Below are 55,965 nucleotides of genomic sequence, written 5' to 3' on the forward strand. Positions count from 1 at the left end.
AGGGCTTCACCGACCTCGGGGTCGAACGCGTCACCGCCAACACCATGACCGTCAACACGGGCTCGCGCCGCGTGATGGAGAAGTCCGGCCTGACCTTCCTGCGCACCTACTTCGGCGACTGGCCGGAGGCGATCGAGGGCTCCGATCAGGGCGAGGTGGAGTACGAACTCCTGCGCACCGACTGGGAACAACGCCGACGCGAGCAAGCATGAACACCGGCCGCCCGCTCCTCTACCTCGACGTCGACGGCCCCCTCAATCCCTACGCCGCCAAGCCCGAACGCCGCCCCGAGGGCTACACCACCCACCGCATGAAGCCCGAGGGCTGGCTGGCCCAGCACCCCGGCCTGCCCCCGTCCCGCGTCCGGCCCCTCCGGGTCTGGCTCAACCCGTCCCACGGCCAGGCCCTGCTGAAGCTGACGGACCGCTACGACCTGGTCTGGGCGACCACCTGGCGCGAGGAGGCGAACACCTTCATCGGCCCCGTCCTCGGCCTCCCACCCCTCCCCGTCGTCGACTGGCCCACGACCCTCGCCCCCGGCCCGAACGGCACCTTCTGGAAGACCCGCCACCTCGTCACGCACGCCGAGGGCCGCCCCTTCGTCTGGCTGGACGACGAACTCGACGACAGGGACCGCGAGTTCGTGGCGGACCATCATGACGGCCCGGCTCTGCTGCATTGGGTCGATCCCCGAGTCGGCCTGCGCACTACCGATTTCGAGGCGGTCGCGGGCTTCGCCAGGGACCTGTGACGGCGAGCGCCGGGCCTCGACGCCCCCGGCCGAGGGTGCGTTCGGTGCGTCAGGGAATGAGCGTGAAACTCGCCCGGTAGACATAGCCCGGCATGGCGGGCCTGTAGGAGAAGCCGTGCCCCATGGTGAGGATGTCCGTGTACCCGTCGGGGTGGTCCACGTCGTTCATCACGTAGCTGATGGAGTACGACACCGTGGCCGGAGTCGACCCCGACCACTCGTAACAGGTCAGGAATTCCGGGTGCTCGTCGAAGTCCCTGACGGCCGTGGGGTTGTCCGCGCTGAGGTAGATGTGGCGGATGTACTGCGGAAATATGGACCAGTCCTGGCAGATGACCTCGGTCACCGGGGCGGCTGCCGAGGCGGTAGGAGCCGGTGCGGTCAACGGGACGCCGAGGGCGGCGGCAACGGCCAGCAGAACAGCGGGTCTTCGCATGGTCAGCTCCGTGGGTTCGTCGATGGGCCACTCATGGTGACAACGGCCGCCGCCTTCCACAGGGGGGAATCGAGCCTCCTGCCCGATCCCCCTTCACACCTCATCGAGCAACGCCGCCAGCCCCTGGTCGAGTTCCGGGCCCAAATCCTCCGTGCCCGGCTCGACGACGGCGTAGGAGCGCAGCAGGAAGCGGCGGAGGGCGGCCGTGCCGAAGCGGATCACGGCGACGCCCAGCGGTGAGTGCAACTCGATGACGGTCCGGGCCCACCCCTGCGGCCGTATTCGTACGTCCCCCTCGCCCGCGGGTGTCCCCAGCCCCTCCTCCAGGAGCGCCCGCCCGAACATCCATGTCACGCCCTCGCCGTCGGCCGAGACGTGCGCGGGGAAGTCGATGTGCACGGCGAAGGGCTCGGCGGAGCTGTAACGCAGCGTGGGGCGCACCGGGAGTTCCGGGTGGTCGGTGGTGATCAGGCGGGCGCGGACGGTCTGTTCCAGGGTGGCGAAGCGCATGAGCGGCGGTCTCCGTCTCGGGGTCGAGCATGGGTCGGTTGCCATGTCGAGCCACAGGAGTGCCCCTTGATTACGCGGGGCCCGGAGTTCGTTCATGTGACCTGAGTCACGCCCGGAACTGAATGGTTGAAAGTTTTGTCATCTAGGCTGACAAACCCTTCCGCGCCCCGCCCGCCGGGAACTGGAGCGTTCCTGCCATGACCGACCAACCTGCCAGAGTGCCCGCCCAGGCATCCCCCTCCGCGACCGCCGCATACGTGCGGGTCTACGAGGAGGAACAGCCGCGCCTCGTCGCATACGCCCGCTCGCTCACCCGCAACACCTGGGCGGCCGAAGACCTCGTCGCCGAGGCACACTTCCGCGTGTGGCGGCGGCTGTCCGCCGGGCACGAGATCGACAACGTTCCGGCGTACCTCATGACGACCGTCCGGCACCTCGCGTCCTCCGTCGCGAGCGCCACCCACGAGACCCCGCGGGACCCGCAGATCCCCGAACAGGCCTCCGCCGGGCAGGTGGACGACCCGGCCGAACAGGTCTCCTCCACCGACCTGTTGGTACGCGTCCTCGGCGAACTCCCCGAACGCTGGGTGCAGGCCCTGTGGCTCGCCGACGCCGAGGGCCAGCCGCTGGAGACGGTCGGTCGGCAGATCGGCGCCAAGCAGGGCGCCACGGCCGTACTGCTGCACCGTGCCCGCGAGGGCATGCGCCAGGCGTTCCTGCGCTCGCAGACCGAGGCCCCCGACGATCCCGCGTGCGAGGTCCACTGGGTCCGTATGCCGGCCTACGTCCGCGGCAACGCGACCCCGCGCCAGTCCGAGCGCCTCCTCGCCCACGTCGACGCCTGTGACGGGTGCCGGGGCCGCCTCGCCGTCCTGATCCGCGCCAACAACCGGCTGCCCGCGCTCGTGGGCCCCGCGCTGCTGGTGTTCGTGATGGGCGGCGGCACGGGGAAGTTCCTGGCGTCGCTCACGGCCGGGTCCGCGGGGGCGGCCTCGGCGACCGGGCGGGGTCTTCTTCATACGGCCCGTGCGGCGGGCCCGAAGACCAAGGCCGCCCTCGCCTCCGGTACGGCGGCCGCCGCGGCCATCGCGGTCGTGCTGGCCCTCGGGGTGAACGAGTCGCCCGCGACGGTGACTTCGCCGGGAAAGGTGCCGGTGGCGCGGGGGCCGGTGGCACAGACGCCGGTGGCGGGGCCGTCCGCGGGGGTGGCGGGGGAGCCGCCGGGGGGTGCGGCCCGGCGGGTCGAGCGGGATCGGGGCGACGGGACGGGAGCGGTCGTGGCCGGGGATCCCGGGAGCCGTTCGGGCAGTTCGGACGGCGGGGGTGCCGAGGGCGACTCGGGGGCGCCGGAGCAACCCGCGCCGGAGGTGCCGCAGCCGGCGCCGACGCCGCCGAAGGAACAGCAGCCCGAGCCCGGGCAACCGAAGCCCGGCACACCGCGGGAGAAGCCCCCCGTACCGGAGCCGGGTACCCCTGCTCCCACTGATCCCGACCCTGTTGGTGAGTCGCCGGAGCCCCCGACGTACTCGGAACCGCCGCCCGCTCCGGAGCCGACCGAACCATCAGACCCGTCGGACCCGTCGGACCCGTCGGACCCGCCCGCACCGGAGACCCCGGAGCCGCCCACCCCCGGCGACGGGTGCGGCCCCCCGCCCACCCCCGGAACTTCCGCCCCTGACAAGGGAGTTGAACCGACGACGTACGCATAACCGAAACCGAGAGAGATCGAGCGCTTCTTCGACGGCTTCGAGCTGATCGACCCGGGCGTGGCCCAGGGCGCTCTGGCGCCCGGACACACCCCCGCCGCCCCGCTCGCGGGAGATCGGCTTCTACGGCGGGGTGGCCCGGAAGCTCACCTGAACCGTTACTGACCCTTACTGGTGGTACGGCTGCTGCGGGGCCTGTCCGCCCTGCACCTGACCCCCGGTCCCGCCACCGGCGGCGGCCTGCGTCTGCAGTTGCTCCGCCTCCTCCGCGCTCAGCTTGCTCTCCGCACCGCAGAACGTGCACTGCGTCGCGTACTTCGTGGAGATCGGGAACAACGGCACGAAGAACAGCGTGAACTTCGTGACGCGCTTGCGCAGGGTGTGCGCGGCCGGATTCCCGCAGCGCCCGCACACCAGGGTGAGTATCGCGAGCTGGTACAGGTATCCCTTGGTGCCAAAGAGGATGAGCATGATGTCGTCGCCTTCCGGGGTCGGTGCTTGAGAGGCAGTATCCCCGGGACCGGCGTCTGTGCTGTGCCGTCCCGCGCAGTGGACTGTGGGCAGCGCGTCGGTGACCGTCACCCGGACTCCTGGCCGCCGGTGCCGGCGCCGACGCGGCCGGCAGCTCGGGCCGAGGTCCACCAGCCGGCCACGACCAGGGGGAGCACGGCCAGCAGGGGCAGCAGCGGGAAGTGGCCATCGGCGCCGTCGGAGGAGAAGGCGTCACGGACGGCCGCGTTCGCCGGCGAGGCGGAGACCACCAGCAGCAGCACCGAACCGATGACCAGCGTTCCGGCCGCGCCCACCGTCGTGCGCACCAGCGGCGGACTACCGGCCGCTCCGAGCGCACTGCCCGTCAACGCGCAGACCAGTCCGGTGGCCAGACCATTGCCGAGCACCAGGGGCAGATTCTGGGGCACCCGGCAGACCAGCAGGGCCCCCGCTGCCGCGAGTGTCACCAGCAGCAGACCCACGGCCAGGGGGATGACGAGCGCGGCGTACTGCGGCCGACGGGTACCGGTCGCGGCGGCGAGGCAGGCACGGGCCGCAGGCGGTTCCGCGGCCAGCAGGGAGCGGGTGAGCCAGGCCAGGGCGGGCACCAGCACGGCGGCGTTCCAGCCGAGCTGACTGCCGAGCCCGGACTGACCGTCCAGTGAGATCGCCACCAGCCCCACGTAGAACAGCACGGGCGGGAGCCAGCGCTGGGAGCGGAGGAGGAGGGCGCTGTAGTAGCGGAGCAGCGCGGTCAAGGGCGGACTCCGCTCGGGTGTGGGGTGTGGGCGCCCGGAACGCCGTAGGTCTGAAGCAGTGCTCTCACCGTGGTCCCCCGCTCACGCCCCGCACATGGGCTCCCGGCTCGGCGAGCAGCGCGCGCAGCACCGCGTCCGAGTGGGTCTCGTCCGTCTCCAGCCGCACGCTCCCGTCCGCGAGCGTGCTGACCGCCCGCACGCCGGGCAGCGCGGACAGCTCCGCCACCCCGCCCGTCAGGCCCGCGCAGTCGATCCGTACCGGTGCGGCGGCGGCCTGCCGCGTCACGGCCACCGTGCCCCCACCGACGACCCACCGCAGATCGGTGCGCTCCGAGAGCCGTTCCGGATCATGATCAACGAAGACCACGGTCGCGCCCTCGGCCACCCGACGCTCCACCTCATCGTCCAGGGCGACCCGCGAATCGGCGTCCAGTCCCGTCCACGCCTCGTCCAGCACCAACAGCTCGGGCTCGGCGAGGAGTGCCTGTACGACGGCCACCTTCTGGCAGGTCCCCTTGGACAGCTTGGCCAGCGGCTGCCCCGCGTGCTCCTCGGCCCCGAACCGGGCCAGCAGCCGCGCCCCGCGCCGCTCCGCCTCCGCGCCCGGCAGACCGTGCACCCGCCCCACGAGCCGCAGATACTCCGACGCGCTGAAGGGCAGCGCGGGCGGGAAACGCTCCGGGACGTACGCGGTACGCGCCGGACGCCCGAGCACCCGCCCCCGGTCCGGCCGGGCCGACCCGGCGACCACCCGCAGCAACGTCGACTTCCCGCACCCGTTGGCACCCTGGGCCCGGACGAGCCGACCGGCCGGCAGGTCCAGATCCACCTCACGCACCACCCACGGCCCACGCCACCCGTAGCGCAGCCCGACCCCCTCAAGTCTCACCTGGCCAGGATAGGAGGGAGCGGCGGGCAGGGGGCAGGGAAGCGCCACGACGGTCTGCTCGGTGAAGTGAGATGAAGCGAAATGTGATGCGGGGCCGCCGATTCTTCTACGGCATGTCGAATGCAGGCAGCGGTTGTTCGAGGGAGTGGGGGCCGGGCGCCTCGAGCAGGTCGGAGTGGTGGTCACCCCGCTGGCCACCCACCTGAAGTACCGCGTAGGGAAGTGACTCTTCTGGCCCGGGCCTCGATCAGGACTCCAGACGGCTCAGCGCCTCCATGGCCTCGCGTTCGATGCGTGACAGCTCGTGGAGGGCGGTGCCCGCCCGTACGAGGTACTTCTCATCGCCCGACTCACCGGCTCGGGTGATCAGCGCGGCGACCTCCGTCCACAGCACGGCGGCCTCGGTGTACAACCGGTGGCCGGTGCGCAACTGGGGACTTGGCTCCAGCACTTGGGAGCACTCGGCGAGGAAGTCGCGGTAGAGATTGCGGAACAGGGCGCCGCCGGTACCGGCCTTCTCCATCAGCAGGGCGGCCTGCGGCAGGTCCCGCCGTGGGTCGTCGGTCCGCCCGAGCCAGGTGCGGACCAGCTTGCCGCTCTTCTCGATGCCACGGTGACCCAGGTTGGCGATCGGCGGGTTGAGAAAGGCGTCGGCACAGGCGGTGATGGCGGGAAAGATCCTCTCGTGAGCCGCGGGCAGGCCCCGGGGCACGGTGGGAACGGTGAGGGTGAAGGACCGGTGCCTGGCGGTCATGGGCCCCCGCGCGGCCCGAGCCTGAGCGAGATACCGCCGAGACTCGTGGGCACCAATCGAACGACCCGGGGGCTTCTCTCCGGCCGAGCCCGTCCTTACCGGGGGATTAGGCGACCTGGTCGTCGTAGCCGTACATCGCGACGACATGACCACCGAAGTGCACCTTCGACCCGAAGTAGTCCAGGTGGTAACTGTCGAGCTGCAACCCCACGGGCCGGCCGCCCTCAATGACCTCCACCACGTTCGCCCAGCCCTTCCGGGCCGAGGCGGTCTCCTGCACCACGAGCTCCAGCCCGAGCGTCTCGGCCAGATTCCGGGTGAGCTCGAACGGCCTGACCCGTCCCCCGAGGAACGGGAACCCCATGCTCTTGCTGTCCCAGTAAACGAAGGAGAGCCCGCGGCCCAGGCCGAAGAGCATGGGTTCGGAGAGATCGAGTCCTTGGTGGCGGAGGAGTACGCCGAGGGTGGTGGTCTCGCAGTGCTGGGTGGCGCGGGTGTCGATGCCGTTCACGATGGTCACGCGATGCTCTCCTGGTCGGGGTGATCGGCCCGGTCATCACGCCCCGTTGACACCGCTTCGCCTTACGAGGAGTGAAGTCGGCCCTCGCCCTCTGCGAGGTGAACCTCAGAGCTTCGGCTCAACGGGGAAGGGAAGTTTGTCCGCCCAGCCGGCAAGAGCCGACGCCGCGATCTCGCGGGACTCGCCGCCTGCGGAGGTCTCCGTGAGCAGGGTTCGTTCGGCGTTGGGGAGGGTGAGCTCACGGTAGAACTGGAGATCCTCGAAGCCGTTGACAGCGACGTCGTGACTGGTCGCTGCATACACGAGACGGGGAACGCGCGCCCAGTAGCAGGCGGTCAGGCACATGGGGCACGGCTCGCTGCTCGAGTACATCACGGCGTCTTCCATCAGATGGCGCCCGAGCTTCGTACCGGCGGCACGCAGGGCCATGACCTCGGCGTGTGCCGTGGGATCGCGGAGCTCGACGACCGAACTGGTACCGGTGGCCACGACTTCGCCGTCAATGACGACGATCGCGCCGAACGGGGTCTTGCCCTCGTCCTCAAGGGCGTGGCGGGACAGTTCGATGGCCTGGGTGAGGAAGTCGTGGTCCTGAGGGGTCTCGGGAGCGTAGGGCACCTGTTCTCCAAGTGTTCCGTCGTGCCGGTTGCGGGTGCACTTACATGTAGATGGAGGGATCGGCGTCGCCGAAGGGGCCGTCGAAGTCCATGTCGTAGCCGGTGAGGGGCGTGGTCGCTCCGGCGGTGGTGATGGTGTGCAACGCCAGTTCGGCCTTGTGGGGGTCGGTCCAGTCCCCGTTTTTCAACAGTTCGACCATATCCGGGATGTCTGCGCCGGACTGGTCGCCGCGGAGTATGAGCCGGTGGATGCGCGGAGCGGCGGACGAGCCTGCCGGGCAGAGCAGCACTCCGGTGGCGGACAGCCGCTCGTGCCACTCGGCGAAAGCTCTGTCGACAGCGGGCGGTCGGGAGACCGTCTCGGGGGTGAGAGGGAGGTTGTGCAGGATGACGCGGGTGAGGGTGAGACGGTCGCCGCGTCGAAGCTGAGCGGCCATCAGCGCTTGGTCCACCTCGTTGCGGAAGGCCGTGAAACCGGGCTGAAGCCAGTCCTGGCCACACTGCACAACCACGGCCGCGGTCACGTCCTGCGCTTCGAGCCCGGCGAGGCGTTCGCGCCAGGAATCGATGTCTATGACGGGGTCGGTCACGATCCCTCCCGGGTGTGGGTGCCGACCAGTTGCAGGACGGCCAGGCCGGTGACGACGGCCTCGACGGGGTCGCTCTCCCCGGCGGCCCCGGGCAGGACCCGCGTGGCAAGGCGGGCGGTCGCCTGCAGGGCAGGAGCAGGGAGTACGGCGAGAAAGTCGCGCAGTTCGGAGTCGCTCTCGGCGGGAGCGAGCGGGGCCAGGCGGCAGGCGACGGCGAGAATCATCGCGGCAGGCCGCCGCTGGGGCTCGACCAGCGGGACAGGCAACCGGTAGGTGCGGCCGCCTCGCGCACGCCGTATCTCCGCGGTGGCCGAACCGGGAGGGTCAGCGCGGCAGACAAGACTCAGAAGGGCCTCGCGGGCTTCGGCTGCCGTGGCGAAGTAGCGGTGGGTGGCGAAGGTCCGTAGGTAGGCACCCAACAACTGGTGGTCGGGCGTGAATTCGGGCCGTATCAGTTCCGGTGGGTGAGGCAGCCGGGCATCGCGCAGGGTCGCGAGCGCCGTCACGGAGACGAGGGCCCAGAAGTGGTCGTAGTCCTCGACCGAACCGAGAACCCGTCGGGCGGCGTCGGCCTCGGGCGTGGAGACGCGGCCTTGATCACCGTACAGGGACTGACGCAGTTGGCTGAGGATGGAGGCCCCGTCCCAGTAGTTCCCCATGAACTTGGTGCCGGTGAGGATCTCGTACGTCCCGTACAGCGCGCTGGCCTGATGGGCACCGTGGAACTCGGTGAAGTCGCCGGTCCACAGCAGCACTTGGAGCGGGCTGGTGAGAATGGAACCGAGTTCGTCATGGTGGGCGGCGGACTTGGGATCGGGGTCGACACAGCGCAAGATCTTCAGCCGGGCGTCGGTGGTGAGGGCGGCCAGCTCACGGGCGGCCCGGCTGGAGGCGACGCCACGTACCGACATCAGCAGGGCGGTGTTGGCGAGCCAGGCGAGGTAGCGGCTGAGGGCGCCGAGCGGCGGAGCGGGGTCGGACAGCCGTCGGCAGTGACCGATCACCGAGTCGATGAGCGCATGGGCGCAGGAGACGGCCTGGATCGGATCGGCACCGCCGGCGAGAGTGGCCCGCACGAGGCGGTGCAGCACATCGAGATGAACGGTGACGGCGTCGTCGACGGCCTCCACCGGCACCTCCGCCTCCACCAACTGGTCGACGAGATGCCGGATGGCGGTCGGGTCATTGCCGGTCGCGGCCTGACTGACGGTCCCCAGGTAGGAGTTGACGATGGGGTCGTGCTCAAGGCTTGGGGAGGGCGAGCCAGGACGGCTGCTACCTCTGCCGCTTCTGCCGCCCCTTCCGCCTCCCTGCCGAGCCAGCGCGTCGGCAAGGGTGTGGCGTAACAGCTGATTGCGGCCACCGATGCTGGCCAGCCCGAAGAGCCGTACGAAGGAGAAGACGCCGTAGATGTTCGCGAGCAGGAACAGCAGCGCGCCGTAGGTGGCACTCGTGGCGTTGTCGCCGAGCAGCCCACAGCCGGTGAACAGCGCCGCGAACCATCCGATGAGCACCCACTCCCGGAACGCGATGTGCCCGTCGATCGCCCGTAATGACGGCCACGAACTCGCCGCGGAGAAGGTCAGAGCGAAGATGACCGCCTCACCGGTCAGCAGCGTCGCGAAGAAGGCGATGCTGAACTGGGTCGCGTCGACGACGTCGTCGTGACTACGGGGATAGGCGAGAGCGACGAACGCGAGGCCCACGGCGCACAGGAACAGCCAGATCTGTCTCCATACCTGCACTGTCGCTCCGTGTCCCCTGAGCCTCGCTGGTGTTGCTCAACTCTTGCAGGGATGACGGGGGTTGCCAACAGTTGATCAGGTCAGTTCGGAGTCGACTGGTCGGTGCGGCAAGTTGACGCTCGCCAGGAACTCGGCCCAGGACAGAGCCGACATTGTGAGGTGCCGATGCTCGGGACGCTTCGAGTCCCGTATGAGTACACCGGACGGAACGATCGCGGCTTCGAGGCACTCGGTCGCATTTCCGCCGCTGTACGACGACTTGAACCAGGCAAGATCAGAGGCACTCTGAGGACCGACAGGCATTCACAGCTCCTTGCGGGCGCGATGGATCATGGCGGAGGAAGCCTCCATGTCCAACGCTTGTGCGCGCAGGTACTCGAACGCAAGTCTGTATCGCTCCAGTTCCTCGTCCTTCTCCAGGAAGAGGGAGCCGGTGTGGAAGTCGACGTACACGACGTCGAGGCCTGGATCGGCACCGCCGATGATGACGAAGCTTCCCAGAGCAGCCGCGTGCGCTCCTTTGGAGAAGGGCAAGACCTGGAGCGTTATGTGAGGCGACTCGTTGGCTTCGAGTAGCCGGTCGAGTTGTTCCCTCATGGTTGCCGGCGACCCGACGAGACGGCGGACCACGGACTCGTCGAGGATGGCCCACAGGCGTGGCGGTTTCGAGCGGGAGAGGATGTCCTGCCGCTTCATGCGGATGTCGACCAGCCGCTCGATCTCCGCAGGTTCCAGTGGGACCTCGTTGGCCTTCTGCACAGCCGTGCTGTAGGCGCGGGTTTGCAGAAGGCCGGGGACGTAGACACACGAGAAGTGACTCTCGTGTACTGCCTCATCTTCCAGGGTGAGCAGCAGGTTCATGCTCTCGGGGATGGAGTCGGCGAAGGAACTCCACCAGCCTTGCTGCTTGGCGTCCTTGGCGAGCCTGACAATGGCCGCACGCTCGGCGTCGGTGGCCCCGTACTCGCGGCAAAGTGCGTCGACGACGATCCACTTGACCGGTCCGGCCTGGGTTTCGTACCTGCTCACCGTTGCCTTGGAAACACCGACGAGTTTTCCGGCGTCCTCAAGCGTCAGGCTCTTGCGTGCGCGCAACTTGCGCATCATCGCGCCTAGTTGACGACGCCGGGTTGTAGTGCGTTCAGGCATGCGGCTCCTCCGCCAAGTTCCGGGTCGTCAGGCCCGGAGATCCCATCAGGCTAGGCAGGGAGCGGCCGGACTCACCATCAGATTCACTCGTTGGGTTCTCGTGAGAAGTTACACAGTGAGACTTCTCTATGCCATGCTCGCTTTCAGACCGCTACACAGTGCAGTCGTGTGAACACGGCAGGCGCAGCATCTGTGTGGCTTGGGAGGGAGGAGTAGCCATGCACGGCTACGAGATGTCCGAGCCCCTACTCCGCTGTGTCCTGCCCTTTGAGGCGGTGCCGGCGGAAGTGCGCCTTCTCCGGAAGGCGGCTGCCAAGCAACTGAACCTGTGGGGCGTGTCCACAGCGACGGATGAGGCGGAGCTGCTCGTCACGGAGCTGGCGACGAACGTCTTCAAACACGTCGGCGAAGGTGTTTCAGCGACTCTGATCCTGGAACGGAGGGGAGAGCGGCTGAGGCTGGAAGTCCACGACAAGAGTCAGGCGGTGCCGACGTCCAAGACGGCAGGCTGTGACGAGGAGTGCGGCCGCGGTCTGCACCTTCTCGCGGCGCTGGCGGTGGACTGGGGAACTGTCCTGACCGCCGTCGGCAAGGCGGTTTGGTGTGAGATCGCGATCAGCTCCGGACGAGCGTGCCGCCGCATCGAGCGGGCCGTTGATGCACTTGAGCGATATCAGGGACGCGTTGGTGGCCTTGGGCTGTTCGGAAGGAGGCGGGATACGGCCTTGGAGGAGTCAGCGATCGAGCTGATCGCGGACCTACTTCACTGGACCGCCGCCCGTGGCCATGATCCGGACGACATGCTCGACCGGGCTCAGGTGCACTACGAGGCTGAAGCGGACGCAGCCTGACGGGCTCCTGCCATGGCCAAGGGGTGCGCGAGTTCGTCAAGCGCTGACTTTTCGGATCGTGTAATGATCACTCCTTCGTGGGTCGCAGGAAGGAGTGCTATGGGGGAGTCGCTGCGCGTGGGGCAGGTGCTGCGCTATTCGAGCGCAAAGGACCCAACCTCCCCCGTGCTCGATGGATACACAAACTTCCACTACGTGACGGATGCTCCAGGTCACAAGAAGGCACTTCTCGAGTCCGGCATAAATGGCATGGCGAAGGTCTCCGCGAGGGGGAGGCAACGGCGGCCGGCCATCCTTATCCGTTCCAGTCCGTGGAAGGCCGGCAGCGAGCAGACGCCGTGGCACGACGTGTTCGATATGGACAACGGTCACGTGCGGTACTTCGGTGACCACAAGGTCGGACTGGCCAAGTCCCCCGGAACCACCACAGGGAACGCTGCCCTTCTTGACGCCTTTACGGAGCATCAGGCGCCGACACCGGAGGGGCGAGCCGATGCGGTCCCTCTGCTGCTGTTTCGGGCTGTGTCACGCAACGGCAAGGTCAAGGGCTTCGTCGAGTTCTGTGGACTCGGGGTTGTGGAACGGGCCGAACGGATCGTTCAGTGGGCAGGACACGAGCACACAACGTTCACCAACTACGTGTACGACATTGCCTTGATCGATCTCACTGTCGAGAACGATCAGGTCGACTGGGACTGGATCACTGCGCGTCGTAATCCGGCCGTCTCTGATCAGGAGGCCCTGGTCAAGGCACCACGCGCCTGGCGGGAGTGGGTCAAGCGGGGGCACTCCGCTCTGCCCCGGGTCCGCCGGCGCGTTGCTCGAGCCCGCGTCACGAAGGTGCGTGATCAGCGTCCTGCGCCAGGCAGTCGGCGAGACGAAGACCTCCGGTTCATCTATGAGCAGTTCGACAGACGCAAACATGACTTCGAGGCCGTCGCTTCTGCCGTCGCCGCTCGTGTGCTGAGAGGTTCCGGACACAACTACCGCGAGGGATGGATCACTCGGCGCTCCGGAGACGGTGGCGCGGATTTCGTCGGTCGTATCGACCTTGGGACAGGTCTGGCCGGTACCAGCCTCGTCGTCCTCGGCCAAGCCAAGTGCATACGTCCGGACACCAGTGTCTCCGCTGAACAGATAGCACGAGTGGTTGCACGCCTACGCCGCGGCTGGATCGGCGCATACGTCACCACCGGAGCTTTCTCGGAGCCGGCTCAACTCGAGATGGTGGAGGACCAATACCCCATCGTTCTCGTCAACGGGCTGGATCTGGCCCGTGAGTTGCGCAGCATGGCCCGAGACGATCACGGCAACGACCTTGCAGCATGCCTGGACCACATCCTCTATGCCCAAGGTGTACCGATCACCAGCCGGCGCCCCGAAGAGATCCTTCTGGAGTGAGTCTTTCGGCAACGCCGGACGAGCTCAGTGTGCCCGCTGGCGAGACAGCGCCGGGGCGTACTCCGTCATGGGGCCCTTTGGCGCTCCTGGAGAACATGAGGCAGGGCTTGCGCGGAAGCGTGAGCGCGGGAGACTGGTCCCATGTCCCCGACCGCATCGTCCCCAGCCGTTTCAGCTCGTATGAGTCGGCAGGCGTCTCATAACACTCAGCCGGAACTGACTGTACGGCGCCTGCTGCACGCCGACGGGCTGCGGTACCGAGTGCACTACCCCGTACCGGGTATGCCGCGGCGGAGCATGGACATCGCCTTCAGTAAATTGAGGATTGCTGTGTTCCTCGACGGCTGCTACTGGCATGGCTGCCCGGAGCACGCCACGCATCCGCGGGCCAACGCCGAGTGGTGGCGCTCGAAGCTCGACCGGAACATCGCGCGTGACCGTGAGACGACCGACCACCTGACTGCCGCCGGTTGGACAGTGCTGAGGTTCTGGGAGCATGAGTCGGCCGATGACGTCGCCCACCTGATCGAGACCATGGTGCGGTCTCGCAGGTCGGCCTTGGGCGACTCCTGACCCCGGGGGCGCCCGCATCGGGCGGCGTGCCGTTCCTCGCGAGCAGGTGTTTCCGCGTGGGCCTCGTGAAGCTCCGGGTTTCCACACCAAATCGGGGCCACGATTCTGCATATCAGGACGTGCCCTGCACAATATCGTGTAGATGTTGTGTGCACGGGGGCGCGTCCCCGGTGCATTTCAAGGTGTCTGTGTCGCGGATGGGCTGATCGACGAGGCGCAGCGCCTCGCAGTCCGGTTGGCTCGAGTGAACAGAAACGGGGAACGGTCGACTCCCATGACCGACGAACTCGACGGAATGTACGACACGTTCAAAGCACTGCTCGACTCGTTTCCCCCAGCGGAGGCAGTCAAGAGGCTGGAGCAGTTCGGCATCCCTCCGGAGATCGTGCAGCAGATCCGTGAGCGGCACGAGCAGCAGACGATTCGCATCAAGGAGCTCGAGGAACCGCACGCCGTGATCCTGGGCAACCGCGACACCTGGTACACGGGACCGCATGCCAAGGACAAATGCTGGCCGGCCGTCGCGGACCAACTGCGCAAGGACGGTTGGCCCGAGGATCCCGCGATCAGGAGCCTCGACGACTCCTCGACTCGTGTGGTCTCCCTGCTGAACCACCCGAAGGAGAAGCGGTTCTCCACACGTGGACTTGTGGTCGGCTACGTGCAGTCCGGGAAGACGACCAACTTCACGTCTGTCATGGCGAAGGCCGCGGATCGCGGCTACAAGCTCTTCATAGTCCTGGCTGGAATCCACAATGGACTACGCCGCCAGACCCAGGCCCGTCTCGTGCAGCAGCTCGTGGAGCCGAACCCCTCGCTGTGGTCGCAACTGACCGGCCTGGAGAAGGATTTCACCCCGCAGGAGAACCCGGCTTCGTATTTCGGCAAGAGCAACAAGACCCACGTGCTGTGCGTAGTGAAGAAGAACGCGACGGTCCTGCGCAAGCTCGCCAAGTGGCTCGAGAAGGCTTCGACCTACCTTGAGGACTGCCCTGCGCTGATCATCGACGACGAGGCCGACCAGGCCACGGTGGCGACCGCGTCGATCAATCCGCTGATCCTGAGCATCATGAGTCACCTGCCCAAGTCGGCGTACGTCGGTTACACGGCGTCCCCGTTCGCGAACCTGCTGATCGACCCTAGTGCCGAGGACCTGTATCCCAAGGACTTCGTCGTCAATCTGCCCCAGCCTGCCGGGCACTTCGGCACCGAAGTGCTCTTCGGCCGCCACGCCCTCGACGGTGAGGACCCGGAGCAGGTCGACGACGGATACGACATGATCCGCTCGGTGCCCAAGGACGACGTTCCCGCTGTGCGCCCCAAGACCAGGGCCGACGTCGAGGGCTTCGAGCCGCACATCACCGACACCCTGCGACGGGCCATCGAGTACTTCTGGCTGGTCACCGCGGCCCGACGCGTGCGCGGCACCGGCAACCCGCACAACACGATGCTGATCCACACCAGCGTCAACACCGCGGTCCACAACAGCTTCAAGAGGCCCCTGGAGTTTCTGCGCAAGCGTGCTGCGCAGTCGTTGGCGAGTCCCGACTATCTCTCGGGGCTGCGTGCCTTGTGGGACATGGAGACCGCGCGCGTCCCGGCGCAGGACTTCGGCGAGACGAAGGTGCCATTCGAGGAATTGGTGCCGCAGCTTTCCGGGGTGCTCGACAGTTGTCGCATCATCATGGACAACTCCAGCAGTGAGGACCGTCTCGACTACGAGAACGGTCCCGTCGTCGCGATCGCGGTGGGCGGCAACACCCTTTCGCGTGGACTCACCCTTGAAGGGCTGTCCGTCAGCTACTTCGTCCGTTCCGTCTCGGCGTACGACACCTTGCTCCAGATGGGGCGCTGGTTCGGTTTCCGCAACGGGTACGCCGACCTGCCGAGGACTTGGATGACCGACGAACTCGCGGAGTGGTTCCGGCATCTGGCCACGGTCGAGACCGAGATGCGCCGCGACATCGACATCTACATGACGGAGGACGAGAACCCGCAGACCTTCGCCGTGCGCCTGCGCACGCACCCCTCGCTGCGTGTGACGGCGGCCGCCAAGATGCGTGATGCCGTCGTGGCGGCTTCCTCGTACGGCGGTCAGCGTGTCCAGACCCACTACTTCCACACGAACGCCGAGTGGCTGCGAGGGAACATCGCCGCTGCGCGCACGCTGGTCGACGCCGCGACCTCGAACGCACGCCGTGTGGAGAAGCGGGCGGCGGATGGACGGTTCGTCTTCCGCGACGTGCCGCACGACTTCGTGCTCGACTTCTTGTCGAACTACAAGTTCGACAAGAAGTCCCCGGAGAACGACGCCGAGCTGATCGGCAACTACATCCGGAAGCGGGTCACCGCGGGCTCTCTGGGCCGTTGGAATGTCGCCATTGTGGGCACCCCCGCAGGGAAGGGCGAGGACTTCACCTTCGCGCCCCATGTGACCGTCGGGCGGAACAATCGTGCCCGCCTTGCCCTGGAAAACCCTGACCCGGACTTCGCAGACATCAAGACACTGATGAGCCGCAGGGACGCGGCGGTCGACCTCACAGGGGACATCGGGAAGCTCACCGAGAAGGAGATTGCGGAGGAACGGCGAAAGCAGCTCCCCGACACCGGTCTGCTGGTTCTGTACCCCATCGACAAGCTGTCTCGGCCGAGTCCGTCGAAGACGCTTCGTGCGCCCCTCGACGCGGAGGAGCACGTGATCGGCGTCGGCCTGGTCTTCCCCAAGCCGCAGGACGGCGACAGCACTGTGAAGAGTTACATCTCCGCGGACTTGTCCAATGTGAACATCGAGATCGAGGAGGAGGACTACAGCCTCGTCGACGGTGAGGACGCATGAACGAGGACGAGTTCCGCGGCCTTGTCGAGCAGCACTGGGCTGCGCTGGAGGCCGAACAGACCACGGGGGAGCGTCGACTGCGGGTGGCGGAACTGTCCGTTGACACCGGCAATGGCCCGCTGGCGGTGGCCGTTGACCACGACGGGCACCGCCATCTCCTGGTGCCGATCCACACGCACATAAAGGTTCGTACCGGCCTGGACGGGCCAGTGCTCCGGCTGCGCAAGCGTCCCTTGGAGGATGCGGAGAGCTACCAGACCTACGCGGACCTGGGCTGCCTGCGAGACGATCTCAACGACCTGTTCACCGAGCTGTGCGTGGACGTGTTGGAGGAGGCCGTCGAGTTGCCCGACAATCCCGTCAAGGCGTTGTACCGAGTGCTCGATCGCTGGAAGTCGCTCTTCCGGACTCAAGGGCCGCCGCTGGGGCCGGAAGAACTTGCCGGACTTTTCGGTGAGTTGACCGTGTTGAACCGTCTCCTTGCGAAGGACCCGAGTGCGCACCGGATCTGGCACGGGCCCGAGAGGTACCGCCACGACTTCTCGGCTGCGTTCAATGCCGTCGAGGTGAAGGCGAGTACGAGTAGCGAGGGTCGGCGACCGCGGATCCACGGGCTCGACCAACTCGAAGCTCCCGCCGGTGGAACGCTCTGCCTGGCCTGGTTCCGGTTGCACCGCACCACGACGAGTGGAGTGGGCACGCGGTTCGTGGAGACGGTGGACGAGGCCCTTCGCTTGTGCGACGACGAAGGAGCCCTCCTCGAACTTCTCGCGAAGGCCGGCTACCGGCTCGCCGACGCCGACCTCTATGAGGACGTGCGTTTCGCGATCGGTGAGGAGCGGTGGTACCGAGTCGACGGGGACTTCCCGGGATTGACCGGCGAAGCGCTCACCACGGGCGGCGTGCCGGTGTCGGTCCTGGACGTCGAGTACACCATCGACCTGTCTGGTGAGGTTCCCGCATCGATGGAGCCCGAGCAGGTGTCCCAGATGATCGAGGACCTGGTCCAGGAGCCCGCGTGACAGAGCCTCGTTGGTTCTCCCAGCCCTATCCGCCGGAAGGTGCCAGCGCCGCCGAAGGCATCCGCAACCAGCTCGGACGCCCGGAGCTCGATCTGCTCACCATCCTGGTGCGTGAGTCCGCGCAGAACAGTTGGGACGCCCGGATCGAGGACTTCCCCGATCCGGTCGACTTCCGCATCGACATATGGACGGTCGGCCCGGCGCACGCCGGCGCTTGGCGAGAGCTTCTCCTCGACGGCGCGCCCATGAGCGCGGAGCACTTCCCGTTGCGTGAGACCCTCAAGCGTCGTCCCGCCCGAGTGCTCGCCGTCTCCGACCGCGGCACTCGAGGACTCGGCGGCCCCACGCGCGCCGACGATGCCGTCGGCCCCGAGCGCGACTTCGTCTCCTTCATCCGCAACATTGGGGAGCCACGCGACACCGCTCTCGGCGGCGGCACGTACGGGTTCGGTAAGGGCATCTTCTACTTGCTGTCGGGATCCGGAACCGTCCTCGTCCACTCTCGATGCCGCATGCCCCGGGGCGGCTACGAGACGCGGCTGATCGGCTGCACCCTGTGGAAGAGCTACGTGGCCCAGGAGGGCGATGCGGAGCGTCGGTACACAGGCCGCCACTGGTGGGGCGACACCTCGGGGGAGGTCGTCGAACCACTGGTTGGCCCGGCGGCGGAGGCCGTTGCCCAACAGTTGGGGCTTCGAGGGTTCGGCCCGGAGGAGACCGGGACGACCATCGTCGTCATCGACCCCAACCTGGACGAACTCGAACCGACCGCAGCAGCCGACTACTTGGCGGAGACCGTCGCCTGGCACCTCTGGCCCAAGATGATCTCCGCGGACGGCAAGGACCCGGCCATGCGCTTCTCCGTCACCTGCGACGGCGTCGAACATCCTGTGCCGGATCCCCGGGACGCCCGTCCGCTGAACATGTTCGTCGACGCGTACGAGACGATGACGGGACCAGGCGGCAGGGATCTCGCGTGCCTGAAGCCGAAGCAGCATCTCGGGCGACTTGGGTTGGTGAAGCGGATCATGCCTCCCCTGGAGCCCACGCGCGCTTCGCGCATGCTCGACATCGAGGACCTTGTGCATCACGTCTGCCTGATGCGGCCCGCGGAACTCGTCGTCACTTACCATCCGGGGCCGAAGCCGCCGAGCGTGAACCAGGGTTATGCCGGGGTCTTCCGTGCGGACGAGGCCATGGACGATGTGTATGCGAAGGCCGAGCCGCCCACGCACGATGCCTGGCACCCGCAGTCGTTGGACCGGCCCGAGAGCACCTTCGTGAGGACGACGTTCCAGCGCGTCGGCGAGGCGCTGAGCGAGCTGCTGTCCTTGAGCGGGACTGCCCGCTCCGGTGCGAGCAATGTCGCGCTGGGTGCAGCCAGTTCATTCTTCTCCGGTCTCGTGGGCGGAGCCTGGGGCATTGGTGGGGCCACGGCCTACTCCAAGCAGGGCAGCACCGCCACGCGTGCCGCGAAGCAGGAGGAACGCTCACGCCGGTCGGTCGGCCGCCCCGCCACGAAGGGCACGTCGTCCGGCCGTGAAGAGGGCTACTCCGCTGGCAGTCCAGCAGATTCCGGTGCCCAGGGAGAGTCGTACGGACCGGGGAACGGTGAGGCGGGCGCCGTACGACGGCGCCCGCGTGTGCAGTACGTGGGGGAGCCGTACTACGAGGATCGCGGCGACGATGAACTGCTCGTCCAGGACTTCCGCCTGCCCGCGGACGGTCCGCAGCGGGTTCGCATCGACCTGGCCGTCACGCTCCCCGGAACCGGCGGGCGTGAGACCGATCCGCCGATCGGGGCGAGTATGCCGGTCCTGGTCGGTTGGGAGAACGGCGACGGCCTTTTGCACACCATCGACGCGTGTGTCATCGAGGGCGGCGAGACCATATGGCGTGCACTTGTACGCCCGGCCCCAGACACCATGACCGAGATCGGCATCAAGGTCGAAGCGGTGAAGGAGTCGTGACCCGCCGCGTTCTCCCATACCGCGTCCCGCCCGAGGACGTCGTCACTGCCGAGCCGTGGCTGCTGGTGACCGAGGACGGCGAGGTCCCGATGCCGGAGGCGCTGCCGGACTGGGACTACCAGATGGACCTGCACCTCCGCAGAACCGTCAGTGTCGATCTCGATCGTGCGCGTTCCCAGTCGGGTCTTGCGACCGATGTGGCGCTGACCCTCGCCGTGGTGTGGACAGCCACCGGCTCCAACCTCAGCGGACCGGCGGAACATGCTCGACTGGCAGACAGCGGCACGATCATCGCGGAGTTCGACATTATTCTGCGCGGTGCAGACCTCGGCGGCCTGCTCGCACTCGACACCGCCCTGGTCCTGGCCGAACGCCGTCCCGACGCCCGTCCGTCCTCGCCTCGTCGTGCCGGCTCGGTGCTGTGGAGCGATCGGGAGGAGCTGCGCCTGCAGGGCGACGCGCCGCAGTTCCCCATGGCGGTGATCGATTTCTCACTGACGTCGTTCCCCGACGAGGCCGCATGGCACCTGCAGATCAGTGGCGGCCTGGAGAGCGCAACCATGGGCTCACTGCTCCTGCTCGTCAACGAGCGAAACACCGTCACCGCCACCGCGTTCGAGAACGCGGGCAAGCCACGTCCGATCGACCGGGTCGTCCTTTCCGCGGTTTACGCGGACGCGGCGCGCATCATGATCGAGCACGCCTTGGCAAACGACGACTTCACCGAGGACGGCGATTTCCCGGAGGGTTCGCTCGGCGCGACCATGGTGAGTCTCTTCGACCGGCTCTTCCCGAATCAGCTGGTCACCGACGTCCGTCTGCGCCAACGGCAGTCACCTTCTCTGTTCGCCTCGGACCTGCAGGCGGCGGTCAAGATCTTCGAGGGATCATGATGAGCTTCCTTTACCCCCGACTGCTCGCGGAACAGGCCAAACCGCTCTTCGAGGAGTACCGATACCTCCCGATCGCCGAACTGGCCGGTCGTGTCGGCTTCTCCCACGAGTCGGCCGTGTACGTGGCCACCGGTGGGGACCGGATCTCCGCCGCCCGGCTCCGCGAGCTGCGCGCAGGGGTCGTCGACCTTGCCAAGAGCGCGGGTTTCCCCGACGGCTCCGACCGCACACGCAACGCCGAATTCGACCTTCAACTCGCCGCTTTGCTGCATGCCGAGATGGGAGTGGTGCCCGCCGAGGCTGCTTCTCGGGACGTCTGGGCGTTCCTTGCCCTCGTCGTTCTCCCGGATGTGGCGTTCTGGCGTTATCCCGAGCCGCCGAGGGACCGTGTCCTCGGCACTGACCTCACCCGCCATGTCTTCGGCCGTCTGTGGTGGCGCGCTCAGCTCGTACGAGCCTCCGACGATCCGGAGCCGTACGGCGCGCTCAAGATCCTCGGGGAGGCGGCGTTCGACCAGATCTACGCCCGACGTGCCGCGCTCGGCGGCAGTCCGCACATGGTTCGCGCGATTCTCCGTGTGTGGAAGGACCTCGATCTCCAGGGCCTGAACGAGCGTGAGACGCTTCGCGACTTCCTGAAGAGGTTGCTCAGGCTCGCCCCGTTCGTGCTCTTCGACGGCATAGAGCAGCGTGCCCTGGACGACGAGCTGCGGGCTGTAGCTCAGGAATCCGTCGATGCGCAGCGCCCTGCGTCGTCGCTCGCTGGGCGGGATGCGCCGCAGAGCACCGCGGTTGTCAATGCCGCGCATCCCGCCACCCCGCAGGAGACGCCCTCTGCGCCTGTGCAGCCCGTTCTGATGGGACCGACCGAAACCCGTCGGTTCCGTTCCGTCGAGATATGTGCTGGGTGTGGCGCACAGGCGCTCGGCCTGGAGTGGGCCGGATTTGATCCCGTGGTACTCATCGACAGCAAGGCCGATGCTTGTTTCACGATCGGGCGGAACAGACCCGAATGGGACACGATTTGCATCGACCTCGTGCAGTTCCCCCTCGACGAGCGCCCGGACATCAACGGCGTCGATCTCCTCAGCGGCGGCCTTCCACGGGTCAAGTCCATGGCAACCGTCGGGCGCGACGAGGACACTGAAGAGCGCAGAGTTCTGCGGGCCGCGATCGAGCTGGTCTGCTCAGTGAAGCCGAAGGCCGTGCTTCTGGAGAACGTCCCGGATTTGGCAGAAAGCCCGGAGTTCGAGGTCGATCGTGAGTGGATGGGAGCTCAACTCGGAGGAGCCGGGTATCGCACGACGTGGAAGATCCTCAACGCTGCCGACTTCGGTGTGCCGCAGAACCGCAGGAGCAGCTTCCTTGTCGCCCTGAAGGAGCCGTACTTCCCACGGTTCTCCTGGCCTGAACCGGACGGTAGGTCCGCCCCGACCGTCGGCCAGGTGTTGGGTCCATCCATGTCCTTGCGCGGCTGGACGGGGGCGGAAGAGTGGGCCAAGAATGCCGACCGCATCGCGCCCGCACTGGTCGGCGGCTCCGACCGGAGAGGTGGCGCCGACCTGGGCCCCACCGGCAGTAAGAAGGCGTGGGCCACGCTCGGAGTGAATGGCAACAGCCTGGGCGACGAGCCTCCGGGCGTGGATTTCCCCCCAGGCGAGATGCCCAGACTGACTGTTGAGCAAGCCGCACAGATCCAATCGATCCCCGAGGAGTGGACCTTCGCCGGGGGAAAGACGTCCCGCTACCGGCAGATCGGCCACGCCATGCCCCCGCCCCTTGCCGCTGCGGTCGGACGCGCCATCGCCGCGGCCCTACGAAGCTAAGATCAGCCCATGCACGCGTCCTCCTCCAGCAACCCCAAGATGATCACCGTTCTAGACCTGTTCTCGGGTTGTGGCGGCTTTACGCAGGGATTTCATGAGTTCCGGCCCGAAGGCGCGGAGGACGGCGGGCCGGTTTTCCAAAGCATCGCCGCAGTCGAGCACAACGCCGCCGCGGCTGCCACGTACGCGGTCAACTTCGGCAGCGCTCGGCTCGACAAGCGGCTTCCTGCCGCCCGCATCCACTTCGGGGACATTGAGAAGTGGGAGCCGACCGAGGACGACCTGCATGCGGATGTCGTGGTCGGTGGGCCTCCTTGCCAGGGCTTCTCCGCCTTGAATCGGAACAAGAAGGGCACGGAGCGCAACCGCCTGTGGGAGGAGTACGTTCGCATCGTTGCGAAGGTTCGGCCGCAGGTATTCGTCATCGAGAACGTAGATCGCTTCCTTAAGTCGGGTGAATTCCTCAACCTACTCAAAGAGGTCGAGGAGGGTGGCAAGTTGGCCGAGTATCGGCTGGTCGATCCTCCGGGGCACATGCCCGTCGACACGGAGGAAGAGAAGATCAAGCGCTACCTCCTCAACGCGGCTGACTACGGTGCGGTTCAAGCGCGCCGGCGCACCATCGTCATCGGTGTCCGCAAGGACATCGAGAATGGACATGCGATGTCCTATCCGGCCCCGGCGCGGAGGCGCCGCCCGAAGAACGGCGCGGGTGTCGCTGCACAGATGCTCGAGGGCGTCGGTGCCGAACCTCTTTACTGGGAGACCGTGGACCGGGTATTCGAGGAGTCGGCGAAACTCCGGCTCTCGAGCACCGAACTCCCTGGCGGCGAGGAGCGGATCGAGGACATCGGGGCGTACGTTCCGGGCATCTTCACGACCGACGATCTCCACTTCAAACGCCAACCGAAACAGCTTTCGGTGGCGCGCTACCTCGCCATCCCTCCGGGTGGGAACCGCAAGGATCTGGAGGGCAAGTGGTACACGGTGAACGAAGACGGCGTCTTCGAGTTCTTCACCGTGCCGAACCCCTTGGGTGTGAAGACCAAGGTCGAGTACCTGTCGACAGACAGCTGGGACAATCACACGACCGGCACTGGTGATGTCATGGGAAGGCTCCGCATCGGTGAACCATCCGTGACCATTCGCACCGAGTTTTTCAAGCCGGAAAAGGGCAGGTATCTCCACCCTGCGGAGCCCCGCCCGATCACCCACTACGAGGCCGCGCGAATCCAGGGATTTCCCCGCGAATTCCGCTGGTGTGGCTCCAAGACGGAGATCGCAAAACAGATCGGCAACGCGGTTCCGATCCCGCTGGGGATGGCGGTCGCTTCGGCTATTTACGCCTTCTTGCGGCAGTCGGCTTGACAGGGACAGTGGTTTGGTTCCGGGACAATCCGTTCGGCTGACCACTCGTCCAACCGGAGAGACACGGAAATGAACAACGATTGCCGCGACCAGGTCCAGCCACACCTCCAGTCGGGAGAACAGCTGATCGCGGTGTGTGAGGGTGAGTTGGCCCCCGGGGTACCGGAGCGGCCGGTCTGGTTGCGGCAGCCGCCCCAGGAGTCGGAGTTGGAACGCCGGATCAAGTCCCGTCTCCCTGGCGCGGTACAGCGGTTCCTCCGGCCGAGTGAGCCGAAGCCCGCCGGCGGCGTGGAGCGAACCATGGAGGGCGCCGAGCTGGCGGTCGACAACACCCTCGCTCAGGCGGCCCATGGCAAAGGCATGTACGGCGGCTGGGAGAGTCAGGCCGGGCGGTTCCTGGTGACTCACTACAGTGCCGCGCGTTTGCCAGCTACCAGGTTGGCGGTCGCGTTCACTGACCGCCGAGTGCTCGTCCTCGCTGACCGCGCGAAGCTTTGGCAGACCACAGCGGCGTACGAACTGCAGTGGGAGGCGCCACGAGCTGCCGTCCTCGGCGTCCGCGCGAATCCTAAGGGTGTGCTCCAGCGAGGCCGTTTCGAGCTGGTGTTCGCGGACGGGTCGTGGATCGCGTTGGTGGCGTCGGTGCCGACGCATGCCGAGCCGTTTGTGGCACGGGTGGGTGGCTGATAGATCGCTGAGTAGGGCCAAGAGGCCGGCAGGGAGGGGCTGTTACCTGCTACGGCTATGTTTTCCGCCATGACTCGGATCTCCGGAAGTGATCAGCAGGCCCAGCGGCTGGTCGGCAAGGTCGTAGTGGTTACCGGCGCAGCTCGCGGGCAGGGGGCTGCCGAGGCTGCCGCCTTGGCCCTGGCGGGGGCCACTGTGATCGGGACCGACGCGCGGCCGGAGGGTGGTGAGTGTCGGCGGCTGGATGTCAGTCGTGAGGGCGACTGGGCTGAGCTCGCCGCCGAGCTCAAGGAGACTCACGGCCAGGTGCATGGGCTGGTCAACAACGCGGGGATCATTCAGCGGGATCGGATCGACAGTGTTCGGGCTGAGGACTTCGCGCAGGTGCAGGCCGTGAACACCGTTGGGCCGTTGCTCGGGATTCAGTACCTCTCTCCGCTGATGACGAGTGGGGCGTCCATCGTGAATGTCGGGTCGTCCGCTGCGCTCACCGGGTACTACCCCGTTGCCTACACCGCCAGTAAGTGGGCTCTGCGTGGGGTGTCGAAGGTTGCCGCCATGGAGTTGGGGCCTCGGGGGATCCGGGTCAATACCGTGCATCCCGGGTACATCGAGACCGAGATGACGGCCGGGGCTACGGAGGCTTTTCGGGACGCGACCATCGGGGAGACCCCGTTGGGGCGGAGCGGGACCGTAGATGACATCGCTCCGCTTGTGGTGTTTCTGCTGAGCGACGAGTCCTCGTTCATCACCGGTGCGGAGATTCCTGTGGACGGGGGGCTCACCGTGCACGGTGGTGTCAAGTCCATCTCGGATGCGATGAGGGCCGGTTGATCGGGGCTGGTCCGGTCGTGGCGGGCCGGCCTTGAGGTGATCCCGCCCTCACCGGCACGACACTCCACGGCTTCTCATACGGCGGAGATTTCGTGAAAAGCCGGGTGTTGGCGCCGTGACAAGCAGAACATTCCGAGTGCCATCTGTCATGTGCCGGATTAGCGACATCTCACCACAGGAGTTGCGGATGAAGCGTTTACGGAGAACACAGCTGCTCGGCCTCGGCGTCATGGCGCTGATGCTCGGGCTGGTCGCCGCTCCGACCGCGCAGGCGGCGCCGAACGGTGCGACAACTGCTGCCGCTCCCGCGGCCGTTGAGTGCAGCGGCAGCTGGGACGGCAAGAACTACTGGGCCAAGAGCCCTTCGGGGAGCAGCGGGGGCGGCTACGCGCGCACCTACTGGAACGCCTCGACCAAGCGGAACTGCGCGAAGTTCTTCTCCAGCCCCTACGACGGACTGGCGTCCAACATCACGCTGTATCTCTTCGACGAGAGCGGCGACTACTCCGCCGACCCGCCGCAGGAGCACCCGGCGAACTATCACTACTACGCCGGGCCGCTCTACACCTGGTTCGACGCGACCAACGAGTGCATCCACCTGGGCGGGTCACTGATCCGGGGCGGTGTGAAGTACACCCTCAGCACCCCGGACATCCGATGCGGCTGATCCAGCGGCGTTGAACCGTCCAGCGGCACCGCTCACTTCATCGGTGCCGTCGGGCCGCCCGCTTCTTGGCCAGTGTCGTGCTTCCGCGGCGTGCCTCAAGGGCGCTCCCTGCGGTCGCGTCGCCTGCGGCGATCGCACTGCGGCCGACCCTTGACCCAGTCCGCTCCAGCACGGGGCAGAAGCGAGCGGGCGGCCCGGAGGGACGGGTGGCCCAGGTGAGTTCAGGGTCGGGTCGGTCGTCATGTCGGCCGGGGTCGGGGTGCGCGGTCGCGCCTCGCCTGCACGCCGGGTTGGTTCGGCGGCTTGCGGCCGGAGGGGGGGAGTGGCAGGGAGCGTCGGCATGATGATCCCGCTGCAAGCGGAGGGGCGGGCCCCGGCGCCGGCCGACGGCTCTTCGGGCCCGCCCCCGCCCGTCGCTCACTCCCCGTGGCACTCCCCATAACCCCGCCCCGACCCGCACCAGCACGCCGTCCCCCGCTGCGGCGGCCACTCCACCGCGCGGCCCCGGGCCGCCAGAGTCGTCGCGTACTGGGGGAGCAGTGCCGTCTCCGCGGGGGACATGCCCTCCGATGCCGCGAACGCCTCGTACGACGGGACCGTCCCCGTCACGATGCCGAGGTTCGCCGTGCCGGAGGCGGACAGCTCGCGCAAGGAGGCCTCTATCGTCGCGAGGTGCTCCTCGTGGGAGGGGTACTCCGAGGAGAGGGAAGGGTAGGCGTCCACCAGCTCCGTGAGTTCGGAAGCGGGCCAGTGCAGGACCGCCACCGGGAACGGGCGGGACAGCGCCTCCCTGAACGTGCCGAGTTCGGCGCGCAGGCGGGAGATCTCCGCCTCCAGTTCCGCCGGGTTCTCCGAGCCGAGGGACCAGACGCGCTTCGGGTCGTGCAGCTCGTCCAGGGAGACCGGGGAGGAGTGGAGGGTGTCCGCCAGGACATCCCAGTCGTCGTGGGCCAGGCCCAGCATGCGGCGCACGCGGTGGCGGCCGAACAGCAGAGGATGCGTGGAGTACGGGGGCTCCGCCACGTCCGTCAGGAGCACGCGGGCCCCCTCCGTGAACGTCTCCTGCGCCTGCTCCAGCTCGTCGTGGGACTCCAGGGCCTCCGCGACGATCACCCAGGGGGCGGGGTCCCGGGGGGCCGCCATGCGGACGCCCTCGATGATCGCGCGGGCCTCGGCCTCATGGCCGTACTCCCAGAGGTTCGCGGCCTTGAGGGCTCGTACCAGATGGGGGTTCTCCAAGCTCTGGGACGAGGACAGCAACCGGTCGTAGAGGGAGGACGCGGCGGGGCGGTCGCCGGCCAGTTCCAGATGGGCCGCGGCCTGCAGGAGCAGGGCTTCGGAGTCCTCGGGATACCGGTCGGCGGTCCGCTCCAGGCGCGCCGCTTCGGCGTTGTGGTCGACGTTCTCGGCAGGCGTGTCGGGGCGCATGGGTGACACCGTACTGCCGATCAGTGACAAAGAAGAGGGAGGTGCAGGCCAGGGCCCGGTTAACAGCAGAAGAGCCCCGGGGGCCCCGTCCGGCCCGCACCCCCTCGTCTCAGATCGTCACGCCGTCGATCTGGAGCGTCTGCACGGCCTTGGCCGCGAACGGCACGGCCACCGTCTTTCCGCTCAGGAAGGTGTTGGAGTACGACACGTACTTGTCGCCGCCCGTCGTCACCGTGTTCCAGCGCGGGACCAGGCCGCCCGAGCCGCCCGTCACCGTCGTGAAGCGGGACAGGTCGAAGGTCAGGGTCTGGGCCGACGTGGATGTGTTCAGGGCCACGATGACCAGGCGCTTGGCCGAGGAGTCGTAGGCCGCGACCGCGTTGCTCACGCCCGTGTCGATGATCTTCATCCCGGGGCGGATGTGCCGGGCGAACTGGGCCATGACGTAGTACTTCGTCTGGACCGCGGTCGGCTGGAGGGTGTTCTGGTCGTACGCGATCATCGCCCAGCCCGTCGACGGGTCCATGACCTGCCAGTAGACCCAGGCCGTGGGGTGCAGCCAGCGGAAGTCGTAGAGGAGGTTGAAGGCCATGGTGTAGCCGGTGCCGTCGCTGTCGCCGGTCTCGGAGTTCCACAGCTTCTTGCCGGCCGTGGTCACGACGTCCGTGTAGAGGAGGTCTCTGCGGCCGTTCGAGCCCTGGTAGCCGTGCACGTTGACCTGGTTGACGTACCCCTTCGTGGTCGAGCTGAAGGAGTTCCAGGTGGTGCGGGCGAGGTCGTAACTCGTCTCGTCGGAGGCCGAGATCTTCACGCCCGTCAGGCCGCGGTTGTTCAACTCGCTGCGCAGGTACGGCAGTACGGCCGACTGGACCGTCGCGTCCATGTGGCAGCCCTCCTGCGTGCCGGTCGCCGTCCACCAGGACGAGGAGGGCTCGTTGAAGGCGTCGACCGTCGAGAAGTTCACGCCCCAGTTGTTCTTGGCGTACAGGGCGGTCGCGGCCAGATGCGACGCGTGCTGGCGGTAGTTCCAGGTTTGCAGGTTGTTGCCGCCGCCCGAGGCGCCCGACGGGTTGTGGTTGCTGCACATCCACCACATCGGGGAGTTGGCGAAGAGTTCGGAGGTCGCGCCCCTCGACGTCGCCTTCACCAGCATCGCCCGCTGATTGGCGTCCGCCGTCCAGTCCCAGGCCGAGGACGTGGGGTCCTCGTTGTTCCAGTCCTGCCAGTAGCCCTCGATCTGCTTGAACGCGGGGATGTTGGCCGAGGCGACCATCGACTCGCCGTTCACGGTGTTCCAGCTGGAGGCGCCCAGGTTGTAGCGGGCGATGTTGAGGCCGAGGCCGGGGAGCGAGGTGCCGTTGTAGGACGTCGACTTGGTGGTGAAGAAGATGTCGGCGAAGTCGTCCCGGGCGCCGAACACGTTGGCCCACCAGGCCAGGGAGGTGCCCCAGCCCTCCCAGGTGCCGTACGACGTCCCCGGGCTGACCGCGATCGTTGCGTCCGCACGGGCGGTACCGGTGGCCAGCGCGCTGCCGAGGAGGGTGCCTCCTGCGGCTGTCAGCAGCGTTCTGCGTCGGATCATGGCTACTCCGAACTCCGATGGATCGACGCGGCCTTCTGACCCGCGTCGTGGCCTGCCCCGTTCATGCCACGACGAAGCATCGGGTGTGGCCAGTGGGGTTGTCGAGAGTTCTGACAGCCCTTCCTAAAACCTGTGGAGGAAGTTCGGTATGCCGGACACGCCGACCGCTCCGCCGCCTCCCTGTCGACCGCTCCGACCGCTCCGACCGCTCTACGAGGCGTTCGGCACTGGTGAGTTGGAGGCGGGGCCCTTATCGTGCGGGCGGCCCCGTCCGAGGAGGCGTGAGGTATGCGGCAGCGCGTCATGCACCACGGAGCCCGGCGCCGGCGCGAGCGTCGCCGCCGGGCGGTGTGGACCGGCGGCGAACTCCTGGTCACCGTGGGCGTCGTCCTGCTGCTGCTCGTCGTGCACCAGCTGTGGTGGACCAACCGGGAGGCCAAGGAGGGCGCTCGGCACGGGGTCGAGGCGCTGGAGCGGGAGTGGGGGCGGGGCGGGGGAGCCGATTCGGGTACGGCCGCCGACTCCGGGGCTCCATCCGTGTCCTCTTCCACGGCTTCCACGGCGTCTCCGGGCTCCCGCGCCGAGCGGGATCTCCGCGCCGCCGCCTCGGACCCCGCCGCCCTGACGTCGGACCGGTCCCAGGCGTACGCCATCCTCACCGTCCCCCGTCTCCACCTGCGCGTCCCCGTCGCCGAGGGCGTCGGCAAGCGGAGCGTGCTCAACAAGGGGTATGTCGGCCACTACCCCGGCACCGAACAGCCGGGCCGGGCCGGGAACTTCGCGCTCGCCGGGCACCGCAACACCCACGGCGAGCCCTTCCGGTACATCAACCGCCTCGCGCCCGGGGACACCGTCCGGGTGGAGACGCGGAGCGCGGTCTACACGTACGCCGTGGACAAGACCCTCCGCCAGACCTCGGCCCGCGACTCGGGAGTGATCCGGCCGGTCCCACGCTCGACGGTCCACCCCACCTACGGCTACACCGCGCCCGGTTACTACCTCACCCTCACCACGTGCACGCCGGAGTACACATCCCGGTACCGGCTGGTGGTGTGGGGCACGCTGGTGTCGATGCGGCCGCGTTGAGGGGCTCACAGCTCGCGCATCGCGATGTCCGCGCCGTGGGCGAGGCCGTCGCCGGAGGACGTGGCGGGCGCGATCGTCAGGGCGACTCCGGCGCAGGAGCCGATGTAGCGGAAGGTCTGCTGGGCGCCCGATCCCATCGCCGCCCGCGCGGCGAGCAGCGGGGCGGCCGCCTTGAGGGGGTCACTGCTCCCGCAGCGCCACCGCGCTCCCCGCCGCCACCAGCGCCAGCCCCGCCGACACCAGCATCGCGATGTCCGCGCCGTGGGCGAGGCCGTTGCCGGAGGAGGTGGCGAGCGCGATCGTCAGGGCGACTCCGGCGCACGAGCCGATGTAGCGGAAGGTCTGCTGGGCGCCCGATCCCATCGCCGCCCGCGCGGCCGGGACGGACTCCACCGCGAGCAGCGGGAGCGCCGCGTTCAGCAGGCCGCTGCCGATGCCGGCCACCACGAGGCCGGGGAGCAGCCGTACCCAGGAACCGGCGTCCAGTGAGCCCAGCATGGTCAGGACGCCCGCCGCGTGCAGCAGGAAGCCGATCGCGAGTTGCCAGCGCGGGGGCACCCGGCCCGCGAGGCGCCGGGCCTGGAGGGCCACCGCGAAGGACAGGCCGGACCAGAGGAGGAAGAGCCAGGCGGTGTCCATTGCGGACAGGCCGACCGTCTGCTGGAGGAGGGCAGGGAGGAAGCTGAACAGGCCGATCACCGCGAGACCCGTGAACAGCCCGCTGGAGGAGGACGCGAGGAACCGGCGGTGGCGCAGCAGGCCCAGGTCGATCATGGGGGTCCGGGCGCGCCGCTCCACCGCGACGAACACGGCCAGCAGGACCACGGACGCCAGCAGCAACAGCGCGACCGGTGCCCGCAGCCAGCCGTCCCGGCCCAGGGTCAGCGCCGCCACCAGGGCGACCAGGGCGAGCCCGAAGGTCACGGCTCCGGCGAGGTCGGGACGGCCGCCGCGCGGAGCCCGGGACTCCGTCAGAAGCCGTGCGGACAGGGCGGCCACGAGCACGGCCGCGGCGCCGAGAACGCCGTAGGACACCCGCCAGCTCGGCAGCGCGCCGCTCAGCAGAGGACCGACCGCGATGCCGCCGCTCACGAACGCGCCCCACACCCCGGTCGCGTGCAGGCGCCCCCTCGGTGACGGGAACGCGTGGACGATCAGGCCCAGGCTGCTCGCGAGGAGCGCCGCGCTGGCCGCGCCCTGGGCGATCCGGGCCAGGGTGAACAGCCAGGTGGACGAGGTCAGCGCGCCGAGGGCCGTGGTGAGGCCCAGCGCCAGGGTGCCCGCGACGAAGATCCGGCGGCGCCCGTAGTCGTCGGCGAGGCTGCCGGCGACCAGGAGGAGGGCGGCGAGGCCGAGCGGGGTGCCGTTCAGGAGCCAGGCCTGGGCGGACAGCGGGGTGTGCAGGTCGGCGGCGACATCGGGGAGCGTGACCATCGGAGCCGTGTACGTCATCAGGGCCACGGCGGTGGCGGCGCTGGTCAGGGCCAGGGTCGCGGAAGGGCGCGGGGAGGCTGGGGCCAGGGCGGCCGACACCTTCGCCTTCACGAGAGTTCGTTCACTGAACCTTGTCATGTCGAGAACGGTAGCAGAGTGAGTTCGGTCATTGAACCTACTGCCGGAAAATGGTTACAGTGGCGCCATGGCACTGGGTAAGGACTACGCGACACAGGAATGCTCGATCGCCCGCGCGCTGGAGATCGTCGGCGAACGCTGGACCCTGCTCGTGGTCCGCGACGCCCTCTACGGCGTCCGGCGTTACAACGACTTCCTCGTCCACCTCGGCATCCCGCGCGCGGTCCTCGCCGCCCGCCTCCAGATGCTCACCGAGGAGGGGATCCTCGAGAAGCGCCGCTACCAGGAGTCTCCGCCGCGCGACGAGTACGTCGTCACCGACCGCGCCATCGCCCTCTGGCCCGCCCTGCGCGCCCTCGGCCGCTGGGGCCGCGAGCACTATGGCGAGACCGTGCTGCGCACCTTCCAGCACGCCGAGTGCGGCACCGAGATCGGCTCCTACGGCGAATGCCCCGCCTGCGCGAGGGTCGTACCGCTCGAGGAAGTGCTGATGCTGCCGGGCCCCGGACTCGATCCCCACCCGGCGGATCCGGTCAGCCGGGCCCTGCTCAGGCCGAAGACACTCTTGCAGCCGATCGTGGTCGATCAGGTATAACCGGGGGAGGACCCGACGACAGGGAGAGGGGGAGTGCCGTGATCCGCAACTGGACGAGCATGCGGCCCGCCGCCGTGCTCCTGCTCCTCGTCCTCGACGTCGTCCTGCTCGACACCGGCAGCCTCTCCGCCGCCGTCGCGCTCGCCGCGGCCGGCTCCGCCTTCGCCGCCTGCTCGCTGATCGCCTCGCGCTGCGCGCCCGCCGTGCCGCCCACCCGGGTCCGTACGGCCATCCGCGACCGCGCCCGCCGCACGGCCTTCCTCCCGCAACGCGACCCCGACGCCCAGGGCCGCCCCCGCCCCCGAGCGCCCGGACGCGCCCTCCCGGCGACCGTCGCGTAGGGACTCACTCCTGCAAGGACACCCCGCGCGGGTCGTCATGCCGCCTCGCACCATTCCCGGCACGACGAGACCCCCGGAGGGCTCACCCATGTCCGTCTTCGCTGATCTGGTCCAGCATCTCGCCGACCTGCTCCACCCCCTCTTCGGCGCCACCGCGGCCGCCGCCGCGATCGTCCTGTTCACCGCTTTCGTGCGACTGCTCGTGCACCCCCTGTCCCGCGCCGCCGCCCGCGGCCAGAAGGCCCGCACCAGGCTCCAGCCGAAGATCGCCGAGCTGCGCACCCAGCACAAGGGCAACCCCGACAAGCTCCAGAAGGCGGTGCTGGAACTGCACGCCGAGGAGAAGGTCTCACCGCTGACCGGCTGCCTGCCCGTGATGTTCCAGATGCCGGCGTTCTTCCTGCTGTACCACCTCTTCTCCAACACGACGATCGGTGGGAGGGCGAACGAACTGCTCGGCCACGAGCTGTTCGCCGCGCCACTCGGCGGGCGCTGGGCGGACGCGCTCGGGGACGGCGGGATGTTCCAGGGAGCGGGGCTCGTGTACGTCGGCCTGTTCGCGTTCGTGATCGTGGTGGCGACCTTCAACTACCGCCGCACGAAGCGGATGATGGCCGCGAACCCGGTGATGCCGGTGACGGACGGGCAGCCGGTGCCCGGGGCGGGCGCGATGAGCAAGGTCATGCCGTTCATGTCCTTCTTCACGCTCTTCACCGTGGCGGTCGTGCCGCTGGCGGCCGCGCTGTACGTGGTGACCAGTTCGACGTGGGCCGCGGTCGAGAGGGCAGCTCTCTACCGCTGACCGGTCCAGTCCGTGAACCGGGTATTGCGGACTGGACACTCAGCTTGGACGATCGACCAGTCATCCGATGGCTGCACCCGTCGGCGGACGCCCCGCAATCGAGGGAGATAGTGATCATGAAGCTGCTGCGAGTCGGTACGGCGGGAACGGAGACGCCCGCCCTGCTCGACGCCGACGGGGTCCTGCGGGACCTGTCCGGTGTCGTGGACGACATCGACGGGAGGCTGCTCGCCGACGACGCGGCACTCGGCCGGGTCCGCGCGGCCGCGGAGGCCGGGGAACTGCCGGCGCTGGACGCCACGGGGCTCCGCGTCGGGCCGCCGGTCGCCCGGATCGGGAAGATCGTCTGCATCGGGCTCAACTACCACGACCACGCGCGCGAGACGGGGGCCGAGCCGCCCGCCGAGCCGGTGATCTTCTTCAAGGCCGCGGACACCGTGGTCGGCCCCTACGACACGGTGCTGGTGCCCCGGCGGTCGGTGAAGACCGACTGGGAGGTCGAGCTGGCGGTCGTCATCGGACGTACGGCCCGCTACCTGGAGTCCGCGGAGGAGGGGCTCGCCCATGTCGCCGGGTACGCGGTGGCGCACGACGTGTCCGAGCGGGAGTTCCAGATCGAGCGCGGCGGGACGTGGGACAAGGGGAAGAACTGCGAGACGTTCAATCCCCTGGGCCCCTGGCTGGTGACGGCGGACGAGGTTCCCGATCCGCAGAGTCTGTCCCTGAAGCTGTGGGTCAACGGAGAGCAGAAGCAGAACGGCACGACCGCCGAGCAGATCTTCCCCGTTGGTGAAGTGGTGCGGTACGTCAGCCAGTTCATGACCCTGTACCCCGGAGACGTCATCAACACCGGTACGCCGGCCGGGGTCGCGATGGGGGAGCCCGAGCCCAAGCCCTATCTCCGGTCCGGGGATGTGGTGGAACTGGAGATCTCGGGGCTCGGGCGTCAGCGCCAGGAGTTCAAGGACGCGTAGGGCAGTTCACCCCAGCAGCGACGCCAGCCTGCGCCAGGCCTCCCTGGGGAGGTCGTAGCGCGGACCTCCGTCCACGATCTGCAGGGCCACGTGGTCCGCGCCCGCCTCGATGAACTCGTCGATGCGGGCGCGGATCTCCTCGTCCGTGCCCCAGGCGTAGACCGCGTCGACCAGGCGGTCGCTGCCGCCGTCCTTCAGGTCGTCCTCCGTGAAGCCGTTGCGGAGGAAGTTGTTGGTGTAGTTGGGCAGGCCCAGGTAGATGGCGAGGTAATCGCGGGCGAGGGTCCGGGCCTTCGCGGGGTCCGATTCGAGGACGACCTTCAGCTCCGGGGCCAACAGGGGAGCCTCGCCCAGGAGTTCGCGGGACCGTGCGGTCTGCTCCGCGGTGATCAGATACGGGATCGAGCCGGCCGCGCGGTCCCGGGCCAGCTCGATGGTTTTGGGGCCCAGCGCGGCCAGCACGCGCCCCTCGGCCGGGACTCCCGCCTCGTCCAGGGCGTCGAGGTAGGCCACCAGGGCCGAGTACGGGCGCCGGTACCGGTCCGCGATCTTGGCGTGGCTGACGCCCAGGCCCAGGACGAAACGGCCGGGATGGGCGGCGTTCAGGTCGGCGAAGCTCGCGGCGGCGGCCCCGGGTTCGTGGTCCCAGATGCTCTGGATGCTGGTGCCGACGGCGATCCGGGAGGTCGCCTCGAGCAGCGGGGCGGCGTTGGCGGCCGAACTGCTGCCGCCCAGCCAGATCGCGCCGAACCCGAGCTCCGCCAACTCGGCGGCGGCCTCGGCGCGTTCGCCCCGCAGGGACGGGTCCTCCGCGCGCAGGCCGCCGCCATTCCAGATGCCGTACTTTCCGATGGTCTCCTTCATGGCAGGTGCCAACGTGGGAGGACCCGGCGATAATTCCGGTCCCGGACTAACGGTCCTTGCTCAGGAACTCCTCCAGCGCCTCGACCACGAAACGGTGGTCGTGGAGCTGGGGCAGACCCGAGACCGTCACCGTGCCGACGACGCCCACGCCCTCCACCGTGATGGGGAAGGAGCCGCCGTGGGCCGCGTACTCGTCCGGGTCCAGGCGCGAGGACTCCTCGAAGGTGCTGCCCTTGGCGCGGAAGCGGGCACCGACCAGGTAGGAGGCGGATCCGTAGCGCTCCACGACCCGGCGCTTGCGGTCGATCCAGGCGTCGTTGTCCGGGGTGGAGCCCGGCAGGGCGGCGTGGAAGAGCTGCTGGCCGCCGCGGTGGATGTCGATGGCCACCGGCGCCTGCCGCTCCCGGGCCAGCTCGACCAGCAGGGAGCCCAGCGCCCACGCGTCCTCGTACGTGAACTGCCGGAAGACCAGGCGGCGCTCCTGCGCCTCCAGCTCCTCCAGCGGCGGGGTCAGTTCCGGATGGAACTTCGGGGTCAGCTCGGTGTTGTGCGTCACAGCTCCACCGCCACTCCGTCGTGGGCCGAACGGCGCGCCGCCTCCAGTACGTCGAGGGCGGCGGCCGCCTCCAAGGCGGTCACCGGGTTGGTGCCGCCGCCGGAAAGGGCCCTGGCCACGGCCGCATAGTAAGCGGGGTAGTCGCCGGAAAGGGTGGGGACGGGGCTGCCGCCGCCCGTCACGGGGGACTCGCCCGAGCCGAGCCGGCCCCACAGCGACTCCGGCTCCCGGCCCCAGTCGGCCGCCGTGCCGGGGCGCTCGCCCTCCCGCAGCGCGGCCTCCTGCGGGTCGAGGCCGTACTTCACATAGCCCGCCTTGGAGCCCAGCACCCGGAAACGGGGGCCGAGTTGGGCGGTGGTGGCGGAGACGTAGAGGTGGGAGCGGACGCCGCTCGCGTGGGTGATCGCGAGGAACGTGTCGTCGTCGATCTCGGCGCCCGGGCGGCGGACGTCCGCCTCGGCGTACACGGAAGCGGCGGGCCCGAAGAGGGTCAGAGCCTGGTCGACGACGTGGCTGCCGAGGTCGTAGAGCAGACCTCCGACCTCTGCGGGATCGCCGGACTCGCGCCAGCCGCCCTTGGGCTGCGGGCGCCACCGCTCGAAACGGGACTCGAAGCGCCATACGTCGCCCAGTTCGCCCTCGTCGAGGAGCTTGCGCAGGGTCAGGAAGTCGTTGTCCCAGCGCCGGTTCTGGAAGACGGAGAGGAGCAGTCCGCGTTCCTCGGCCAGCGCCGCCAGCTGCCGTGCCTCGGCCGCCGTCCCCGCGATCGGCTTGTCGACCACGACCGGCAGGCCCGCCTTCAGGGCGGTGGTGGCGAGCGGGACGTGCGTCTTGTTGGGGGACGCGATGACGATCAGGTCGAGGTCGGCGGCGCGGGCGAACAGCTCGTCGGCGCCCGCGACCGTACGCACGTCCGGGAACTCGGCGCGGGCCTGTTCCTGCCGCTCGGGGTTCGAGGTGACCACCGTGTCGAGGGTGAGGCCCTCGGTGGCGGCGATCAGCGGGGCGTGGAAGACGGAGCCCGCGAGGCCGTAGCCGACGAGGCCCACGCGGAGGTCAGCAGCAGTCATGCCTCCCACTTTCGCAACGCTGTTGCCAAAGTGCAAGCGTGGCGGAGAATGGCACACGTGAACAGGACGAACGGTGGCGCCAACCTCCTGGCCCTGCGCAGCCACAACACCGCGCTCGTACTCGACCTGCTGCGGGGCGCGGGCGCGGAGGGAATCAGTCGGCTGGAACTCGCCGAACGCACGGGTCTCACCCCCCAGGCCGTCAGCAAGATCACCGCCCGGCTCCGCGAGGAGGGCCTCGCGGTGGAGGCGGGACACCGCGCCTCGACGGGCGGCAAACGACGGACCGTACTGCGGCTGGTGCCCGGGGCGGGCCACGCGGTGGGAGTCCACCTCGACCGCGACGCACTGCGGACCGTGCTGGTGGATCTGGCGGGAACGGTGGTGGCCGAGCGCTGCACCGCGCTGGACCTGGGCGCGGGGGCGGAGGCGGTGGTGACGGTGGTCGCGGGGGAGTCCGAGGCGCTGGCGAAGGGGGTGCGGGGAGGGGATGGGGCGGGGGCGGCCGGTGCGGACGCGCGGTCATCCACCGGCACCCCGGAGCTCCCCGCCACCGAGTCCCTCCCCGCCCTCCTCGGTGTCGGCGTCGCCCTCCCCGGCCCCCTCGACCACAGCCGGGGTGTACTGCACCGCGTCACCGGCTTCCCCGAGTGGGACGGGTTTCCGCTGCGGGACGCGCTCGCGCGGCGACTCGGGGTGCCTGTGGTGGTCGACAAGGACACCAACGCCGCCGCGCTGGGGCTCGCGGTCGCGGGGGAGCGCGGGTCGTTCGCGTATCTGCATCTCGGTACGGGCCTCGGCGCCGGGCTCGTCATCGACGGGGCCGTGCACCGGGGCGCGCGGACCGGGGCCGGGGAGTTCGGGCATCAGGTCGTGCAGCTCGACGGGCCGCCCTGCGGATGCGGTGACAGGGGCTGCGTCGAGGCACTGTGCCTGGCGGCGGTGGCCCGCGGCGACCTCGCCGAAGCGGCACGGGTCCTCGGCATCGCGGCCGGCAACCTCATCGCCCTGCTCGACATCGACCTGGTCCTGCTGGGCGGCCGTACCGTCGCCACCGCCCCGGACGCGTTCCTACGAGGGGTCGCGGCCGTCCTCGACGAACGCGCCCGGCGCGCGGGCGAGCAGCCGGTCCCCGTACGGGCCGCGCCCGGTGAGGTCGCCGAGGGGGCGGCGCAGCTCGTGCTGGGCCCGCTGTTCGGGCGAGTCGATGCCTGACGTCCGCTGATCGAGGGGACTTCCCGGGCCGCACGGAGCGGCATCCCCGGCCGGCCGCCCGCGCCCGGCAGGGTCATGTGTTTATGCGACGGTATGTGCACGCCCCTACGCCCACCCTCCTCGGCCTCGCGGCGGCAGCCGCCCTGTTCCCCACACCCGCGGCGGCGGCCGCCCTGTTCCCTGCGCCACTGACGGCGGCAGCCGCGCCCGCGCCCGCGGCCGCTCAGTTCCCCGCACCCCCGGCGGTGACCTTCGGAGCCCCTGCTGCCCCGGCGGTGGCCTACCGAGCCTCCGCTGCCTCGGCGGTGGCCTACCGAGCCTCCGCTGCCTCGGCGGTGGCCTACCGAGCCTCCGCTGCCTCGGCGGTGGCCTACCGAGCCTCCGCTGCCTCGGCGGTGGCCTACCGAGCCCCCGCACCCCCGGCGGTGGCCTTCGGAGTCCCTGACGCCCCGGCGGTGGCCTTCCGAGCCCCCGCACCCCCGGCGGTTGCCTTCCGAGCCCCCGCCGCCCTGGCGGCGACCCTCCCAGCCCCCGTCACCCCCACCCCCATGGCCCGCGTCGGTGACCCCTGTGCCCCCACCGGCCGCACCTTCCCCCTCACCACCCGCATCCACGGCGGTCCCGCCGTCTATGAGGCCGGTGGTGGCTACAGCACCTGGTATGTGGACCTCACCAACACGACCCGGCACACCTGCGCGGAAATCCACCCCGTCGTCGTCCTCGTCGACGATCGGCACGTCCTGAAGCCCTCCCAGCCCCGCCTGGATTTCTACGAGGGCCCCCACACCCGCCCTGTCCGCTTCGAGAGCACCGACGAGGACGAACTCGTCGGGGCCTTCGGAGGAGCCGGGTTCACCGTCGGCCCCGGAAAGACCCTCACCGTGAAGGTACGGCTCGCGCTCACCCCGGACGCCGTGCCGAACCAGGTCACCGTCAACGCGGCCCTCGTCCAGCTGCACGGTGATGACGGCGACTGGGTGGGGCAGTCCAACGACTACCGCTTCGGCATCGACACCGATCCGAACCCGACGCCGAGCTCGAACCCGAGCCAGAGCCCACCCCCCGACGCGGCCACCCCGGAAGGCCTCCCCTTCACGGACGCGGTCGAGGAACTCGCCAGCACCGGCCCCGGTGTGGCCGCCGCCGCCCTCGCGACCCTCTCCCTCCTCCTGGTCACGGTGGGCGCGATCCTGCGAGCCCGCGGCCGCCGCTGACCCCAAACCTTCCGGGACCTGTCCCGAACTGGCCATTCCCCCAAGATCGGGCCACTGTCTAGGCTGGGGCCGACGCAGCACGGCGTACACGCGTACGGCAGGAGACCCCGCACATGGCAGACCGCAAGCCCATCGATTCGTGGCTCACCGACATGGACGGTGTGCTCATCCACGAGGGCGTGCCGATCCCCGGCGCCGACGCCTTCCTGAAGAAGCTCCGCGAGTCCGGCAAGCCCTTCCTGGTGCTGACCAACAACTCCATCTACACCCCGCGCGACCTGCACGCCCGCCTGCGCCGCATGGGCCTGGACGTTCCGATCGAGAACATCTGGACCTCCGCCCTGGCCACCGCCCAGTTCCTGGACGACCAGCGGCCCGAGGGCACGGCGTACGTCATCGGCGAGGCGGGTCTGACCACCGCGCTGCACGACATCGGCTACATCCTCACCGACCACGAGCCCGACTACGTCGTTCTCGGGGAGACCCGCACCTACTCCTTCGAGGCCATGACCAAGGCGGTCCGCCTCATCAACGACGGCGCCCGTTTCATCTGCACCAACCCCGACGAGACCGGCCCCTCCGCGGAGGGCGCGCTGCCGGCCACCGGCGCCGTCGCCGCCCTGATCACCAAGGCGACCGGTGGCAAGCAGCCGTACTTCGCGGGCAAGCCCAACCCGCTGATGATGCGCACCGGACTCAACACCATCGGCGCGCACTCCGAGACCAGCGCGATGATCGGCGACCGCATGGACACCGACGTCCTGGCCGGCATGGAGGCCGGCATGCAGACCTTCCTGGTGCTCACCGGCCTGACCCGCCCCGAGCAGGTCGAGGACTTCCCGTACCGGCCCTCGAAGGTCGTGGACTCCATCGCGGACCTCGTCGACCGGATCTGAGACGGACCCGAACGGAGCAACGCCGAAGCTCCTCGGGATGCGGGCCCGGGCTCGCCGGGAGAGCCTCCAGGTATCTGGAGGTTCACGATGGGTTCAGTACGCCTCACTCTCTGTACCGCGGTCCTGGCTGCCGCCGCCTTCGCCCCGGCCGCGCAGGCCGCGGACGGCGGCAGCGTCTCGGTGACTCCCTCCTCCCCGGCCGCCGGCGCCGACCTGACGCTGCGGGTGACCGGCTGCGCGGGGAAGACGGCCACCGCCGCCTCGGCCGCGTTCGTCGCGGATGCCCGGCTGACCGGGGCCGACGGCAGCCTCGCCGGCGAGACCCGCGTCCGCTCCTCGATCGAGCCCGGCCCCTACGACGTGGAGATCACCTGCGCCGACTTCCAGGTGAAGGGCCGGATCACGGTCGTAGCGCCACAGGGCGCCACCGCCACCGCGACCGCCACCGCCCTCGCGACCCCCGTCGCTCCGGTGAACGCGGGCGGCGGCTGGACCGCCACCCACCTCTCCGCCATGGAGCCCCAACCCACCGGACCCGGCACCGGGCAGACCGTGACCGGGCTGGTGCTCGCCGGGGTCGCGGCGGTCGCCGTAGTGCTGCGCCGCAGCCGCCGGAGTCGCGGGACGGGCTGACCGCGGATGTCCGACCGTTTCTCCCAGCACGAAGGCGGTCCCGCCCACCGCGCACACCGCTCCGGGACCGGACGGCTGCCGGCCGGCGTGACCTGGGCGGTGCTGCTGCTGGGGCTGTGGCTGTGGGGCCGCGAGGTGACCGACGTACGGCACGGCATGTCCGCACCGACCGTCGGTGACATGGCCGCGGTCGGGCGCCCGCCCGAGGCCGTCGAACTGCCGCCTGCCGCACGGCCCTTGAAGGGAGCGCGGCCGCAGCGCCTCGACATCCCGGACCTCGGGGTGCAGGCGCCCGTGGTGGCCCGCGGCCTGGACGCACGGGGCGCCCTCGACCCGCCGCCCTTCGGCCAACCCGGAATCGTCGGCTGGTACGCGGCCGGCGCGAAACCCGGTGCCGTCGGGACCGCGCTGATGGTGGGGCACGTCGACACCGAGACCCGGCCCGCGGTGTTCTACCGGATCCGCTCCCTGAAGCCGGGAGAGACGGTCCGGGTGATCCGCGACGACGGCAGGGTCGCCGAGTTCACCGTCGACGAGGTACGGGTCCTCACCCGCGAGAGCTTCGACGCCCACCAGGCCTACGGACAGCGCGAGCCGGGCCGCGCCGAACTGCGCCTGATCACCTGCGGCGGCGCCTTCGACCGGGCGACCCGCAGCTACACGGCGAACGTGATCGTCTCGGCGTATCTGACGGGGACGGGCCTGTAGGTCCCCGCAGGCAGCACCTGGCCCGGTCGGCGACCCGCTCCCCCCGAAGTCGCCGACCGGGCTGGTCCTCGACCACGCACGCTCGGGCTGCGGGAGTAACCCGGCGACGGCGCGGGAGGCCTGGGAGGCACGGTGGGTGCTGGCTGAGGCCAGGGGCTGGGGCCGTGTTCGTATGAGGAGACTCTAGAACGGATGAGCGCCCGGGCCTAGAGGTTGACGGACGCCAAGTCCCGCCTCGTGGGCTCTCCGCCATGCGACCTGGTGGTGCAGGGTCCTACGCGGGTCCGTCGGAGCTTCCGCCGCTCTCCCGGCGCAGCTCGGCGTCGTCCTCGACGCCCTCGATGACCGCGCTCGCCACCTGGTCCAGGGGCAGCCGGTGTCGTCGCGCGTACTGCCGCAGCGCCATGAACGCCCGGTCGGCGCGGACACTCCAGCGCTCGGCGAGCATCCCCTTGGCCTGCTCGATGCGGACCCTGCTGGAGAGGGCTTGCTCCAACTGCCCGGACAGGGCGCGGCACTGGGCGTAGGCGCTGCGGTTCTGCAGGCCGAGGGCCGCGGCGTCGGCGAGGGCCTGGGCGACATGGAGCCCGGAGGCGGCCGCGTCGGCCGGAGTGGGGTCGGGCAGCGTGGGCACGAACACGTTGAGGGCGCCCAGCAGGTTCTCGCGGCGGCGCAACGGGACCGCGACGTTGTCACGATGTCGTGCCCGAGGGCCCGTTCGGTGAAGTCGGGCCAGCGGGCGTCCGCGTGGGCGACCCGTATGGAGACCGGCGGTACGGGTTCTCCCGAGCCGTAGCTGTCCGGACAGGGGCCGCGGCCGTGCTGCGCCTCCAGCAGGTCCAGCGCCACCTGTTCGTGCCGGCTGCTGGCGGCCGGCGACACCGACCGGCCCCCGTCGATGAGCATCACCCCGGCCGCCCGCGCGTTGAGCAACTCCGCGCAGCGATCGGAGATCCGTTGTAAGTACCGGGTGGCCTCGAAGCCTTCGGCCAGGGTGTCCGCCGCCTCCACCAGTGCCGAGGCCAGCCGGATCTCCCTGGTGGCGTACCGCATCGCTGAGCACTCCCCTTCGTCGACGAGCGCCCCCCGTACGGCGCGCACCTACCCCGACCTTCGGGGCTGTAACGGCTCGTGGACAAGGCTCCGGCGACCTCGTGGGCGGCGCGACGGGTGTGTCACGATTGAGACTTTCCACGGTGCACCCAGGGGGGAATTGGATGTACGTCAGCAGGGGGGCCAGGAGGGCGACCCGCGCACGGGTTTCCGCGGCGGTGCTGGGGGCGGCACTGCTGCTCGCCGCGTGTTCGTCCTCGGGAGACGAGAACAAGGGGGACAAAGAAGACAAGGCCGGTGCCGGGATCACCCAGCAGCCCAAGGAGGCCGACCCGTTCTGGGTCAACCCGGACGGCAACGCGGCCAAGCAGGTCGCGGCGTATGTGAAGAGCGGCAAGGACGACGAGGCCGAACAGATCCACAAGATCGCCCAGCAGCCGACCGGCGAGTGGATCGGCCCGGAGAACCCGGAGCAGGAGGCACGCGGCTTCACCGAGGCCGCGGACAAGGCCGGCCGTACGGCCCTTCTGGTCCTCTACAACATCCCGCACCGCGACTGCGGCCAGTACTCCCAGGGCGGCGCCGCCGACGGCAACGCCTACCGGACCTGGATCGACGGTGTGGCGGCGGGCATCGGTGACCGCTCGGCGACGGTGATCCTCGAACCGGACGCGGTTCTGCACCTGGTCGACGGCTGCACCAAGGACGAGTTCCACGAGGAGCGCTACGACCTGCTCACCGGCGCCATCGAGAAGCTCAAGTCCCTGAAGAACACGAAGGTCTACCTGGACGCGGGCAACGCGGGCTGGGGCCACCCCGACGAGATCTTCGCGCCCCTGAAGTGGGCCGGAGTCGCCAAGGCCGACGGCTTCTCGGTGAACGTCTCCAACTTCTACTCCACCAAGGACTCCCTCACCTACGGCAAGCAGCTCTCCGCCAAGGTGGGCAACAAGCACTTCGTCATCGACACCAGCCGCAACGGCAACGGCCCGTACAAGGACGGCGACGAGAACGAACGCTGGTGCAACCCACCGGGCAGGGCGCTGGGGGAGACGCCGACGATCAAGACAGCGGATCCGCTGGTGGACGCCTACCTGTGGGTCAAGCGCCCGGGTGAGTCGGACGGCGAGTGCAAGGGAGGGCCGAAAGCGGGTCAGTGGTGGGCCGACTATGCGTTGAAACTGGCGCGAGGGTCGGACACCTAGGGGCGCGGGGCTGTATCGATTCGCGGCTCCGCCGCGTGGGCGCGACCAGCCACAAACGCTCCCGCACCCGAAGTCAAAGGTGCGGGAGCGCTTTTGGTGTTACGGCACCCGAACCCACTGTGCCTTGGACGGCGTCCCCTGATCGTCATCGACGAACAGCATGTACCACCCCGACTGCACCAGATTCTTCTTCTCCGGCACCGTCACCTTCACCTTGTCCCCGGAGACCGTGAACTTCAGCTCGATGGACCGCTGATCCACATCGGTCACATGAGTGGACGCGCTGGGCCGAATCAACCGCACCTTCTTGATCACGGAAGCCTGCGGAGACGTGAACGTCCCGGAGGCACCCCGAGCGATCGTCTGCGGCCCCCCGGACAGTGACGGCCGGGAATCCCGGTACAGATAGGGCGGCGTATAGATCTCGATCCGCTGCTCGAAGACACCCGGCTTCGTGTTCGCCTTGTCCCCGTACAGCGAGTCCGATCCGAAGAACATCACCCGCCCGTCCGGCAACAGCAGCGAGCCGGAGTGGTAGTTGCGCCCCACGAGAGGATCGGCCACCGAATCGAAGGTGTTCGTGTCGGGGTGGTACAGCCGGGCCTGGAGGATGTTGGAGTCACCGCGCCCGCGATAGTCCTCCGATCCCCCGGACACCAGCACGCTGTCGTCGGGAAGGATCGACGCCTGCGGATACCGCGTCCCCTTCTCCAGCGTCGGCCCGTCCACGAACTTCGGGCTGTCCGCCTTCATGTCCACGATCCGGGTCCTGTTGCTGGACAGCGCGGACTCACCGACCCCGCCGCCCCCGATCACCATGAACTTCTCGTCCTGCGCCGGCGGCAGCAGCACGGTCCCGGAGGTCTCCATCTCGTTGGCGTCGCTGAGCCCCGGGATCTTCGTGAACTTGTTGGTGTCCACGTCCCAGATGCCCGGCACCCGGCCCACGTTGTCCGGCCCGTACCCCGCGTTCGACCCCGAGTAGAAGACCTTGCCGTTCTGCATGAGGAACAGCGCCGGGTACGTCGGGAACTGGCGGACCTTCGGCAGGTACCTCCACTTCTTGGTCTTCGGGTCGAAGACCTCGTTCTTGCCCGGCACCAGCTGCCCGATGTCGTCGAGCCCGGAGACGCTGAGGATCTTCCCGTCGCTCAGGGTGGTGAGTGTCGGATACCAGCGGGCCTCCTTCATCGGGTCGACCTTGATGTACTTCTCCGCGATCGGATCGAACTCGAAGGCGTCCCGGATCCCCTGGAAGTCCTTCTTGTCGAGCGCGAGCTTCTGCGCGATGCCGTAGGTGTTACGGGCATCGGTCCCGGTCAGACCCTGGATCCGGTAGTTGTCCTGGGTACCCGTCTCGTACTTGGCGCCGCTCTTCTGCGCCTCGACGTAGATACGCCCGAGGCCGGGGTCGTTGCGCAGGAACTTCCCGGTCGTCTTGTCGAAGACCTTCGTGGCCCGCTCCACGACGACCGGGTCCTTGGAGACGAAGGTCTTGCCGTTCTCCTTGCCGGTGAACTTGGTGCCCGCCGGCAGGGTGATCGGCTGGTCCGGGTTCTCGTTGTGGACGATCATCAGGCCGCCGGCCTTGGTGACGTCACCCTTGAGCTTCTCGTACCGCTTGGTGCCACCGGCGATCAGCAGATTGCCGTTCGCGAGCTGCGTGTGCCCGGTGCAGAACAGGTCCTTGGGCGTCGGCACCTTCTTGATGGTGCCCTTGACCGGGTCCCAGATCCGGGTGTCGAACTTCTTCGCGTCGAAGTTGTCCTGGTTGTTGCCCGAGCCCGCCACCAGCAGCACCTTCCCGGTGCGCAGCAGCGCCGCGTGGATGGTGTTCTGCCGGTACTTCTCGGGGAAATCGACGATCTCCCACTTGCCGTTCTCGGCTTTGTACTCGGGCTTGTTGATCTGGTACTGGTGGTATTTCTCCGTCCCGAAGCGGTACAGCCACGGGCCGTTCATCCCGGCCAGCGCGAGCACCACCGCCGTACCGATCGCGAGTCGACGGGCGCGGCGGCGGCCTGCACGGTCGTTCATTCCTTACGTCCCCCAAGTCCACCCAGGGCGATCTGCATCGTCTGGTCGTTGCCCTCGTCGCCTGCGGTGCCCGGGTTCGAGCCGGCTGCCCAGGTCGGCTTGTGGGCCGGGGCGTGCGGGGCCGGAGTGTGCTGGGCAGGCAGCGGCTGCGGCTGGTACTGCGCCGGAATCTGAGCCGGGATCACCGGCCCCTGGGGCGCCTCGGCGGCCGCGGCGGGCTTCTTCTTCGCCTGTCGCAGCATGTGCCGCCAGGTGAAGATCGGTGTCGCGGTGATCAGCATGGCGAAGGTCGCCCAGATGATCATCGCGGGATGCGAGTGACCGAGGGCGACACCGGCACCGATCGAGCCACCGAAGATCAGGATGAAGTACCAGTGGTAGCGGAAGGTCGCGAACCACCGGTCGGGGCTGGCCGAGTCGCCCTTGGGCGTCACCACGAACTTGCTCTTGCGCCGCAGCAGCGAGTCGACCAGCGCCTTCGCGTACAGCGGGGCGGACAGCGCCGACATCACCATGCCCGCGACCCCGCCGGAGCCCTCGGGCTCGTGCGGGGAGACGTTGTGGCGGCGGTTCCAGATGTACAGGCCGATCTGGAGCGCGGAGGCGTTGCCGTAGAGCATCAGCCACACGGTCGGGTCGATGTTCACACCCGAGGCGCCCAGGCCCAGGAACAGCGCGCAGCTCAGGGCCGCGAGGATCCAGTTGAGGGCGGACATCGGGTAGAAGATGATCATCATCGTGTAGTTGAAGAGCTTGCTCGGCGGCAGCGAGTACCAGCCCTTCCAGTACTGCTTGAGGATCGTCTCGTACGTCCCTCGCGACCAGCGCATCTGCTGGGTGAAGAAGTCGGTCCAGGCGCTGGGGCCCTCACCGACCGCGAGCACGTCCGGGGTGTAGACCGAGCGCCACTTCCTGCCGGTCGCGGGATTCTTGGCGCGGTGGATCTCGAAGCCGGTGGCCATGTCCTCGGTGATCGAGTCGTACAGCCCGCCGATCTGCTTCAGCGCCTTGATCCGTACGGCGTTGGAGGTGCCCACGAACATCGGGGCGCCGTACTTGTTGCCGGCGCGCTGGATCAGCGCGTGGAAGAGGAACTGCTGGGACTCGGCGGCCTTGGTGACGAAGTTGTCGTAGTTGCCGTAGACCTGCGGGCCGATCACGAAGCCGATGTCCGGGTCGCGGAAGTAGCCGAGCATCCGCTCCAGGTAGTTGGGCAGCGGCACGTGGTCGGTGTCCACGGAGGCGAAGTAGTCGTACTGGTCGCCGTGCGCGTCCAGCCAGGCGTTGTAGTTGCCGTGCTTGGTCTTGGCGCGGTGCGGGCCCTTGGGCCGGTTCCACTTCTCGACGCCCTTGCGGGAGAAGTGGTGCACGCCGAGCCGGGCGCACACCTCCTTGACCGCCGGGTCGTCGCCCTCGTCCAGGAGCCAGACATGCATGAGGCCGCGGTGGCGGATCCTCACCGCGGCTTCCAGGGTCTTCGTCACCATCTCCAGCGGCTCCTTGCCGGGCACGAAGGAGGTGAGGAAGGCGACTCTGGTGCCGGTCTCGGGCACCACCGGGATGGGGTCGCGGGCGACCAGGGTGGCGTGCGCGTTGGACAGGACGTTCATGCAGCGGAAGAACTCGATCAGGCCGATCGAGACCAGCATGACGATGTCCAGTGCCGGCAGCCAGGAGAAGGCCGGGTAGTCCCGCTCGGTCCAGTGCTCGGGCTGCAACAGCCAGGCCAGCAGGACCAGGGAGAGCAGCGGCGCCGCGGCGAGCATCAGGGCGACCCGGATGCGGTGCGGCTCCTGCGAGATCAGCGAGCGGTACTGCACCTTGTAGGGCTGGCCCGGGTCGGGCTGCGTGAGGGGACCGGCCAGTCTGCTGTAGTGCTCGTAGTCGTATTTCGGAAGCGTCTTCTTTATCCGGCGCAGTGTGCCGGTCCGATGCGAAGGCAGCCTGAGCTGAGTGGTGTCGGACGGGTCGAAGTTCTGCCGGGCGCCCGTCGGCGTCGACGTCATGAGTCATCCCCCCACACGCGGACGAGCCGCGTGTCGTCGTTTCCTTACGGCTGCTCCGGTCCCCCTCGACCTTCACAGGCGTATCAGTGGTGGGCCGCAGTCACCACAATCTTCACAGCATTAGACAGGTAACAGCGGCCTTCCGGTTGCAGACGCCCCCCTCGGCGTCCTCCGAAGCGGGGCCCCTTTCCCCGCAACACCGACAACCGGATCCTTGCCCCCCAACTGCCGCGTATCCGCAGCATCTTGAAAAACCAGGGTTCTACGGTGCACATCATGATCGCAAGATGCGAAACGCGGTGTTTACCGGTCATACGCGTTCAATGTGGCGCCTGTCATACAAGAAGGCCCTCCGCCTGAGCGAGGGGCCTTCCGTGTGCAGCACTGAAGGCCCCCCGTTGTCGCGGGAGGCCTTCGGTCGTCTGTGCGCCGCCAGGGACTCGAACCCCGGACCCGCTGATGCTGCGTCTTCCCGGGGGCAACCCCCGGACCCCCGGCCGACCCTGGTTGCCCGGAGTCACTCGTCTCAACGTTGAAGGCCCCCCGTTGTCGCGGGAGGCCTTCAGTCGTCTGTGCGCCGCCAGGGACTCGAACCCCGGACCCGCTGATTAAGAGTCAGCTGCTCTAACCAACTGAGCTAGCGGCGCCTGCTGACCTGCATGATTCTACCGGATGCCGGAGGGTGCTCCGGGACGCTCCCGGGGGCGCCGTACATCATTCGGACCGTCAGCATGCGCGTGCGGGCGACAGTTGAGAAACTGACGAATGTGCACAGTTGCGGACATATCAACCTGGAGCGTGAGGGGCGTCGCATGGAGACTCCGGTATTCGAGGAAATCGATCCCGCGAGCGACTGCGACTGCCCCGGATGCGTCCACTGGCGTCGCGTTCTCCCACGATCGACCGGAGGTCACCCGGCGGCCACCCGAGTCGTGATCCTGGCGGCCGCCGCGGCGGCCTCCACCGCCTTCGGCGCGGTCCACGCGGCCCCGGCCCACGCCGCCCCTCAAGCCCCCGCCCGTCCCGGCGTTCCCGCGGGTGACGAGCCCGACACCCCGCAGGGCGGCAAGGCCCCGCTGCACGGCCCCGGCGGCAGGCCGGCGGACGCCAAGGCGACGACCACCACCCGCGCCGACATCATCAGGCGGGCCAAGGAGTGGGTCGCCGCGAAGGTGCCGTACAGCATGTCCGACTACTGGAGCGACGGCTACCGGCAGGACTGCTCGGGCTTCGTGTCCATGGCCTGGAACCTGCCGGGCAACGAGTGGACCGGCAGCCTCGGCCAGTACGGGATCAAGATCGCCAAGGACGACCTGCAGCCCGGCGACATCCTGCTCTTCCACAACCCGGACAACCCCGAGCAGGGCTCCCACGTCGTCCTCTTCGGCGGCTGGACGGACTACACGCGCACCTACTACGTCGCCTACGAGGAGACCCGCCCGCACGCCCGCGAGCAGGCCACCCCGTACGCCTACTGGAGCAACTCGGACCGGTACGTCCCCTACCGTTACAAGGGCCTCGCGGGCGGCACCACGGGCACCGCGCCGGACCCCGCCGAGCCCGACAACGGCAAGCCGGGCTCACCGGCCGTGACGCCCTACCCGGGGAGTGCCTACTTCGGGCCCGGGGCCCACAACAAGTACGTCACCCAGCTCGGCCGGATGCTCGTCGCACGCGGCGCCGGCCGCTACTACACCTCCGGCCCCGGCCCCCGCTGGACGGACGCGGACCGCAGGGCCACCCAGGAGTTCCAGCAGGCGCAGGGGTGGCGGGGCAAGGACGCGGGCGGGCTGCCCGGGGCGCGGACCTGGACGTTGCTGGTGACGGGCGGCGGCAAGGACATCGGGGCGGGTGGTCGGACGGGGACGGCAGGTCCGCCCGCGCCCTCCTCGCACGGGGTCCCCGGCTACCCGGGGCGCGCGATGTTCCGCCCCGGTGCGAGCAACAAGTACGTCACCCAGCTCGGCGGACAGCTGGTGAAGAAAGGGTTCGGCAAGTACTACACGACCGGGCCGGGACCGCGCTGGGGCGAGCCGGACCGTCGGGGCGTCGAGGCCTTCCAGCGTGCCCAGGGCTGGCGGGGCGGCGCGGCGGACGGCTACCCGGGGCCGGAGACCTGGCGGCGGCTCTTCTCGTAGTCACCCGACGCGCCATGACCCGGCGTGTCATCTCGTCATCACCCGGCGCGTCATCACCTGGCTCGTCATCACCTGTTGTGACGCATCTGGCGCGGAGGCTGGAGGCACTCATGAGCACGACCACTTCACACACCCCCGAGTCCGAGGGACCGTCACGGCCCGCCCGGCTCATCCAGAACGAGGCGACCACCGAGATCCCCGTCCATCTGCTGTTCCGTGACGACCCGGACCCCGTGTCGGTCCCGCTGCGGCCCGCGGTGGTGGCCCGCCGGCAGGGCACCGGGGAGCAGCCCCGCCTGCGCAGAAACGGCCAGGTCACCCCGCGCCCCGCCCCGGACGTCGACCCCGAGCTGGGCGAGCGCCCCGCACGCGTGCTGCCGGGCTCGGCGGGCGTCCTCGCCGGCGCCTGCGGACTGGCCGGGTGCGCGGTCACCTCGTGGTGGGCGGGGGTGCTGCCGCCGCTCGCCCTGAAGGCTCTCAGGGTCCCGGAGTTCGCGGGTGCGGGCCTCGGCCCGGCGCAGTGGGCGGCGTACGCCGGAGCCGGTGCCCTCGGGCTGTTCGGTTTCGGCGGACTGGCCCGCGGCCGTACCGGACGCGCCTGGGTGCTCGGGCTGTTCGGCCGCTACCGGGGAACCGTCCGGCGCACCGGCCTGATGTGGGTCAACCCGCTGCTGCTGCGCCGCCGGGTCGACGTACGGCTGCGGCACTGGCGCGGCGAGCCGATGCCGGCCGCCGACGCGAGCGGGGTCGCGCTCCGGGTCGTCGTCCTCGTGGTGTGGCGGGTGCGGGACACCGCGCGGGCCACGCTGGGCGTCGACGACCACGAGACGTTTCTGCGCGAGTGCGTCGAGGCCGCGCTCGCCCGGGTCCCGGTGGAGGCGCCGGGCTCCGGCCGCGGCTCGGTCGACGCGGCGGGGGAGGCGCTGACCCGGCTGGTGGCCGCGGAGACCGTGCCCGTCGGCGTCGAGGTCTTCTCGGTCCAGCCGTTGCGCGTCGAGTACGCCCCCGAGGTCGCCGCGGCGATGCACCGCCGCCGCATCGCCGCGCTGGACGCCCAGCACCGGGCCACCGTGCTCACCTCGGTCGTGGACTCGGTGGAGGACACCGTGACCCGGCTGACCATGCGCGGCCTGGTGGAACTGGACGACTACGAACGCAAGGCGCTGGTCAAGGACTTGACGGTGGCGTTCTGCGCGGGGCGTGCAGAACAGGGCGGGTGACGGGGATGGACATGGTCAACGCACGGTAATAATCTGGGACTTGGTCTAGACCTGCAAGCTCACTGAACTTCCCCCACGTTCTCCAGGAGCGGCAGCATGCGCAAAAAGACCAAGTGGTACGCCGCCGTGGTGGGCCTCGCCACCGCCGGAGCCGTCGTGCTCTCCTCCGGCGGCGCCAGCAGCCACGGCTACACCGACCTCCCCATCAGCAGGCAGAAGCTCTGCCAGAACGGCACCGTGACGAACTGCGGCGACATCCAGTGGGAGCCACAGAGCGTCGAGGGCCCCAAGGGCTTCCCGGCCGGCGGTCCGGCCGACGGCCAGATATGCAACGGCGGCGTCAGCCGCTTCAGCCAGCTCAGCGCGCCGAGAACACCGTCGGGCGGCGCCTGGCCTGCGACCAAGGTGACGGGCGGCCAGAGCTACACCTTCCGCTGGCAGTTCACCGCCATGCACGCCACGACCGACTTCAAGTATTACGTCACCAGGGCGGGCTGGAACCAGAACCACAACCTGGCCCGCTCCGACCTCAACCTCACCCCGTTCCTGACCGTCCCCTACAACGGCCAGCGCCCCCCTTCGACCCTCTCGCACAGCGGCACCCTGCCGTCCGGGCTCAGCGGACGGCATGTGATCGTCGCGGTGTGGACGATCGCCGACACGACGAACGCGTTCTACGCCTGCTCGGACGTCACGTTCTGAGCATCGCTTGAGACAGTCCAGGCTTCCCCCGGGGTAGGTTCCCCCACACGATCACGCGATCGGTGCCTGACCTCGGGGGATCTGCCATGGACGCCTTCTTCTACATCATTCCCGGCCAGATCATGGCCGTGGTCCTCCTCGCCGCGTATGTCGTGGTGCGGCGCTGGCTCCGGATACGCAGCGCCTGGCAGAGCGGGCTGACCGCCGAGGGGCGGTGCCTGCGGGTGTACGCGATGGCCCACGGGGGCGGCGACACAGGGGTGCGCACCAGCCTGCGCCATGTGTACGAGTTCAGGGCCCGTGACGGCCGGGTCGTCCGTTTCGAGGAGGAGGGCGGTCCGGGGACGATACTCGAGGGTGACATCGTCACCGTCCACTACGCCGACGGCCCGGACGTCGTGGCGACGGCCCGCCCCGGCCGTGGCGGGCACGGGTGCGCCGCCTGCGCGGTGCTCGCCATGGCCGGCGTGGTCGTGCTCGTCTGCGCGGTCGTCATGGTCGCCCTCACTGCGACGTCCTAGCCCCTCCACATCTGACGGTCCGTCAACTACCGTGCGCCTCCATGGACTCCAGGAGGCGTACGGTCGCCGAGCTCGTCGCCGGGCGGTGGGGCGACCATCGGCCCGGGCTGTGGTTCGAGGGGCGGGTGCTCACCCATCACGAGGTCGCCGCCGGCGCCGCCGCCCGGGCGGCGCTGCTCACCGACCTGTTACCGGGTGCCGGGGCCCACATCGGTGTGCTGCTCGACAACACCCCCGAGTACCCGCTGTGGCTGAGCGCCGCCGCGCTCGCCCGGGCCGCCGTCGCCGGGGTCAACCCCACCCGCCGGGGCCCCGAACTGGCCCGCGACATCCTGCACACCGAGTGCCGCGTGCTGATCACCGAGGCGTCCCACCTGTCGTTGCTGCGGGACCTCGACCTCCCCGGCGTCCGTCTGCTGGTGACCGGCACCGAGGAGTACGACACCCTGCTCGCGCCCTACGCCGACGCCGAGCCCGACGCCTCCCGCGCCGCGCCCGACGACCGGCTGCTCCTCTACTTCACCTCCGGCTCGACCGGCGCCCCCAAGGCCGCGCTCTGCTCCCAGGGCCGCCTGGCCGCGGCGGGGAGGTCGCTGGCCGACCAGTTCCGGCTCGGTCCCGACGGCGTGCACTACCTCTGCATGCCGATGTTCCACGGCAACGCGGTGATCGCCGACTGGGCGCCCGCGCTGGCGAGCGGGGCGGGGGTGGCGTTGAGGCGGCGGTTCTCGGCGTCGGGGTTCCTGGCGGACGTACGCGCGTACGGGGCCACGTACTTCACCTATGTCGGCCGGGCGATCCAGTACGTCCTGGCCACCGAGCCGCGCGAGGACGACCGGGACAACCCGCTGCGGCTCGGCTTCGGCACCGAGGCCGGGGCGGTGGACGCGGCGGCTTTCGAGCGGCGGTTCGGGGTGCGGCTGGTCGAGGGGTACGGGTCGTCCGAGGGCGGCGCGGCGATCCAGTGGGCGCCCGGCACGCCGGTGGGCGCGGTCGGTCGGGCGGGACCCGGGCTCGTCGTCCTCGATCAGGAGACGGGGCAGGAGTGTCCCCCCGCACGATTCGACACGGCCGGGCGGCTGTTGAACGGGGACGAGGCGATAGGCGAGCTGGTGAACCGGGCGCCGAACCCCTTCGAGGGGTACTGGCGGAACGCGGAGGCGGAGGCCGAGCGGCGCCGGGGCGGCTGGTACTGGACCGGGGACCTCTTCTACCGGGACGCCGACGGCTATCTCTACTTCGCGGGCCGTACCGACGACCGGTTGCGCGTCGACAGCGAGAACCTGGCCGCGGCGATGATCGAGAACATCCTCGCGCGCTACGAGGGGGCGGTGGCCGTCGCCGTGTACGCGGTGCCGGATCCGGTGACCGGGGACCAGGTGATGGCGACCGTCGCGGGGACCTTCGATCCGGAGGCCTTCGTGGACTTCCTGGAAGCCCAGCCCGATCTCGGGACGAAGATGGCGCCCCGGTTCGTGCGGGTGGTGGAGCGGATGCCGGTGACCGCCACGAACAAGATCCACCGGGCGCGGCTCAGGAAAGAGGGCGTGCGGTGCGCGGACCCGGTGTGGTGGCGGCCACCGGGGAGGCGGACGTACCGGAGACTGGAAAACGCCGAAGGGCCCCTCGCTCCCACGAGAGGCCCTTCACCGGTGCGCCGCCAGGGACTCGAACCCCGGACCCGCTGATTAAGAGTCAGCTGCTCTAACCAACTGAGCTAGCGGCGCATGACTCTCGCCCTCCGCCTTCGGCGGCTGGCGACAGAGAAAATACTACCCGGTCGGAAGGGGTGCTTCTGACCACGGCCGAACCTAGATCGCCAGTGACAGGAGGACCGGTGCCGCCCCCCTGTTCAAGCGGTCCGTCGCCTGGCGCAGGCGGTGGGCCTGGTCGACCGGCAGGGACAGTGCGAGGCATCCCACCGACGACCCCGCCGTGATCGGCACCGCCGCGCACACCGTGCCCACCGCGTACTCCTGGAGGTCGAGATGGGGGACCGTCGGCGGCTGGGCCTCCAGGCGGGAGAGCAGCAGCTTGTCGTTGGTGATGGTCCGCGAGGTGAGCCGGGTCATGCGGTGCCGGGAGAGGTGATCGCGGCGGCCGTTGTGGTCGAGCTGGCTGAGCAGGCTCTTGCCGAGGGCGGTGGCGTGGGCGGAGGAGCGGAAGTCCACCCACTCGTTGACCGCCGGGGTGGCGGGGCCGTCGGCGTACTGGGCGATGGTGACCTCGCCGTCGACGTACCGGCTGATGTAGATGGCCGCGCCGATCGAGTCGCGCAGTTCGTCGAGGGTGTGCTGGAGCTTGTCGCGCAGGGCCTCGTCACGGTCGTGCGAGGAGCTCAGCCTGGTCAGGGCGGCTCCCGTCACATACGCGCCGTCGGCGACCTGCTCGACGTACCCCTCGCGGCGCAGCATCCTCAGGACGGTGGTCAGCCGCTCCGGGTCGAGGCCGGTGGTACGGGCGAGTTCGACGTCGGTGACTCCGGCGGTGTGCCGCGCCACTGTCTCCAGGACGCGCAGTGCGTCCTGGGCCGAGTGGTACGGCGCGGTCGGTTCGTGCTTCAGCGCCACGGTTTTCCCCCTGCGCTCGCTCGGTCGCACTACTACTGGGCCGTAATCCAGACAGCGATCCCCTCCACGATAACCGGCAAAAGGCTTGTAGTGAGCGGCTGTTGACGAGATTCCGTCCCCGGGCCGGGCCTCTCAGCAGGGGCGCTGACACCCTGGCATATGCCAGAGACATGACCCGGGTCCGGGACCTCGAAGGTTGAACGCTGTTCATCTCTTGGCGTCAGAGAACCGCGCTGAGAAATTCCCGGGTGCGGTCCTGCTCGGGGTCGCTGAAGATCTTCTCCGGCGCGCCCGACTCGATGATGCGGCCCGAGTCGAACATCAGGACCTGGTCGGAGATGTCCCGGGCGAAGTTCATCTCGTGGGTCACACAGAGCATCGTGATGTCGGTGGTGCGGGCGATGTCCCGCAGCACGTCGAGCACGCCGGCGACCAGCTCCGGGTCGAGCGCCGAGGTCACCTCGTCGAGCAGCAGCACCCGCGGCCGCATGGCCAGCGCCCGCGCGATCGCCACCCGCTGCTGCTGGCCGCCGGAGAGCTGGGTCGGCCGGGCGCCGGCCTTGTCGGCGAGGCCCACCAGGTCGAGCAGCTCACGCGCGCGTGCCTCCGCCTCGTCCTTGGACATGCCGAGCACGGTGACGGGTGCCTCGGTGATGTTGCGCAGGACCGTCATGTTCGGGAACAGGTTGAACTGCTGGAAGACCATCCCGATCTTCTTGCGCACCTCGCGGAGCTGCTTCTCCGGTGCCGGGAACAGGGTCTGGCCGTCGACCGTGACCGTGCCCTCGTCGGGCTTGGTCAGCGTCATCAGCATCCGCAGGATCGTGGTCTTGCCGGACCCGGAGGGGCCGATCAGCGTCACGTGCTTGCCGGAGTCCACGGAGAAGTTCAGCTGGTCCAGGACGGTGTTCGACCCGAAGCGCTTGGTCACGTTCTCGAAGCGGATCAGCTCGCTGCCGTCCACCGGCGGGTTGGCGCCTGCGTCGGGTTCTTTCATCAGGGGAGTGTCAGCGGACAAGACGTCGCTCCAGGGATCGCAGAAGAAGGGAGGCCAGATAGGAGATGACGATGAAGGCCACGCCGATCACGGTCAGCGGCTCGGTGAACTGGAAGTGCTCCTGGGCGAACAGCC

At 69.0% G+C, this 55,965-nt stretch carries 53 protein-coding genes, 2 tRNA genes and 4 pseudogenes (2 of these 59 only partly in view); 32 read left to right on the forward strand and 27 right to left on the reverse strand.

The window, feature by feature from the left end:
- Together OG841_RS28740 and OG841_RS28745 are read left to right on the forward strand one after the other, a co-directional pair.
- Positions 1–212 carry the end of a GNAT family N-acetyltransferase gene (locus OG841_RS28740; RefSeq protein WP_328638883.1) on the forward strand. The gene continues 364 nt to the left of window position 1, outside the view, so only the last 212 of its 576 coding nucleotides appear in the window; the start codon falls outside the window, past its left edge; the stop codon is at positions 210–212.
- On the forward strand, positions 209–751 hold the full coding sequence (locus OG841_RS28745; RefSeq protein WP_328638882.1) for an HAD domain-containing protein: 543 nt from the start codon (positions 209–211) through the stop codon (positions 749–751). Before OG841_RS28740 ends, OG841_RS28745 begins: the two co-directional genes overlap by 4 nt.
- A gap of 49 nt (positions 752–800) precedes the next feature.
- Here the strand turns inward: OG841_RS28745 and OG841_RS28750 are convergent, their stop codons facing one another.
- Both OG841_RS28750 and OG841_RS28755 read right to left on the reverse strand, forming a co-directional pair.
- On the reverse strand, positions 801–1,187 hold the full coding sequence (locus OG841_RS28750) for a hypothetical protein (RefSeq protein ID WP_371567064.1): 387 nt from the start codon (positions 1,185–1,187) through the stop codon (positions 801–803).
- Between the two features lie 93 nt (positions 1,188–1,280).
- A complete protein-coding gene (locus OG841_RS28755) occupies positions 1,281–1,697 on the reverse strand; it encodes an SsgA family sporulation/cell division regulator (protein WP_328638880.1) in 417 nt (138 codons plus the stop codon).
- Positions 1,698–1,894: 197 nt separating this feature from the next.
- On the opposite strand from OG841_RS28755, the gene OG841_RS28760 reads away from it, so the two are divergent.
- Positions 1,895–3,406, forward strand: a complete 1,512-nt coding sequence (locus OG841_RS28760) for a sigma-70 family RNA polymerase sigma factor (RefSeq protein ID WP_371567065.1) — start codon at positions 1,895–1,897, stop codon at positions 3,404–3,406.
- Positions 3,407–3,418: 12 nt separating this feature from the next.
- A pseudogene (locus OG841_RS28765) lies at positions 3,419–3,557 on the forward strand (SAM-dependent methyltransferase); the annotation flags it as partial.
- 14 nt (positions 3,558–3,571) lie between these two features.
- On the opposite strand, the gene OG841_RS28770 reads toward OG841_RS28765, so the two are convergent.
- The 10 genes and pseudogenes from OG841_RS28770 to OG841_RS28815 all read right to left on the reverse strand — a co-directional run bounded on the left by OG841_RS28770 (position 3,572) and on the right by OG841_RS28815 (position 10,917).
- Entirely contained in the window at positions 3,572–3,874 is a 303-nt protein-coding gene (locus OG841_RS28770; RefSeq protein WP_266564188.1) for a zinc-ribbon domain-containing protein, read from the reverse strand.
- Between the two features lie 107 nt (positions 3,875–3,981).
- Positions 3,982–4,653, reverse strand: coding sequence for a hypothetical protein (locus OG841_RS28775; RefSeq protein ID WP_328638878.1), 672 nt, complete (start codon positions 4,651–4,653; stop codon positions 3,982–3,984).
- A gap of 64 nt (positions 4,654–4,717) precedes the next feature.
- Positions 4,718–5,542: an ABC transporter ATP-binding protein gene (locus OG841_RS28780; RefSeq protein ID WP_328638877.1), complete on the reverse strand. Its 825-nt coding sequence runs from the start codon at positions 5,540–5,542 to the stop codon at positions 4,718–4,720.
- Between the two features lie 247 nt (positions 5,543–5,789).
- A pseudogene (locus tag OG841_RS28785) lies at positions 5,790–6,332 on the reverse strand (DUF4872 domain-containing protein); the annotation flags it as partial.
- A gap of 73 nt (positions 6,333–6,405) precedes the next feature.
- Positions 6,406–6,816, reverse strand: a pseudogene (locus OG841_RS28790) (BtrH N-terminal domain-containing protein); the annotation flags it as partial.
- A 105-nt stretch (positions 6,817–6,921) separates the two neighbouring features.
- On the reverse strand, positions 6,922–7,434 hold the full coding sequence (locus tag OG841_RS28795; RefSeq protein ID WP_328638876.1) for a nucleoside deaminase: 513 nt from the start codon (positions 7,432–7,434) through the stop codon (positions 6,922–6,924).
- A 40-nt stretch (positions 7,435–7,474) separates the two neighbouring features.
- Positions 7,475–8,023 (reverse strand): hypothetical protein, encoded by a 549-nt coding sequence (locus OG841_RS28800; RefSeq protein ID WP_328638875.1) that lies wholly within the window; start codon positions 8,021–8,023, stop codon positions 7,475–7,477.
- Positions 8,020–9,768 (reverse strand): hypothetical protein, encoded by a 1,749-nt coding sequence (locus OG841_RS28805; protein WP_328638874.1) that lies wholly within the window; start codon positions 9,766–9,768, stop codon positions 8,020–8,022. The genes OG841_RS28800 and OG841_RS28805 overlap by 4 nt, the downstream gene beginning before the upstream one ends.
- 75 nt (positions 9,769–9,843) lie before the next feature.
- On the reverse strand, positions 9,844–10,071 hold the full coding sequence (locus tag OG841_RS28810; protein ID WP_328638873.1) for a DUF397 domain-containing protein: 228 nt from the start codon (positions 10,069–10,071) through the stop codon (positions 9,844–9,846).
- Positions 10,072–10,917, reverse strand: a complete 846-nt coding sequence (locus tag OG841_RS28815; RefSeq protein ID WP_371567066.1) for a helix-turn-helix domain-containing protein — start codon at positions 10,915–10,917, stop codon at positions 10,072–10,074.
- Positions 10,918–11,135: 218 nt separating this feature from the next.
- Between OG841_RS28815 and OG841_RS28820 the strand changes: the two genes are divergently transcribed.
- The 12 genes from OG841_RS28820 to OG841_RS28875 all read left to right on the forward strand — a co-directional run bounded on the left by OG841_RS28820 (position 11,136) and on the right by OG841_RS28875 (position 25,845).
- Positions 11,136–11,768 carry an ATP-binding protein gene (locus OG841_RS28820; RefSeq protein WP_328638871.1) on the forward strand — a complete coding sequence of 211 codons (633 nt, stop codon included), beginning with the start codon at positions 11,136–11,138 and terminating at the stop codon, positions 11,766–11,768.
- 99 nt (positions 11,769–11,867) lie between these two features.
- Positions 11,868–13,169, forward strand: coding sequence for a restriction endonuclease (locus OG841_RS28825; RefSeq protein ID WP_371567067.1), 1,302 nt, complete (start codon positions 11,868–11,870; stop codon positions 13,167–13,169).
- Positions 13,170–13,349: 180 nt separating this feature from the next.
- Complete coding sequence (locus OG841_RS28830) at positions 13,350–13,742, forward strand: very short patch repair endonuclease (protein ID WP_371570856.1); 393 nt, start codon at positions 13,350–13,352, stop codon at positions 13,740–13,742.
- Positions 13,743–14,016: 274 nt separating this feature from the next.
- Positions 14,017–16,578, forward strand: a complete 2,562-nt coding sequence (locus OG841_RS28835) for a Z1 domain-containing protein (RefSeq protein ID WP_371567068.1) — start codon at positions 14,017–14,019, stop codon at positions 16,576–16,578.
- A complete protein-coding gene (locus OG841_RS28840; RefSeq protein ID WP_371567069.1) occupies positions 16,575–17,600 on the forward strand; it encodes a PD-(D/E)XK motif protein in 1,026 nt (341 codons plus the stop codon). The genes OG841_RS28835 and OG841_RS28840 overlap by 4 nt, the downstream gene beginning before the upstream one ends.
- The gene (locus tag OG841_RS28845; protein ID WP_371567070.1) at positions 17,597–19,570 is read left to right on the forward strand and encodes a hypothetical protein; all 1,974 of its coding nucleotides are present in this window, start codon (positions 17,597–17,599) and stop codon (positions 19,568–19,570) included. The genes OG841_RS28840 and OG841_RS28845 overlap by 4 nt, the downstream gene beginning before the upstream one ends.
- Positions 19,567–20,463: a hypothetical protein gene (locus tag OG841_RS28850; RefSeq protein ID WP_371567071.1), complete on the forward strand. Its 897-nt coding sequence runs from the start codon at positions 19,567–19,569 to the stop codon at positions 20,461–20,463. Before OG841_RS28845 ends, OG841_RS28850 begins: the two co-directional genes overlap by 4 nt.
- Positions 20,460–22,289: a DNA cytosine methyltransferase gene (locus tag OG841_RS28855; protein WP_371567072.1), complete on the forward strand. Its 1,830-nt coding sequence runs from the start codon at positions 20,460–20,462 to the stop codon at positions 22,287–22,289. Before OG841_RS28850 ends, OG841_RS28855 begins: the two co-directional genes overlap by 4 nt.
- Positions 22,290–22,298: 9 nt before the next feature.
- Positions 22,299–23,657 (forward strand): DNA cytosine methyltransferase, encoded by a 1,359-nt coding sequence (locus OG841_RS28860; protein WP_371567073.1) that lies wholly within the window; start codon positions 22,299–22,301, stop codon positions 23,655–23,657.
- Positions 23,658–23,957: 300 nt separating this feature from the next.
- Positions 23,958–24,344: a hypothetical protein gene (locus OG841_RS28865; protein ID WP_371567074.1), complete on the forward strand. Its 387-nt coding sequence runs from the start codon at positions 23,958–23,960 to the stop codon at positions 24,342–24,344.
- A gap of 69 nt (positions 24,345–24,413) precedes the next feature.
- The gene (locus tag OG841_RS28870; protein ID WP_328638863.1) at positions 24,414–25,178 is read left to right on the forward strand and encodes an SDR family NAD(P)-dependent oxidoreductase; all 765 of its coding nucleotides are present in this window, start codon (positions 24,414–24,416) and stop codon (positions 25,176–25,178) included.
- A gap of 187 nt (positions 25,179–25,365) precedes the next feature.
- Positions 25,366–25,845, forward strand: coding sequence for a hypothetical protein (locus OG841_RS28875; RefSeq protein WP_328638862.1), 480 nt, complete (start codon positions 25,366–25,368; stop codon positions 25,843–25,845).
- 417 nt (positions 25,846–26,262) lie between these two features.
- Here OG841_RS28875 and OG841_RS28880 read toward each other — a convergent pair whose 3' ends face one another.
- Both OG841_RS28880 and OG841_RS28885 read right to left on the reverse strand, forming a co-directional pair.
- A complete protein-coding gene (locus OG841_RS28880) occupies positions 26,263–27,273 on the reverse strand; it encodes a YecA family protein (protein ID WP_328638861.1) in 1,011 nt (336 codons plus the stop codon).
- A 109-nt stretch (positions 27,274–27,382) separates the two neighbouring features.
- Positions 27,383–28,855, reverse strand: a complete 1,473-nt coding sequence (locus OG841_RS28885) for a beta-1,6-galactanase (protein ID WP_328638860.1) — start codon at positions 28,853–28,855, stop codon at positions 27,383–27,385.
- 288 nt (positions 28,856–29,143) lie between these two features.
- Here OG841_RS28885 and OG841_RS28890 point away from each other — a divergent pair, with 288 nt between their 5' ends.
- Positions 29,144–29,941: a class E sortase gene (locus OG841_RS28890; protein ID WP_371567075.1), complete on the forward strand. Its 798-nt coding sequence runs from the start codon at positions 29,144–29,146 to the stop codon at positions 29,939–29,941.
- A 5-nt stretch (positions 29,942–29,946) separates the two neighbouring features.
- On the opposite strand, the pseudogene OG841_RS28895 reads toward OG841_RS28890, so the two are convergent.
- Both OG841_RS28895 and OG841_RS28900 read right to left on the reverse strand, forming a co-directional pair.
- Positions 29,947–30,117: pseudogene (locus OG841_RS28895) on the reverse strand (MFS transporter); the annotation flags it as partial.
- A 4-nt stretch (positions 30,118–30,121) separates the two neighbouring features.
- A complete protein-coding gene (locus OG841_RS28900) occupies positions 30,122–31,513 on the reverse strand; it encodes an MFS transporter (RefSeq protein ID WP_328638857.1) in 1,392 nt (463 codons plus the stop codon).
- A gap of 67 nt (positions 31,514–31,580) precedes the next feature.
- On the opposite strand from OG841_RS28900, the gene OG841_RS28905 reads away from it, so the two are divergent.
- The 4 genes from OG841_RS28905 to OG841_RS28920 all read left to right on the forward strand — a co-directional run bounded on the left by OG841_RS28905 (position 31,581) and on the right by OG841_RS28920 (position 34,225).
- Positions 31,581–32,108 (forward strand): winged helix-turn-helix transcriptional regulator, encoded by a 528-nt coding sequence (locus OG841_RS28905; RefSeq protein WP_328638856.1) that lies wholly within the window; start codon positions 31,581–31,583, stop codon positions 32,106–32,108.
- Positions 32,109–32,167: 59 nt separating this feature from the next.
- Entirely contained in the window at positions 32,168–32,449 is a 282-nt protein-coding gene (locus OG841_RS28910) for a DUF6412 domain-containing protein (RefSeq protein ID WP_371570859.1), read from the forward strand.
- A gap of 88 nt (positions 32,450–32,537) precedes the next feature.
- On the forward strand, positions 32,538–33,251 hold the full coding sequence (locus OG841_RS28915) for a YidC/Oxa1 family membrane protein insertase (RefSeq protein ID WP_328638854.1): 714 nt from the start codon (positions 32,538–32,540) through the stop codon (positions 33,249–33,251).
- Between the two features lie 116 nt (positions 33,252–33,367).
- Positions 33,368–34,225: a fumarylacetoacetate hydrolase family protein gene (locus OG841_RS28920; RefSeq protein WP_328638853.1), complete on the forward strand. Its 858-nt coding sequence runs from the start codon at positions 33,368–33,370 to the stop codon at positions 34,223–34,225.
- A 6-nt stretch (positions 34,226–34,231) separates the two neighbouring features.
- Here OG841_RS28920 and OG841_RS28925 read toward each other — a convergent pair whose 3' ends face one another.
- From OG841_RS28925 to OG841_RS28935, 3 genes are read right to left on the reverse strand one after another with little or no spacing between them, the layout of a single operon-like run.
- Positions 34,232–35,089 carry an LLM class F420-dependent oxidoreductase gene (locus OG841_RS28925; protein ID WP_328638852.1) on the reverse strand — a complete coding sequence of 286 codons (858 nt, stop codon included), beginning with the start codon at positions 35,087–35,089 and terminating at the stop codon, positions 34,232–34,234.
- A gap of 46 nt (positions 35,090–35,135) precedes the next feature.
- Positions 35,136–35,645, reverse strand: coding sequence for a heme-degrading domain-containing protein (locus OG841_RS28930; protein ID WP_328638851.1), 510 nt, complete (start codon positions 35,643–35,645; stop codon positions 35,136–35,138).
- Positions 35,642–36,715 (reverse strand): Gfo/Idh/MocA family protein, encoded by a 1,074-nt coding sequence (locus tag OG841_RS28935; protein ID WP_328638850.1) that lies wholly within the window; start codon positions 36,713–36,715, stop codon positions 35,642–35,644. The genes OG841_RS28930 and OG841_RS28935 overlap by 4 nt, the downstream gene beginning before the upstream one ends.
- A gap of 48 nt (positions 36,716–36,763) precedes the next feature.
- Between OG841_RS28935 and OG841_RS28940 the strand changes: the two genes are divergently transcribed.
- The 5 genes from OG841_RS28940 (at position 36,764) to OG841_RS28960 (ending at position 41,381) form a co-directional block, all read left to right on the forward strand.
- Entirely contained in the window at positions 36,764–37,930 is a 1,167-nt protein-coding gene (locus OG841_RS28940; protein ID WP_365114966.1) for an ROK family transcriptional regulator, read from the forward strand.
- An 83-nt stretch (positions 37,931–38,013) separates the two neighbouring features.
- Entirely contained in the window at positions 38,014–39,144 is a 1,131-nt protein-coding gene (locus OG841_RS28945) for a hypothetical protein (RefSeq protein ID WP_371567077.1), read from the forward strand.
- A gap of 113 nt (positions 39,145–39,257) precedes the next feature.
- On the forward strand, positions 39,258–40,040 hold the full coding sequence (locus OG841_RS28950; protein ID WP_057610909.1) for an HAD-IIA family hydrolase: 783 nt from the start codon (positions 39,258–39,260) through the stop codon (positions 40,038–40,040).
- Between the two features lie 87 nt (positions 40,041–40,127).
- Positions 40,128–40,673 (forward strand): hypothetical protein, encoded by a 546-nt coding sequence (locus OG841_RS28955; protein WP_328638848.1) that lies wholly within the window; start codon positions 40,128–40,130, stop codon positions 40,671–40,673.
- Positions 40,674–40,679: 6 nt separating this feature from the next.
- Positions 40,680–41,381 (forward strand): class F sortase, encoded by a 702-nt coding sequence (locus tag OG841_RS28960; RefSeq protein WP_328638847.1) that lies wholly within the window; start codon positions 40,680–40,682, stop codon positions 41,379–41,381.
- Positions 41,382–41,655: 274 nt separating this feature from the next.
- Here OG841_RS28960 and OG841_RS28965 read toward each other — a convergent pair whose 3' ends face one another.
- On the reverse strand, positions 41,656–42,057 hold the full coding sequence (locus OG841_RS28965) for an ANTAR domain-containing protein (RefSeq protein ID WP_328638846.1): 402 nt from the start codon (positions 42,055–42,057) through the stop codon (positions 41,656–41,658).
- 541 nt (positions 42,058–42,598) lie between these two features.
- Here OG841_RS28965 and OG841_RS28970 point away from each other — a divergent pair.
- The gene (locus OG841_RS28970; RefSeq protein ID WP_371567079.1) at positions 42,599–43,639 is read left to right on the forward strand and encodes a glycoside hydrolase family 6 protein; all 1,041 of its coding nucleotides are present in this window, start codon (positions 42,599–42,601) and stop codon (positions 43,637–43,639) included.
- Positions 43,640–43,738: 99 nt separating this feature from the next.
- Here OG841_RS28970 and OG841_RS28975 read toward each other — a convergent pair whose 3' ends face one another.
- The 3 genes from OG841_RS28975 to OG841_RS28985 form a co-directional block, all read right to left on the reverse strand.
- Positions 43,739–45,676, reverse strand: a complete 1,938-nt coding sequence (locus tag OG841_RS28975; protein ID WP_328638844.1) for a kelch motif-containing protein — start codon at positions 45,674–45,676, stop codon at positions 43,739–43,741.
- Positions 45,673–47,682, reverse strand: coding sequence for a glycosyltransferase family 2 protein (locus OG841_RS28980; protein ID WP_328638843.1), 2,010 nt, complete (start codon positions 47,680–47,682; stop codon positions 45,673–45,675). Before OG841_RS28980 ends, OG841_RS28975 begins: the two co-directional genes overlap by 4 nt.
- Positions 47,683–48,255: 573 nt before the next feature.
- Positions 48,256–48,329: transfer RNA gene (locus OG841_RS28985), tRNA-Lys, on the reverse strand.
- Positions 48,330–48,494: 165 nt separating this feature from the next.
- On the opposite strand from OG841_RS28985, the gene OG841_RS28990 reads away from it, so the two are divergent.
- The 5 genes from OG841_RS28990 (at position 48,495) to OG841_RS29010 (ending at position 53,951) form a co-directional block, all read left to right on the forward strand.
- Entirely contained in the window at positions 48,495–49,820 is a 1,326-nt protein-coding gene (locus tag OG841_RS28990; RefSeq protein ID WP_328638842.1) for a peptidoglycan-binding protein, read from the forward strand.
- A 110-nt stretch (positions 49,821–49,930) separates the two neighbouring features.
- Entirely contained in the window at positions 49,931–51,040 is a 1,110-nt protein-coding gene (locus OG841_RS28995) for an SPFH domain-containing protein (protein ID WP_328638841.1), read from the forward strand.
- A 96-nt stretch (positions 51,041–51,136) separates the two neighbouring features.
- Positions 51,137–51,742, forward strand: a complete 606-nt coding sequence (locus OG841_RS29000) for a lytic polysaccharide monooxygenase auxiliary activity family 9 protein (RefSeq protein WP_328638840.1) — start codon at positions 51,137–51,139, stop codon at positions 51,740–51,742.
- Positions 51,743–51,828: 86 nt separating this feature from the next.
- A complete protein-coding gene (locus tag OG841_RS29005; RefSeq protein WP_328638839.1) occupies positions 51,829–52,263 on the forward strand; it encodes a hypothetical protein in 435 nt (144 codons plus the stop codon).
- Positions 52,264–52,304: 41 nt separating this feature from the next.
- Positions 52,305–53,951 (forward strand): long-chain-fatty-acid--CoA ligase, encoded by a 1,647-nt coding sequence (locus OG841_RS29010; protein WP_328638838.1) that lies wholly within the window; start codon positions 52,305–52,307, stop codon positions 53,949–53,951.
- On the opposite strand, the gene OG841_RS29015 is transcribed toward OG841_RS29010, so the two are convergent.
- The 4 genes from OG841_RS29015 to ehuD all read right to left on the reverse strand — a co-directional run.
- A tRNA-Lys gene (locus OG841_RS29015) sits at positions 53,917–53,990 on the reverse strand. The two genes, OG841_RS29010 and OG841_RS29015, sit on opposite strands and share 35 nt — an antisense overlap.
- A gap of 84 nt (positions 53,991–54,074) precedes the next feature.
- The gene (locus OG841_RS29020; protein WP_328638837.1) at positions 54,075–54,833 is read right to left on the reverse strand and encodes an IclR family transcriptional regulator; all 759 of its coding nucleotides are present in this window, start codon (positions 54,831–54,833) and stop codon (positions 54,075–54,077) included.
- A gap of 220 nt (positions 54,834–55,053) precedes the next feature.
- Positions 55,054–55,830: an ectoine/hydroxyectoine ABC transporter ATP-binding protein EhuA gene (gene ehuA, locus OG841_RS29025; RefSeq protein WP_280857839.1), complete on the reverse strand. Its 777-nt coding sequence runs from the start codon at positions 55,828–55,830 to the stop codon at positions 55,054–55,056.
- Between the two features lie 10 nt (positions 55,831–55,840).
- On the reverse strand, positions 55,841–55,965 hold the 3' end of the coding sequence (gene ehuD / locus OG841_RS29030) for an ectoine/hydroxyectoine ABC transporter permease subunit EhuD (protein ID WP_057610923.1). It continues 526 nt past the right edge of the window; 125 of the gene's 651 nt are visible here — the last part of the coding sequence; its start codon lies beyond the right edge, outside the window; its stop codon occupies positions 55,841–55,843.

Origin of the sequence: Streptomyces canus (genome assembly GCF_041435015.1) — a bacterium.
Classification (GTDB): Bacteria; Actinomycetota; Actinomycetes; order Streptomycetales; family Streptomycetaceae; genus Streptomyces; species Streptomyces canus_G.

Bases quoted from the DNA above. Each gene is read 5' to 3' on its own strand.
- OG841_RS28890 (WP_371567075.1), top strand. From the start codon at position 29,144: ATGCGGCAGCGCGTCATGCACCACGGAGCCCGGCGCCGGCGCGAGCGT.
- OG841_RS28830 (WP_371570856.1), top strand. From the start codon at position 13,350: ATGAGTCGGCAGGCGTCTCATAACACTCAGCCGGAACTGACTGTACGG.
- OG841_RS28910 (WP_371570859.1), top strand. From the start codon at position 32,168: ATGCGGCCCGCCGCCGTGCTCCTGCTCCTCGTCCTCGACGTCGTCCTG.
- OG841_RS28970 (WP_371567079.1), top strand. From the start codon at position 42,599: ATGTACGTCAGCAGGGGGGCCAGGAGGGCGACCCGCGCACGGGTTTCC.
- OG841_RS28915 (WP_328638854.1), top strand. From the start codon at position 32,538: ATGTCCGTCTTCGCTGATCTGGTCCAGCATCTCGCCGACCTGCTCCAC.
- OG841_RS28945 (WP_371567077.1), top strand. From the start codon at position 38,014: ATGCGACGGTATGTGCACGCCCCTACGCCCACCCTCCTCGGCCTCGCG.
- OG841_RS28855 (WP_371567072.1), top strand. From the start codon at position 20,460: ATGATGAGCTTCCTTTACCCCCGACTGCTCGCGGAACAGGCCAAACCG.
- OG841_RS28870 (WP_328638863.1), top strand. From the start codon at position 24,414: ATGACTCGGATCTCCGGAAGTGATCAGCAGGCCCAGCGGCTGGTCGGC.
- OG841_RS28885 (WP_328638860.1), bottom strand. From the start codon at position 28,855: ATGATCCGACGCAGAACGCTGCTGACAGCCGCAGGAGGCACCCTCCTC.
- OG841_RS28820 (WP_328638871.1), top strand. From the start codon at position 11,136: ATGCACGGCTACGAGATGTCCGAGCCCCTACTCCGCTGTGTCCTGCCC.
- OG841_RS28865 (WP_371567074.1), top strand. From the start codon at position 23,958: ATGGAGGGCGCCGAGCTGGCGGTCGACAACACCCTCGCTCAGGCGGCC.
- OG841_RS29005 (WP_328638839.1), top strand. From the start codon at position 51,829: ATGGACGCCTTCTTCTACATCATTCCCGGCCAGATCATGGCCGTGGTC.
- OG841_RS28905 (WP_328638856.1), top strand. From the start codon at position 31,581: ATGGCACTGGGTAAGGACTACGCGACACAGGAATGCTCGATCGCCCGC.
- OG841_RS28950 (WP_057610909.1), top strand. From the start codon at position 39,258: ATGGCAGACCGCAAGCCCATCGATTCGTGGCTCACCGACATGGACGGT.
- OG841_RS28935 (WP_328638850.1), bottom strand. From the start codon at position 36,715: ATGACTGCTGCTGACCTCCGCGTGGGCCTCGTCGGCTACGGCCTCGCG.
- OG841_RS28940 (WP_365114966.1), top strand. From the start codon at position 36,764: ATGGCACACGTGAACAGGACGAACGGTGGCGCCAACCTCCTGGCCCTG.
- OG841_RS28990 (WP_328638842.1), top strand. From the start codon at position 48,495: ATGGAGACTCCGGTATTCGAGGAAATCGATCCCGCGAGCGACTGCGAC.
- OG841_RS28920 (WP_328638853.1), top strand. From the start codon at position 33,368: ATGAAGCTGCTGCGAGTCGGTACGGCGGGAACGGAGACGCCCGCCCTG.
- OG841_RS28960 (WP_328638847.1), top strand. From the start codon at position 40,680: ATGTCCGACCGTTTCTCCCAGCACGAAGGCGGTCCCGCCCACCGCGCA.
- OG841_RS29010 (WP_328638838.1), top strand. From the start codon at position 52,305: ATGGACTCCAGGAGGCGTACGGTCGCCGAGCTCGTCGCCGGGCGGTGG.
- OG841_RS28760 (WP_371567065.1), top strand. From the start codon at position 1,895: ATGACCGACCAACCTGCCAGAGTGCCCGCCCAGGCATCCCCCTCCGCG.
- OG841_RS28825 (WP_371567067.1), top strand. From the start codon at position 11,868: ATGGGGGAGTCGCTGCGCGTGGGGCAGGTGCTGCGCTATTCGAGCGCA.
- OG841_RS28880 (WP_328638861.1), bottom strand. From the start codon at position 27,273: ATGCGCCCCGACACGCCTGCCGAGAACGTCGACCACAACGCCGAAGCG.
- OG841_RS28770 (WP_266564188.1), bottom strand. From the start codon at position 3,874: ATGCTCATCCTCTTTGGCACCAAGGGATACCTGTACCAGCTCGCGATA.
- OG841_RS28975 (WP_328638844.1), bottom strand. From the start codon at position 45,676: ATGAACGACCGTGCAGGCCGCCGCCGCGCCCGTCGACTCGCGATCGGT.
- ehuA (WP_280857839.1), bottom strand. From the start codon at position 55,830: ATGAAAGAACCCGACGCAGGCGCCAACCCGCCGGTGGACGGCAGCGAG.
- OG841_RS28750 (WP_371567064.1), bottom strand. From the start codon at position 1,187: ATGCGAAGACCCGCTGTTCTGCTGGCCGTTGCCGCCGCCCTCGGCGTC.
- OG841_RS28860 (WP_371567073.1), top strand. From the start codon at position 22,299: ATGCACGCGTCCTCCTCCAGCAACCCCAAGATGATCACCGTTCTAGAC.
- OG841_RS28755 (WP_328638880.1), bottom strand. From the start codon at position 1,697: ATGCGCTTCGCCACCCTGGAACAGACCGTCCGCGCCCGCCTGATCACC.
- OG841_RS28900 (WP_328638857.1), bottom strand. From the start codon at position 31,513: ATGACAAGGTTCAGTGAACGAACTCTCGTGAAGGCGAAGGTGTCGGCC.
- OG841_RS28955 (WP_328638848.1), top strand. From the start codon at position 40,128: ATGGGTTCAGTACGCCTCACTCTCTGTACCGCGGTCCTGGCTGCCGCC.
- OG841_RS28840 (WP_371567069.1), top strand. From the start codon at position 16,575: ATGAACGAGGACGAGTTCCGCGGCCTTGTCGAGCAGCACTGGGCTGCG.
- OG841_RS28835 (WP_371567068.1), top strand. From the start codon at position 14,017: ATGACCGACGAACTCGACGGAATGTACGACACGTTCAAAGCACTGCTC.
- OG841_RS28745 (WP_328638882.1), top strand. From the start codon at position 209: ATGAACACCGGCCGCCCGCTCCTCTACCTCGACGTCGACGGCCCCCTC.
- OG841_RS28810 (WP_328638873.1), bottom strand. From the start codon at position 10,071: ATGCCTGTCGGTCCTCAGAGTGCCTCTGATCTTGCCTGGTTCAAGTCG.
- OG841_RS28875 (WP_328638862.1), top strand. From the start codon at position 25,366: ATGAAGCGTTTACGGAGAACACAGCTGCTCGGCCTCGGCGTCATGGCG.
- OG841_RS29000 (WP_328638840.1), top strand. From the start codon at position 51,137: ATGCGCAAAAAGACCAAGTGGTACGCCGCCGTGGTGGGCCTCGCCACC.
- OG841_RS28925 (WP_328638852.1), bottom strand. From the start codon at position 35,089: ATGAAGGAGACCATCGGAAAGTACGGCATCTGGAATGGCGGCGGCCTG.
- OG841_RS28815 (WP_371567066.1), bottom strand. From the start codon at position 10,917: ATGCCTGAACGCACTACAACCCGGCGTCGTCAACTAGGCGCGATGATG.
- OG841_RS28995 (WP_328638841.1), top strand. From the start codon at position 49,931: ATGAGCACGACCACTTCACACACCCCCGAGTCCGAGGGACCGTCACGG.
- OG841_RS28980 (WP_328638843.1), bottom strand. From the start codon at position 47,682: ATGACGTCGACGCCGACGGGCGCCCGGCAGAACTTCGACCCGTCCGAC.